Annotated in this window: 55 protein-coding genes and 1 tRNA gene (2 of these 56 cut by a window edge); 46 read left to right on the top strand and 10 right to left on the bottom strand. The window is 34.5% G+C overall.

Going from position 1 to position 57,671, the window contains the following annotated elements; all coding sequences use genetic code 11:
* From ETI37_RS03395 to ETI37_RS03315, 17 genes are all read left to right on the top strand, one after another.
* Positions 1-513 carry the end of a PolC-type DNA polymerase III gene (locus tag ETI37_RS03395; protein WP_006586865.1) on the top strand. Its footprint begins 3,807 nt before the window's first position, so the window shows 513 of its 4,320 coding nt (coding positions 3,808-4,320); the start codon falls outside the window, past its left edge; it ends in the stop codon at positions 511-513.
* Between the two features lie 95 nt (positions 514-608).
* Entirely contained in the window at positions 609-1,085 is a 477-nt protein-coding gene (gene rimP, locus ETI37_RS03390) for a ribosome maturation factor RimP (RefSeq protein ID WP_006587352.1), read from the top strand.
* A gap of 20 nt (positions 1,086-1,105) precedes the next feature.
* Entirely contained in the window at positions 1,106-2,212 is a 1,107-nt protein-coding gene (gene nusA / locus ETI37_RS03385) for a transcription termination factor NusA (RefSeq protein WP_006586863.1), read from the top strand.
* Between the two features lie 9 nt (positions 2,213-2,221).
* Positions 2,222-2,518: an RNase P modulator RnpM gene (gene rnpM, locus ETI37_RS03380; protein WP_034530357.1), complete on the top strand. Its 297-nt coding sequence runs from the start codon at positions 2,222-2,224 to the stop codon at positions 2,516-2,518.
* Positions 2,519-2,830 carry a L7Ae/L30e/S12e/Gadd45 family ribosomal protein gene (locus tag ETI37_RS03375; protein WP_006586861.1) on the top strand — a complete coding sequence of 104 codons (312 nt, stop codon included), beginning with the start codon at positions 2,519-2,521 and terminating at the stop codon, positions 2,828-2,830.
* 4 nt (positions 2,831-2,834) lie between these two features.
* Positions 2,835-5,534, top strand: coding sequence for a translation initiation factor IF-2 (gene infB / locus ETI37_RS03370; protein WP_143458392.1), 2,700 nt, complete (start codon positions 2,835-2,837; stop codon positions 5,532-5,534).
* 11 nt (positions 5,535-5,545) lie between these two features.
* Positions 5,546-5,902, top strand: a complete 357-nt coding sequence (locus ETI37_RS03365) for a ribosome-binding factor A (protein ID WP_006586859.1) — start codon at positions 5,546-5,548, stop codon at positions 5,900-5,902.
* 37 nt (positions 5,903-5,939) lie between these two features.
* Positions 5,940-6,827: a tRNA pseudouridine(55) synthase TruB gene (truB, locus tag ETI37_RS03360; RefSeq protein WP_006587350.1), complete on the top strand. Its 888-nt coding sequence runs from the start codon at positions 5,940-5,942 to the stop codon at positions 6,825-6,827.
* 18 nt (positions 6,828-6,845) lie between these two features.
* Positions 6,846-7,784, top strand: a complete 939-nt coding sequence (ribF, locus tag ETI37_RS03355) for a riboflavin biosynthesis protein RibF (protein WP_006586857.1) — start codon at positions 6,846-6,848, stop codon at positions 7,782-7,784.
* A gap of 119 nt (positions 7,785-7,903) precedes the next feature.
* The gene (gene hrcA, locus ETI37_RS03350; RefSeq protein WP_006586856.1) at positions 7,904-8,947 is read left to right on the top strand and encodes a heat-inducible transcriptional repressor HrcA; all 1,044 of its coding nucleotides are present in this window, start codon (positions 7,904-7,906) and stop codon (positions 8,945-8,947) included.
* Positions 8,948-8,960: 13 nt separating this feature from the next.
* Complete coding sequence (grpE, locus tag ETI37_RS03345) at positions 8,961-9,542, top strand: nucleotide exchange factor GrpE (protein WP_006586855.1); 582 nt, start codon at positions 8,961-8,963, stop codon at positions 9,540-9,542.
* A gap of 51 nt (positions 9,543-9,593) precedes the next feature.
* Positions 9,594-11,435, top strand: coding sequence for a molecular chaperone DnaK (gene dnaK / locus ETI37_RS03340; protein ID WP_006586854.1), 1,842 nt, complete (start codon positions 9,594-9,596; stop codon positions 11,433-11,435).
* Between the two features lie 71 nt (positions 11,436-11,506).
* Positions 11,507-12,643, top strand: a complete 1,137-nt coding sequence (gene dnaJ / locus ETI37_RS03335) for a molecular chaperone DnaJ (RefSeq protein ID WP_006586853.1) — start codon at positions 11,507-11,509, stop codon at positions 12,641-12,643.
* Positions 12,644-12,819: 176 nt separating this feature from the next.
* Complete coding sequence (lepA, locus tag ETI37_RS03330; protein ID WP_006586852.1) at positions 12,820-14,658, top strand: translation elongation factor 4; 1,839 nt, start codon at positions 12,820-12,822, stop codon at positions 14,656-14,658.
* A 1-nt stretch (position 14,659) separates the two neighbouring features.
* The gene (locus tag ETI37_RS03325) at positions 14,660-15,370 is read left to right on the top strand and encodes a class A sortase (RefSeq protein WP_006587349.1); all 711 of its coding nucleotides are present in this window, start codon (positions 14,660-14,662) and stop codon (positions 15,368-15,370) included.
* Positions 15,370-17,631 (top strand): single-stranded-DNA-specific exonuclease RecJ, encoded by a 2,262-nt coding sequence (recJ, locus tag ETI37_RS03320; RefSeq protein WP_006586850.1) that lies wholly within the window; start codon positions 15,370-15,372, stop codon positions 17,629-17,631. Before ETI37_RS03325 ends, recJ begins: the two co-directional genes overlap by 1 nt.
* Positions 17,632-17,648: 17 nt before the next feature.
* Positions 17,649-18,176 (top strand): adenine phosphoribosyltransferase, encoded by a 528-nt coding sequence (locus tag ETI37_RS03315; protein WP_006586849.1) that lies wholly within the window; start codon positions 17,649-17,651, stop codon positions 18,174-18,176.
* A gap of 57 nt (positions 18,177-18,233) precedes the next feature.
* On the opposite strand, the gene ETI37_RS03310 is transcribed toward ETI37_RS03315, so the two are convergent.
* The gene (locus ETI37_RS03310) at positions 18,234-20,510 is read right to left on the bottom strand and encodes an HAD-IC family P-type ATPase (RefSeq protein WP_006586848.1); all 2,277 of its coding nucleotides are present in this window, start codon (positions 20,508-20,510) and stop codon (positions 18,234-18,236) included.
* A gap of 63 nt (positions 20,511-20,573) precedes the next feature.
* A complete protein-coding gene (locus ETI37_RS03305; RefSeq protein WP_006586847.1) occupies positions 20,574-21,083 on the bottom strand; it encodes a DUF1836 domain-containing protein in 510 nt (169 codons plus the stop codon).
* 116 nt (positions 21,084-21,199) lie between these two features.
* On the opposite strand from ETI37_RS03305, the gene ETI37_RS03300 reads away from it, so the two are divergent.
* The gene (locus ETI37_RS03300) at positions 21,200-22,030 is read left to right on the top strand and encodes a DegV family protein (RefSeq protein WP_006587347.1); all 831 of its coding nucleotides are present in this window, start codon (positions 21,200-21,202) and stop codon (positions 22,028-22,030) included.
* 508 nt (positions 22,031-22,538) lie between these two features.
* Here the strand turns inward: ETI37_RS03300 and ETI37_RS03295 are convergent.
* The gene (locus ETI37_RS03295; protein ID WP_143458391.1) at positions 22,539-23,108 is read right to left on the bottom strand and encodes a phosphatase PAP2 family protein; all 570 of its coding nucleotides are present in this window, start codon (positions 23,106-23,108) and stop codon (positions 22,539-22,541) included.
* Between the two features lie 114 nt (positions 23,109-23,222).
* Between ETI37_RS03295 and ETI37_RS03290 the strand changes: the two genes are divergently transcribed.
* A tRNA-Ser gene (locus tag ETI37_RS03290) sits at positions 23,223-23,309 on the top strand.
* A 139-nt stretch (positions 23,310-23,448) separates the two neighbouring features.
* On the opposite strand, the gene ETI37_RS03285 is transcribed toward ETI37_RS03290, so the two are convergent.
* The gene (locus tag ETI37_RS03285; RefSeq protein WP_006586844.1) at positions 23,449-24,987 is read right to left on the bottom strand and encodes an autotransporter outer membrane beta-barrel domain-containing protein; all 1,539 of its coding nucleotides are present in this window, start codon (positions 24,985-24,987) and stop codon (positions 23,449-23,451) included.
* Between the two features lie 188 nt (positions 24,988-25,175).
* Between ETI37_RS03285 and ETI37_RS03280 the strand changes: the two genes are divergently transcribed.
* From ETI37_RS03280 to ETI37_RS03270, 3 genes are all read left to right on the top strand, one after another.
* A complete protein-coding gene (locus ETI37_RS03280; RefSeq protein WP_022091179.1) occupies positions 25,176-25,862 on the top strand; it encodes a DUF554 family protein in 687 nt (228 codons plus the stop codon).
* A gap of 100 nt (positions 25,863-25,962) precedes the next feature.
* Entirely contained in the window at positions 25,963-27,363 is a 1,401-nt protein-coding gene (locus ETI37_RS03275) for an amino acid permease (RefSeq protein WP_006586842.1), read from the top strand.
* A complete protein-coding gene (locus ETI37_RS03270) occupies positions 27,356-28,738 on the top strand; it encodes an amino acid permease (protein ID WP_006586841.1) in 1,383 nt (460 codons plus the stop codon). The genes ETI37_RS03275 and ETI37_RS03270 overlap by 8 nt, the downstream gene beginning before the upstream one ends.
* Positions 28,739-28,798: 60 nt before the next feature.
* Here the strand turns inward: ETI37_RS03270 and ETI37_RS03265 are convergent, their stop codons facing one another.
* Positions 28,799-29,665, bottom strand: a complete 867-nt coding sequence (locus tag ETI37_RS03265; RefSeq protein ID WP_006586840.1) for an SPFH domain-containing protein — start codon at positions 29,663-29,665, stop codon at positions 28,799-28,801.
* 106 nt (positions 29,666-29,771) lie between these two features.
* Between ETI37_RS03265 and ETI37_RS03260 the strand changes: the two genes are divergently transcribed.
* The 5 genes from ETI37_RS03260 to ETI37_RS07790 all read left to right on the top strand — a co-directional run bounded on the left by ETI37_RS03260 (position 29,772) and on the right by ETI37_RS07790 (position 32,988).
* On the top strand, positions 29,772-30,728 hold the full coding sequence (locus ETI37_RS03260) for a thymidylate synthase (protein ID WP_006586839.1): 957 nt from the start codon (positions 29,772-29,774) through the stop codon (positions 30,726-30,728).
* Between the two features lie 9 nt (positions 30,729-30,737).
* Positions 30,738-31,241, top strand: coding sequence for a dihydrofolate reductase (locus tag ETI37_RS03255; protein ID WP_048595577.1), 504 nt, complete (start codon positions 30,738-30,740; stop codon positions 31,239-31,241).
* An 8-nt stretch (positions 31,242-31,249) separates the two neighbouring features.
* A complete protein-coding gene (locus ETI37_RS03250) occupies positions 31,250-31,666 on the top strand; it encodes a GtrA family protein (protein WP_006586837.1) in 417 nt (138 codons plus the stop codon).
* A 109-nt stretch (positions 31,667-31,775) separates the two neighbouring features.
* The gene (locus ETI37_RS03245; RefSeq protein WP_006586836.1) at positions 31,776-32,705 is read left to right on the top strand and encodes a glycosyltransferase family 2 protein; all 930 of its coding nucleotides are present in this window, start codon (positions 31,776-31,778) and stop codon (positions 32,703-32,705) included.
* 136 nt (positions 32,706-32,841) lie between these two features.
* Positions 32,842-32,988, top strand: a complete 147-nt coding sequence (locus ETI37_RS07790) for a hypothetical protein (RefSeq protein WP_022091177.1) — start codon at positions 32,842-32,844, stop codon at positions 32,986-32,988.
* Positions 32,989-33,037: 49 nt separating this feature from the next.
* Here ETI37_RS07790 and ETI37_RS03240 read toward each other — a convergent pair whose 3' ends face one another.
* The 3 genes from ETI37_RS03240 to mscL form a co-directional block, all read right to left on the bottom strand.
* Positions 33,038-33,901 (bottom strand): DNA/RNA non-specific endonuclease, encoded by an 864-nt coding sequence (locus ETI37_RS03240; protein ID WP_006586834.1) that lies wholly within the window; start codon positions 33,899-33,901, stop codon positions 33,038-33,040.
* Complete coding sequence (locus tag ETI37_RS03235; RefSeq protein ID WP_006586833.1) at positions 33,901-34,488, bottom strand: sunset domain-containing protein; 588 nt, start codon at positions 34,486-34,488, stop codon at positions 33,901-33,903. The genes ETI37_RS03240 and ETI37_RS03235 overlap by 1 nt, the downstream gene beginning before the upstream one ends.
* A 114-nt stretch (positions 34,489-34,602) precedes the next feature.
* A complete protein-coding gene (gene mscL, locus ETI37_RS03230; RefSeq protein WP_006586832.1) occupies positions 34,603-34,968 on the bottom strand; it encodes a large-conductance mechanosensitive channel protein MscL in 366 nt (121 codons plus the stop codon).
* Between the two features lie 392 nt (positions 34,969-35,360).
* On the opposite strand from mscL, the gene ETI37_RS03225 reads away from it, so the two are divergent.
* From ETI37_RS03225 to ETI37_RS03170, 12 genes are all read left to right on the top strand, one after another.
* On the top strand, positions 35,361-36,212 hold the full coding sequence (locus tag ETI37_RS03225) for a MetQ/NlpA family ABC transporter substrate-binding protein (RefSeq protein ID WP_006586831.1): 852 nt from the start codon (positions 35,361-35,363) through the stop codon (positions 36,210-36,212).
* Positions 36,213-36,221: 9 nt separating this feature from the next.
* Positions 36,222-37,280 carry a methionine ABC transporter ATP-binding protein gene (locus ETI37_RS03220; protein WP_006586830.1) on the top strand — a complete coding sequence of 353 codons (1,059 nt, stop codon included), beginning with the start codon at positions 36,222-36,224 and terminating at the stop codon, positions 37,278-37,280.
* Positions 37,273-37,974 carry a methionine ABC transporter permease gene (locus ETI37_RS03215; protein WP_006586829.1) on the top strand — a complete coding sequence of 234 codons (702 nt, stop codon included), beginning with the start codon at positions 37,273-37,275 and terminating at the stop codon, positions 37,972-37,974. The genes ETI37_RS03220 and ETI37_RS03215 overlap by 8 nt, the downstream gene beginning before the upstream one ends.
* A 171-nt stretch (positions 37,975-38,145) precedes the next feature.
* The gene (locus ETI37_RS03210; protein WP_006586828.1) at positions 38,146-39,549 is read left to right on the top strand and encodes a class II fumarate hydratase; all 1,404 of its coding nucleotides are present in this window, start codon (positions 38,146-38,148) and stop codon (positions 39,547-39,549) included.
* Between the two features lie 17 nt (positions 39,550-39,566).
* On the top strand, positions 39,567-40,958 hold the full coding sequence (locus ETI37_RS03205; protein ID WP_006586827.1) for a flavocytochrome c: 1,392 nt from the start codon (positions 39,567-39,569) through the stop codon (positions 40,956-40,958).
* A gap of 169 nt (positions 40,959-41,127) precedes the next feature.
* Positions 41,128-42,549, top strand: coding sequence for a DASS family sodium-coupled anion symporter (locus ETI37_RS03200; protein WP_006586826.1), 1,422 nt, complete (start codon positions 41,128-41,130; stop codon positions 42,547-42,549).
* Positions 42,550-42,823: 274 nt separating this feature from the next.
* Positions 42,824-44,278, top strand: a complete 1,455-nt coding sequence (locus ETI37_RS03195) for a DASS family sodium-coupled anion symporter (RefSeq protein WP_006587342.1) — start codon at positions 42,824-42,826, stop codon at positions 44,276-44,278.
* Positions 44,279-44,394: 116 nt separating this feature from the next.
* The gene (locus tag ETI37_RS03190; RefSeq protein WP_006586824.1) at positions 44,395-45,588 is read left to right on the top strand and encodes a D-alanyl-D-alanine carboxypeptidase family protein; all 1,194 of its coding nucleotides are present in this window, start codon (positions 44,395-44,397) and stop codon (positions 45,586-45,588) included.
* A gap of 50 nt (positions 45,589-45,638) precedes the next feature.
* Positions 45,639-46,178: a citrate lyase holo-[acyl-carrier protein] synthase gene (gene citX, locus ETI37_RS03185; RefSeq protein ID WP_006586823.1), complete on the top strand. Its 540-nt coding sequence runs from the start codon at positions 45,639-45,641 to the stop codon at positions 46,176-46,178.
* Positions 46,179-46,275: 97 nt separating this feature from the next.
* Positions 46,276-47,412, top strand: coding sequence for an Ldh family oxidoreductase (locus ETI37_RS03180; RefSeq protein ID WP_006586822.1), 1,137 nt, complete (start codon positions 46,276-46,278; stop codon positions 47,410-47,412).
* Positions 47,413-47,440: 28 nt separating this feature from the next.
* Entirely contained in the window at positions 47,441-48,364 is a 924-nt protein-coding gene (locus ETI37_RS03175) for an L-lactate dehydrogenase (RefSeq protein ID WP_006586821.1), read from the top strand.
* Between the two features lie 46 nt (positions 48,365-48,410).
* Positions 48,411-49,202 carry an alpha/beta fold hydrolase gene (locus ETI37_RS03170; protein ID WP_006586820.1) on the top strand — a complete coding sequence of 264 codons (792 nt, stop codon included), beginning with the start codon at positions 48,411-48,413 and terminating at the stop codon, positions 49,200-49,202.
* Here the strand turns inward: ETI37_RS03170 and ETI37_RS03165 are convergent, their stop codons facing one another.
* Complete coding sequence (locus ETI37_RS03165; protein WP_006586819.1) at positions 49,203-50,156, bottom strand: sugar-binding transcriptional regulator; 954 nt, start codon at positions 50,154-50,156, stop codon at positions 49,203-49,205.
* 193 nt (positions 50,157-50,349) lie between these two features.
* Here ETI37_RS03165 and citC point away from each other — a divergent pair, with 193 nt between their 5' ends.
* The 6 genes from citC (at position 50,350) to ETI37_RS03135 (ending at position 56,481) form a co-directional block, all read left to right on the top strand.
* Positions 50,350-51,405 carry a [citrate (pro-3S)-lyase] ligase gene (citC, locus tag ETI37_RS03160; RefSeq protein ID WP_006586818.1) on the top strand — a complete coding sequence of 352 codons (1,056 nt, stop codon included), beginning with the start codon at positions 50,350-50,352 and terminating at the stop codon, positions 51,403-51,405.
* Positions 51,395-51,688, top strand: coding sequence for a citrate lyase acyl carrier protein (gene citD, locus ETI37_RS03155; protein WP_006586817.1), 294 nt, complete (start codon positions 51,395-51,397; stop codon positions 51,686-51,688). The genes citC and citD overlap by 11 nt, the downstream gene beginning before the upstream one ends.
* The gene (citE, locus tag ETI37_RS03150; RefSeq protein WP_006586816.1) at positions 51,689-52,603 is read left to right on the top strand and encodes a citrate (pro-3S)-lyase subunit beta; all 915 of its coding nucleotides are present in this window, start codon (positions 51,689-51,691) and stop codon (positions 52,601-52,603) included. It begins immediately after the preceding gene.
* The gene (gene citF, locus ETI37_RS03145; RefSeq protein ID WP_006586815.1) at positions 52,593-54,131 is read left to right on the top strand and encodes a citrate lyase subunit alpha; all 1,539 of its coding nucleotides are present in this window, start codon (positions 52,593-52,595) and stop codon (positions 54,129-54,131) included. Before citE ends, citF begins: the two co-directional genes overlap by 11 nt.
* 173 nt (positions 54,132-54,304) lie before the next feature.
* Complete coding sequence (gene citG / locus ETI37_RS03140; protein WP_006586814.1) at positions 54,305-55,123, top strand: triphosphoribosyl-dephospho-CoA synthase CitG; 819 nt, start codon at positions 54,305-54,307, stop codon at positions 55,121-55,123.
* Positions 55,123-56,481, top strand: coding sequence for a threonine/serine exporter family protein (locus ETI37_RS03135; protein ID WP_006586813.1), 1,359 nt, complete (start codon positions 55,123-55,125; stop codon positions 56,479-56,481). Before citG ends, ETI37_RS03135 begins: the two co-directional genes overlap by 1 nt.
* 75 nt (positions 56,482-56,556) lie before the next feature.
* Here the strand turns inward: ETI37_RS03135 and ybaK are convergent, their stop codons facing one another.
* Positions 56,557-57,063, bottom strand: a complete 507-nt coding sequence (ybaK, locus tag ETI37_RS03130; RefSeq protein ID WP_006587339.1) for a Cys-tRNA(Pro) deacylase — start codon at positions 57,061-57,063, stop codon at positions 56,557-56,559.
* Positions 57,064-57,128: 65 nt separating this feature from the next.
* On the opposite strand from ybaK, the gene prmA reads away from it, so the two are divergent.
* Positions 57,129-57,671, top strand: the 5' portion of a protein-coding gene (gene prmA / locus ETI37_RS03125) for a 50S ribosomal protein L11 methyltransferase (protein ID WP_006587338.1). It continues 402 nt past the right edge of the window; 543 of the gene's 945 nt are visible here — the first part of the coding sequence; its start codon is at positions 57,129-57,131; its stop codon lies off the right edge, out of view.

Genomic DNA, 57,671 nt, shown 5'->3' with positions numbered 1-57,671 from the left:
GCTACTGCCTATATTTTAATGGCTTTGCGAATAGCTTGGTTTAAGGTTTACTATCCAGTGATTTATTACACTTCATATTTTTCAGTTAGAGCAGATTTGTTTGACCTTGTGGCTATGAGCCATGGTAAAAATTCTGTTAAAGCGGCTATTAAGAAGATTCAAGATCAAGGAAATGATGCAAGTGCTAAAGATAAATCTTTATTAACAGTTTTGGAAATTGCCAATGAATGCTTAGAACGTGGTATAAAAATAAAAATGGTAGATGTCAATGAATCAGAAGCGTTAAACTTTAAGATTATTGATGATCACACTATTTTGGCACCATTTAATGCTGTTCCTGGTTTAGGTGATAATGCTGCTAAGCAAATAGTTGCAGCAAGAGCTGAACAGAAATTCTTATCCAAGGAAGATTTAAGAACGAGAGGTAAAGTTTCACAAACTATTATGGATTATTTAGAAGTCAATGGTGTTTTGGAAGGGATGCCTGAGCAAAATCAATTGTCGCTATTTTAATTTTTGCTAGATTGTGATATAATAACAAACGTAGTTCGAATAGCCAATTCGAGTGAGCAGTAATGCTCACTCTTTTTAGTACGGAGGAAGATTTTTTGACAAAAATCATTGATCTTGTAACGGATTTAGTTACCCCTTTAGCTGAAAAGCGTGGGGACGAATTAGTTGATGTTGAATACGTAAAAGAAAAAAATCAATATTATTTGCGTATCTATGTTGATCGCGGAGAAAGTGGAATTGACATTGAAGAAATTGCCGCTTTAAGTGAAATAGTTTCTGAAGAACTAGATAAGTTAAATCCTGATCCTTTTACAGAACCATATATGTTGGAGTTATCTTCACCAGGTTTGGAACGTCCAATTAAGAATGAACGCGATTGGAATAAGGCTTTAAATAAATATATCCACGTAGCTTGCTACCAAAAGATTGATGGACAAAAGTCTTTTGATGGTACTTTATTAAGTAGAGATAATAAAAAAATTACGTTAAAAATCAAGATTAAAACTCGGACTAAAGAGTTGGAAATCCCAATTGGGGCAATTGCAAACGCTCGATTTGCAATTGAATTTTAGAAAGGGCTGATTAAAAACTTATGACTAAAGAAATGTTAGAAGCTTTTGCCACTTTAGAAACTGAAAAGGGTATTAAGCAAGAAATTATTGTTGATGCAATTAAGGCTGCCCTTGTAGCAGCATATAAAAAGAATTACAATCAAGCCCAAAATGTTGAAGTTGACTTGGATGAAAGAAAGGGTAACTTCAAAGTGATGGCTATTAAGACGGTTGTTGATGAAGTTCAAGATGATCGCTTAGAAGTTAGCTTGAAAGATGCACTCGAAATTAATAAAGCATATGAAGTGGGCGATGAAATTAAATTTGAAGTAACTCCTAAAGATTTCGGGAGAATTTCAGCTCAGACAGCTAAGCAAGTAATTATGCAACGCCTTCGTGAAGCTGAAAGAAATCACATTGTCAGCGAATATTCACAATATCAAGATGAACTTGTGACAGGTGTTGTAGAACGTCATGATAATCGTTTTGTTTATGTCATGATTGACAAAGTTGAAGCAGTTATGCCACGTGGCGACCAAATGCCAAATGAAGTATACAACCCACAAGATAAGATTCGAGTTTTGGTAACTAAAGTGGGTAATGATACTAAAGGAGCTCAAATTGTTGTTTCAAGAACTGCACCAGATATGGTTAAGCGATTATTTGAACAAGAAGTTCCTGAAGTTTACGATGGTACTGTTCAAATTGTATCGGTAGCACGTGAAGCTGGAGATAGAACCAAGATTGCTGTTAAATCAGATGATCCTAACATTGACCCTGTTGGTACTTGTGTAGGTCCAAAGGGAGCTCGTGTTCAAAATGTAGTTAATGAATTAGGTGGAGAAAATATTGATATTGTAAAATATGAAGATGATCCAGCTGACTTCATTGCTAATGCTCTTAATCCTGCAGAAGTAATTGCTGCTCAATTTGGTGAAGATGAAGATGAAAAGAGTGCATTAGTTATCGTTCCTGATTACCAATTATCTTTAGCAATTGGTAAGAAAGGACAAAATGTACGTCTTGCTGCTCGTTTAACAGGCTATAAGATTGATATTCGTCCAGAATCTCAAGTTGAATTTGTTGATGAAGACAATGGAAACAGTGAAAATGCTGGTGAAGAAAAACCAGCAGATAATGAAGAATAGGTGATTTTTTTGAAAAAAAGAAAAGTCCCAATGAGAAAAGATTTGTTGACGAACACTATGCAGCCAAAAAAAGATTTGGTAAGAATTGTCATCAACAAAGAAAAAGAAGTTTCAGTTGATCCAACTGGTAAAAAACCGGGACGTGGAGCCTATGTTTCATTAGAACCTGAAAAGATAACTGAAGCTCAAAAGAACAAGATTTTAGACCGAAGTTTAGGTACTAAAATTGATGATAGTTTTTATAAAGAACTTTTTGAATATGTGGATCATCAAAAGGCAAGAAAAGAATTATTTGGTGATAAATAAGTGCATAATCGTGAAAAGACAATAAATTTTTTAGGACTAATTCAAAGAGCCGGAAAACTGGTTTCTGGCACAGATATGGTGATTTCATCAATAAAAGCTAGAAAGGTTAAATTAGTAATTATAGCTAGTGATCTGTCGCAGGCAACTCGGCAAGAAGTTGTAAGCTTAGCGCAAAAAAACAGTTTGCCAATTATTGATGAATTTTCTGAGCTTGAAATATCTCAAGCAATTGGTAAAGCTAGAAAAGTTTTAGCAGTTAGCGATTTGGGATTTAGTAAAGCACTACAAAAGAAATTAAATGAAGGAGTGTGATCTGATGGCTAAGCAGAGAATATATGAATTAGCAAAGCAATTAGGTTTGAATAATAAGGTCTTGGTTGATAAGGCTAAAGAATTAGGCTTTAATATCAAAAACCACATGTCATCACTTTCTGATACAGAAGTGAATGAATTGAAAAATAAGGTGAAGCCTTCCACTCCAGCTAAGAGTCAAAATGATGAAAAGAAAACAGAAAAAAAAGATAATAAAATCAAACTTTCTGTTTCCTCAATCAGAAGACCAGCTTCACAATCAAAGAATCATTCAAAGCATCAACATAGTGATCAAGCTAAAAAGCGTAGCAATGATTCTTCAAACAAGCGACGCAATCGTCACGAAAGTAATAAAAAACAAAATAATAAGTCACCTAAAGTCAATAAGGCTAGAGACTTATTAGCAGAACTCCAACAAAAGCAACGTGCTGAAGAAACAACATTAGCCAAAGAATCTGAAAAAGCTCGTAAAATTTGGCACGAAGAAAAGAATAAAGTTCAGAACGAAGATACAGAAAACCAAAATTCTCAAAAGAAAGATACTAACGAAGTGACTAATCAACCAGAAGAAAAGAAAACCAAAAAGGTTTTAGGACCAAAAATTCTTAAACCATCTCCTGCTAGAAATCGTCCTAAGACTGAAGAAAATAAGCAAAAACAAAATCAGAAATCAAAACCTAAGAGAAAACCAGCTATGAATCGGACACCACAAATTCCGGTAATGCCAGAAGAAAGTGTTAAACCTGATTCACGTAGAAATGGTAATGGACACGGCAGAAATACTGGAAAACCAGGTAGAAAGGGCCGTGACAATAATAACTTTGACCGTCGTAATGAACATTTAGATAAGATGGAAAGAAGAAAACGGAAGAACAAGCATAATAATCATGCTGAAGAAGTTAGAAAGCCAAAAACAGTTCGTAAAGAACGTCCATTACCTGAAGTACTTGTGTTTGAAGAAGGTATGAATGCACAAGACTTAGGTAAACTTTTACACAGAGAACCAGCTGAAATTGTTAAAAAGCTTTTTCTGCTTGGTGTTATGACTAACCAAAACCAATCCCTTGATAAAGATACAATTGAACTTTTAGCTGCAGAATATGGTATTGAATCAAAGGAAAAAGTTCATGAAGATATTTCCGATATTGATAATCTTTACCAAAAAGAAGTTGAAGCTTCTAAAGAGTCTAAGCATCAAGAAAGCAGACCGCCAGTTGTAACCATTATGGGTCACGTTGACCATGGTAAGACTACTTTGCTTGATAGATTACGTCATACTAATGTTTCAGAACATGAAGCTGGTGGTATTACTCAAAAAATCGGTGCTTACCAAGTTCGTGTTGATGATCGTTTAATTACATTCCTTGACACACCTGGTCACGCTGCCTTTTCAAATATGCGTGCTCGTGGGGCTGAAGTAACTGATATTGTTGTTTTAGTAGTAGCAGCTGATGATGGTGTAATGCCTCAAACCATTGAAGCGATTGACCATGCCAAAAGTGCAGGTGTTCCAATTATTGTTGCAATTAATAAGATGGATGCACCAGGTGCAAACCCAAGTCACGTTACAGAACAGTTAATGAAATATAACTTAATTCCTGAAGATTATGGTGGAGATACTATCTTTGTTAAGATTTCTGCTAAAACAGGGGATAACGTTGAAGAATTATTGCAAATGATTCTTTTACAGGCTGATGTTCTTGAACTTAAAGCAGATCCTCATCAAAAAGCAATTGGTACAGTTGTTGAAGCACGTTTGTCACGTGGTCGTGGTCCAGTAGCAGATATCTTAGTTCAACAAGGTACTCTTGAAGTAGGTGACCCAATTGTTGTCGGAAATACATTTGGACGTGTTCGTGTTATGACAAATGATAAGGGACGCCGAGTTAAGAAAGCTACTCCATCAATGCCAGTTGAAATTACTGGTTTGAATGATGTACCAGAATCAGCTGATAAGTTTGTAGTCTTTGAAGATGAAAAGACAGCACGTGCAGTTGGTGAACAACGTGCCCAAAATGCTTTGCAAAAGCAACGTGAGAAGGTACAACATGTTACTCTTGATAACTTATTTGATACAATGAAACGTGAAAACATGAAGGAAGTTGGCATTGTATTAAAGGCTGATGTTCAAGGGTCAGTTGAAGCTCTTTCTCAATCACTTGAAAAGATTGAAGTTGAAGGCGTACGAGTTAATATTATTCACTCAGGAGTAGGTGCAATTAATGACTCTGATGTTACGTTAGCAAGTGCTTCAAATGCTTTCATTATTGGATTTAACGTTCGGCCAACTGCAACTGCTAAATCACAAGCTGAAAGTGATGAAGTTGATATTCGCTCATACAGCGTTATTTATAAAGCAATCGACGATGTAGAAGCAGCCATGAAGGGTATGCTTGAACCAACATACGAAGAAAAAGTAACTGGTAACTTAACTATTCGTGAAACTTGGAAAGTTTCAAAAGTTGGTACAATTGCTGGTGCATTTGTTGATTCAGGATATATTCATAGAGATAGCGGTATTCGTGTTATCCGTAATGGTGTTGTTATCTATGATGGTCAAGTGGCCTCCCTTAAGAGATTTAAAGATGATGTTAAGGAAGTTAAGCAAGGCTTCGATTGTGGTTTAACAATTGAAAACTATAATGACCTTAAAATTGATGATGAGCTTGAAGCATATGAAATGCAAGAAGTTAAGCCTAAGTAAGGAGAACTAGCATGAAACACAGAATAGGTCGGGTTGAAGGAGAAATTTTGCGAGAATTATCAAAAATTTTGCAAAAAAAGATTCGTGACCCACGTTTGAGTGATGTAACCTTGACTGCTGTTGAATGTACCAATGATTTCTCTTATGCTACAGTTTATTATTCTTTATTGACTGAAGATGGAAATAAAGAAAAAGAAGTAGCCGAAGGTTTAGAAAAAGCAAAGGGATTAATGAGACACTTATTAGGCCAAGAATTGACTGTTTATAAAGTGCCTGAATTAATCTTTAAGAGAGATACTTCGGTACAATACGGTAGTAAAATTGATAAATTAATTGCTCAACTAAAAAAGCAAGAAAATGACAGATAAAAAAGCGCCCTAGGGCGCTTTTATTGTAGGTGGAAATATGATAAATGGAATTTTAGTGATTAATAAAAGTAAGGGTATGACGAGTGGAGATGTTGTCTATAAATTAAGAAAAATTTTAAAAACCAGAAAAATTGGTCATGCTGGGACGCTTGATCCAGAAGTAGAGGGAGTCTTGCCGATTGCAATTGGACAGGCAACTAAATTAATTGAATTAATGCATGAAAGACCAAAATCATATACTGGTAGAGGGTTATTAGGCTTTTCTACTGATAGTTATGATACAGAAGGAAAGGTTTTGCAAAGAAAAGCTGTATCTGAAAAAATTCCTTTAGAAGAAATTCAAAAAGGGATGAATAGCTTTTTAGGCAAAATAGATCAAGTCCCACCAATTTATTCTGCAGTCAAAGTAAATGGAAAACGACTTTATGAGTATGCAAGAGAAGGGATTCAAGTAACTCGACCTGTAAGAAGTGTAGAGATTTTTAAATATAAGCTACTAGAACCTGTTAATTACCAAAATGAACAAGAAGAATTTGGCTTTAACATTGAGTGTTCCAAAGGAACGTATGTAAGAAGCTTAGTAAATGATTTGGGTGAAAAATTAGGTTACCCAGCAGTTATGACATATTTACAAAGAACTAGTAGTTCGGGTTTTAATTTAGAGAAAGCAGTGAAGCTAGAAGAATTAGAAGCCAATCCTGAATTAGTTCTTAAATATATTTTGCCAATTGATTCATTCTTTGCTGATTATGAAACAATTGATATGAGCGAACAAATTTGGAAGAAAGTTAAAAATGGGAATGCGATTTCATTAAGAAATGATGCAAAAAAGATCGCTTTACGCTACAATAAAAAAGTCAAAGCAATTTATGAATTGAAATCGCATACATATAGACCATATTTAATGCTTTTACAAAATGAATAATAGTAGAAGGAATCAATTTTGGAAATAATTCATCTTAGTTATCCTATTAAAAAAGAATTAACTCGCACTCATGTAGTTTTGGCTTTGGGGTTTTTTGATGGGGTACATATTGGACATCAAAAATTAATTAAACGCGCTCAAGAAGTAGCAAAGAAAAAAAGTTTACCTTTAATGGTATTGACTTTTGATCGCCATCCTAAAGAAATCTATTTAGGTAGAACGGATTTTGAATATTTGGATAATCTTCCTGAAAAAGCTGAAAAAATGGAAAAATTGGGAGTTGACTATCTTGCTGTTGCTCCATTTACAGAGGGCTTTAGTAAGTTAAGTCCACAAGAATTTGTCGATCAAGTTATCATAAAATTAAAAGCAGATGCGGTAGTAGCTGGATTTGATTATACTTATGGGCCAAAAGATATTGCTAATATGGAAAATCTACCATATTTTGCAAAAAATAGATTTGAAATTGTTATTTTGCCTGAACAAACTAGTGGTGGTTGCAAAATAGGTTCAACTGCAATTAGACAAGCAATTCGCAATGGAAATTTAGAATTAGCTACTAATTTGTTAGGAAGTCACTATATAATGTCAGGAATTGTTGGACATGGTTTACGCAATGGGCATAAACTTGGCTTCCCGACAGTTAATTTGGTTTTAAATGATCGCAAAGTTATTCCTAAAATTGGAGTTTATGCAACAAGAACTTTGGTTCATGGCAAGTGGTATGATTCAATGACTAGTGTTGGCTATAACGTAACAATCCAAACTGGTAAAAAAATTTACATAGAGTCACATTTATTTGATTTTGATGAAGATATTTATGATGAAGAAATAAGTATTGAATGGTATCACTATACTAGAGGCGAAATAAAATTTTCTAGTTTAGATGAATTAAAAGAGCAACTTATTAAAGACGAGAAAGAAATTCGGAAATACTTTAAGAATATAAAGAACTAGGTAACTAGTTCTTTTTTTGCATAAAAAATTAGCAAAGGACTTGCATTAGTGCTAATTTATTAGTATATTATTCATGTTAGCACCTGAGAGTTATGAGTGCTAATTAAGAGGTCGAGAATATGTTAACCGAACGTCAAGAGCTTATTTTGAAAACAATCATTAAGGACTTCACGCAGACGCATGAGCCCGTAGGCTCCAAAACTGTGATGAGTCAACTGCCAATGAAGGTTTCTAGTGCAACCATTAGAAATGAAATGGCGGTGTTAGAAGAACAAGGTCTTATTGAAAAGACACATTCTTCAAGTGGTCGTATTCCATCAAGTGATGGTTATCGCTACTACCTTGATCATTTAGTTGAACCATTACAACTACCTGAGTCTGTTTATAATCAAATTGTTTGCCAATTGGATCGTCCATTTCATCAAGTGAATGAAATTGTGCAAGAAGCAGCTAAGATTTTGTCAGATTTGACAAATTATACTGCTTTTGCAGAAGGGCCAGAATCCAGACATGTTTTAATAACTGGTTTTAGGATTGTCCCTTTATCTAATCGACAAGTTATGGCAATTTTGGTTACAAATAATGGAAATGTTCAAAGCCAAGTCTATTCTCTACCAAGATTTACTAATGGTGAAGAAATAGAAAAGGCTGTTCGTTTAATAAATGATGAATTGGTTGGTAAAAGCTTATCAGCTGTTTCACCAGAAATGCTTAGTGAGTTAGTGAGTCACCAATTAGGTGGCAATGCTGATGATTTATTAAGTTTGCTAGCAGACGTCTTGAAAGATGCGGCTAGTGAACAGATGTATGTTGATGGTCAAATAAATCTTTTGAATAATGCTACAGGCAATGTTCAAGACATTCGATCTTTGTATGAAATGTTTGATCAAAATGACATGATTAGTAGCTTATTGAGTTTTGAAGGTGATGATTCTGATGAGCATTTTCCAGTTCAAGTTAAATTGGGTTCAGAACTTCCAAGTGATTTACTAAAAAATTATAGTTTACTTACAGCAAGCTATAGTGTTGGAAGTCATGGCAGAGGCACAATTGCCTTATTGGGACCAACGAATATGCCTTATTCACAAATGATTGGTTTAATGGAATATTTCAGACAGGAATTAGCGAAGAAACTACTCGATTATTACGGAAAATTTCAGTAAAGGAGGGAAGGTCTTGAGTAAAAAAGAATTTCCAAGTGAAAAAGACCTTGATCAAAAGCCTAAAGAAGATTTAAAGCATAAGGAAACAAAAATAACTTCTTCTAAGGCTGATAAAGATACCCAAAAAGTTGGGGAAGATCTTGCTAAAGAAATTGAGCAATTAAAAGCTGCAAAAGCTGAACTTGAAGATAAATATCTACGAAGTGAAGCTGAAATTCAAAATATGCAAAATCGCTACAATAAAGAACGTGCGCAACTTATTAAATATGAATCCCAATCTTTAGCAAAGGATATTTTACCAGCAGTTGATAATTTGCAAAGGGCTTTAAGTGTAAAAGTAGATGATGAAGCTTCTAAACAATTAAAAAAGGGTGTTGAAATGACCTTAGATGCTATGGTTAAGGCAATGGCTGATCATGGTATTACTGAAATTAAGGCTGAAGGTGCAAAATTTGATCCTAATTTGCATCAAGCTGTTCAAACAACAGTTGCAGAAAATGATGAACAAAAAGATCACGTTGTTCAAGTTTTGCAAGCGGGCTATCAATATAAAGATCGGACTTTACGTCCAGCAATGGTTATTGTTGCCCAATAATTAATTAAGCTTATTTAAAAAATAAAAAGAAATAAGAAAGGACTTTTTGATATGTCAAAAGTTATTGGTATTGACTTAGGGACTACTAACTCAGCAGTTGCTGTTTTGGAAGGTAAAGAACCAAAGATTATTACTAACCCTGAAGGTAACAGAACTACACCATCTGTAGTTGCTTTCAAGGATGGAGAAATTCAAGTTGGTGAAGTAGCAAAGCGTCAAGCAATCACTAACCCAAATACTATTGTGTCAATTAAGCGTCACATGGGTGAAGCAGGATACAAGGTTAAGGTTGGCGACAAGAGCTATACTCCACAAGAAATTTCTGCGATGATTTTGCAATACATCAAGAAGTTCTCAGAAGATTATCTTGGTGAAGAAGTAAAGGATGCAGTTATTACTGTTCCTGCATACTTCAATGACTCACAACGTCAAGCAACTAAGGATGCTGGTAAGATTGCAGGATTAAATGTTCAAAGAATTATTAATGAACCTACTGCATCTTCACTTGCTTATGGTCTTGATAAAGATGAAGAAGATGAAAAGATTTTAGTATACGACCTTGGTGGTGGTACTTTCGACGTTTCCGTTTTGGAATTAGGTGACGGCGTCTTCCAAGTACTTTCTACTAATGGTGATACTCACCTTGGTGGTGATGATTTCGACCAAAAGATTATGAATTGGTTGATTGAAAACTTCAAGGCTGATAATGGTGTAGACTTATCTAAGGATAAGATGGCACTTCAAAGATTAAAGGATGCTGCTGAAAAAGCTAAGAAGGACTTATCAGGTGTAAGTTCAACTCATATATCACTTCCATTTATTTCTGCAGGTGAAAGTGGTCCACTTCACTTGGAAGCTGATTTAACTCGTGCTAAATTTGATGAATTAACTCATGACTTAGTTGAAAGAACTAAGATTCCATTTGATAATGCGTTGAAAGATGCTGGCTTAACTGTTAACGATATTGATAAAGTTATTTTAAACGGTGGTTCAACTCGTATTCCAGCTGTTCAAGAAGCAGTTAAGAAGTGGAGTGGCAAAGAACCTGACCACTCAATCAACCCTGATGAAGCTGTTGCCTTAGGTGCAGCTGTTCAAGGTGGTGTTATTTCAGGTGATGTTAAGGATGTTGTTTTACTTGATGTAACTCCTTTATCACTTGGAATTGAAACCATGGGTGGAGTCTTCACTAAGTTAATTGATAGAAACACTACTATTCCAACTTCAAAAAGCCAAATCTTCTCAACTGCTGCAGATAATCAACCAGCTGTAGATATTCACGTTTTGCAAGGTGAACGTCCAATGGCAGCTGATAACAAGACATTAGGTAGATTTGAGTTAACTGATATCCCAGCTGCACCACGTGGTGTGCCACAAATTCAAGTTACCTTCGACATTGACAAGAACGGTATCGTAAATGTTTCTGCTAAGGACATGGGTACTGGTAAGGAACAAAAGATTACTATCAAGTCATCATCAGGTTTATCCGACGAAGAAATCAAGCGTATGCAAAAAGAAGCAGAAGAACACGCTGATGAGGATAAAAAGAAGAAAGAAGAAGCAGACTTACGTAATGAAGTAGATTCATTAATCTTCACTACTGAAAAGACTTTGAAAGAAGTTGGCGACAAGGTTCCTGCAGATGAAGTATCTAAAGTTAAGGATGCTTTGGAAGCACTTAAGAAAGCTCAAAAAGATAACAACTTAGATGAAATGAAAGAAAAGAAGGACGCTTTATCTAAGGTTGCACAAGATTTAGCAGTTAAGTTGTATCAAGCCAATGGTGCTCAAGGTCAAGCAGGCCAAGCTGGTCCAAACCCATCAGATAATAATGATGGCAATAATGGAGATACTGTCAATGGTGACTTTAAAAAAGTAAACCCTGACAAGTAATGCTATAATGGTTGAAAGTTAAGGACTAATTTTAGTCCTTTTCTTTTATCAAAGATAAGGAGCGTTAGAAAATGGCGACAAGTCGCGATTACTATGACATTCTGGGATTGGATAAAAATGCGAGTGAGCAAGATATCCAGAGAGCTTACCGGAAGTTATCCAAAAAATATCACCCAGATATTAATAAAGCACCAGACGCAGAAGAAAAATTTAAAGAAGTTAACGAAGCTTATGAAGTATTACATGATAAGCAAAAACGCGCACAATATGATCAATTTGGCCAAGCTGGTGTAAATGGTCAGGCCGGATATGGTGCTGGTAATGGTCAATATGGTGATTTCAGTAACTTTAGTGGTTTTGGCGATATTTTTAGTGATATTTTTGGTGGAGCTAGTCAAAGACATGTTGATCCAACAGCCCCTGTTAAAGGTGACGATTTAGACTATACAATGACAATTGACTTCATGGATGCCATTAAAGGTAAGACTTCTAACGTAACTTACACTAGAAGTGAAACTTGCGAAGTTTGTCATGGTACTGGGGCAGAGAAGGGAACCCATCCGATTACTTGTGACAAGTGTCATGGTAGTGGATATATGACAGTTACTCAACAATCCATGCTTGGTGTAATTCAAAGACAGACTTTATGTGATAAGTGTCATGGAAAAGGTGTTATTATTGAACATCCTTGTGCTACTTGTCATGGTGCAGGTCATACTGATAAAAAGCAAACTCTTGAAGTTAAGATCCCTGCTGGGATTGACAATGGTCAACAAATTCGATTGAGTGGTCAAGGTGAAGCTGGGAAAAATGGTGGACCTTATGGTGACTTATACATTGTCTTTCGAATTAGACCAAGTAAAGACTTCACTCGTCGTGGTAACACAATTTATACAACTGTTCCAATTTCATTTGCTCAAGCAACTTTGGGTGATGAAATTAAAATTAAGACTGTTAATGGCGAAACTAGTCTGAAAATCCCTGCTGGCACTCAACCTGGTGCTAAGTTCACTATTCGTGGAGAAGGTGTACCTTATCTTCGTGGAGATGGCAAAGGTGACCAGATCTCAACTGTTGAAGTAGTAATCCCTAAGTCAATTAACGACAAACAAAAACAAGCCTTGGTTGATTTCGTTAAAGCTGGCGGAGACTCAATAACTCCGCAGGAAAAAAACTTCTTTGAACGATTAAAAGACAAATTAGGCTAAATTATGAATTAGTAAAAAGAGCTGTAAGGCTCTTTTTTTGTTAGCATTGACTATAAAACTTAATATTATTTTACTTGAATTAATATATAGCTAAATATTAGTGAGATTTTCTCTTTTTATTTGTCCCTTAATGCCTATTTGCTATAATAGGAATAGACTAAAAAGGATGGAACTATATGGACCTCAAAAAACTTAAAGATTATCAAAAACACATTCGTAATTTTTCAATCGTTGCCCATATTGACCATGGTAAATCAACGATTGCTGATAGAATTTTGGAATTAACTGATACTGTTGCTCAAAGACAACTGAAAAGTCAAATGCTTGATGATATGCCTTTAGAGCGTCAAAGAGGTATTACTATTAAGTTAAACTCAGTTGAAGTAAAGTATCATGCTAAAGATGGCGAAGACTATATTTTTCACTTGATTGATACCCCAGGACACGTTGATTTTTCATATGAAGTATCACGTTCGCTTGCCGCATGCGAAGGGGCTTTGTTAGTAGTTGATGCTTCTCAAGGTGTACAGGCTCAAACTTTGGCTAACACTTATTTAGCAATTGATGATGATTTAGAAATTTTGCCTGTTATCAATAAAATAGATTTACCATCTGCAGACCCTGAAAACGCCAAAATGGAAATTGAAGAAATGTTAGGTCTTGATGCTAGTGATGCAGTTGAAGTTTCTGGTAAAACTGGATTAGGAATTCCAGAGTTGCTTGAGCGAATTGTAACTGACATTCCGGCACCACAGGGAGATTTGGAAGCACCTCTTAAGGCTTTGATTTTTGATTCTAAATATGATGATTACCGTGGGGTTGTTTTAGCTGTTCGAATTGAAGATGGAATGGTAAAGCCTGGAGACGAAATTGAAATTATGAATACTCACAAAAAGTATGAAGTTACTGAAGTGGGTGTTTCTAACCCTCATCCTGTAAAAAAAGATATGCTTGTTGCAGGAGATGTAGGTTATTTAACAGCTAATATTAAATCCGTTCGTGAAACTAGAGTTGGGGATACAATTACATCAGCAAAAAAGCCGACTGAAGAAGCATTACCAGGTTATCGACAAATTCCTCCAATGGTTTTCAGTGGGATGTATCCAGTTGATAATAGCAAATATGACGACTTGAAAGAAGCCTTAGAAAAGTTGCAATTAAATGATGCTGCACTTGAATTTGAACCTGAAACTTCAACTGCGTTAGGATTTGGTTTTAGATGTGGATTTTTAGGTTTGCTTCATATGGACGTGGTGCAAGAAAGATTAGAGCAAGAATTTGATCTTGATTTAATTATGACGGCTCCATCTACTGATTATCATGCGATAATGAACGATGGAACTACCAAGGTGATTGATAATCCTTCAGATTTACCAGATGCGGGTGAATATAAGGAAGTTCAAGAGCCATATGTTAAAGCTGAAATAATGGTTCCTAATGATTTTGTAGGTCCTGTAATGGAATTGTGTCAAAGAAAACGTGGCGAATTTCAAACGATGGACTATTTAGATAAATATCGAGTAAATGTTATTTATCATATTCCTTTAGCTGAAATAATTTTTGACTTTTTCGATGATCTTAAATCCTCAACTAAGGGGTATGCATCGCTTGATTATGAAATCATTGGCTATCGCGCAACTGATTTAGTAAAAATTGATGTCTTACTCAATAAAGAGCCAATTGATGCGTTAAGCTTTATTGCACACAGATCTGATGCACAGGCTCGTGCTCGCCAAATGACTTCATTATTGAAAAAGCTTATTCCTCGTCAGAATTTTGAAGTTGACATTCAGGGAGCTATTGGTGCAAAAATCATTTCACGTGCAACGATTAAACCATATCGTAAAGACGTTACAGCTCGGATTCATACTGGTGATCCGGATCGACGTGCAAAATTGCTTGATAAGCAAAAGCGTGGTAAGAAACGGATGAAGGCGGTTGGAAAAGTAGAAGTTCCACAGGATGCTTTCATGGCAGTTTTGAAAATGAATGATGACGATATCAAGGGAAAGTAAAATGACGGATGACAATAAACAAAAATTAAGTAAGAAATCTAAAACTAGCAAGAAAACAATTTTATTAAGAGTTTTAGCAGTTATTTTATTCATTGTTGGTATTATTTTGGTCTTTAATGGTCCAATTCAAGAGTATTTTGTTAAACAAAACCAAACTTCAACCTTGCAAGGACTAACGAAAAAAACAGTAGCAGCTAATCAAAAGAAAAAAGGAATGTTTGATTATAGCAAGGTACAGGATATTGATATTGCCAAGGTTACGCGTTCACGTGTAAAAAATACCGCTAATGCTATAGGTGCAATTGCGATTCCAAAAGTTAATCTATATTTGCCAATTTTGCTAGGATTAAGTGATGATTCATTGTCTACTGGTGCTGGTACAATGAGAGAAGATCAAGTGATGGGAAAAGGAAATTATCCATTAGCTGGTCACTATATGACTGCCAAAGGTGTTTTATTTTCACCAATTGAAGATACCAAAATTGGTCAAAAGGTATATTTAACTGACTTAAAGAAAGTTTATGTTTATAGAATTTACATGAAGCGAGTTGTAGATCCAACCGCTGTTTGGTTAGTCAATAATACCAAAAGTAATATCGTAACATTAATCACATGTGCTGACGGTGGTATAAATCGTTGGGCCGTTCGTGGTAAATTAATCCAGACCAAAAAAGCAACAACTAAGAACTTGAGTGTATTTAAATTAAAATAATGACTTGGAAAAAAAGAGAAGCAACAGAATTATCGAGTGAATTAATAGAAAAATATCAACTTAGCCCACTTACGGCTAAGTTATTTTCTTTGCGTGAAATTAACACAGATGAGAAATTAAATTATTGGCTTAATAGTACAGAGGAAGATTTTGCAGATCCATATTTAATGCATGGGATGCAAGAAACCGTTGATCGCATTAATCAAGCAATTGATAATTTTGAAAAAATTACAATTTATGGTGATTATGATGCAGATGGTATTACTGCTACAACAATTATGTATGAAACCCTAGCAATTTTAGGAGCAGATGTCCATTACTTTATTCCTGATCGTTTTAAAGATGGATATGGACCAAGTATGAAACGTTATCAACAAATCGTTGCAGATGGGACTAAATTAATTATTACCGTTGATAATGGTGTAACAGGGATTGAAGAAGTGAGGTATGCTCAAGATAATGGGTGTGATGTTATCGTGACAGACCATCATAGTTTTCAAGAGCAAATGCCTGAGGCAAAAGCAATAGTTCACTGTAATTATCCAAATCAAAAATATCCATTTGATGATTATTGTGGTGCTGGGGTTGCTTACACAATATGCCGCGCCTTAATGGAAGATACTATGCCTGAACTAATAGAATTAGCGATGATTGGGACAATAGGTGATATGGTGAAAGTATCTGGAGAAGGCCATATTATTGTTAAGCGTGGTTTAGAATTGCTAAATCATACGCAACGACCAGGATTACGCGCTTTAATTAAAGAAGCAGGGCTTGAGTTAGGGAATATTGATGAAACAGATACTGGCTTTCAAATTGCTCCAAGATTAAATGCAACAGGTAGATTAGCAAGTGCAAGATTAGCTGTTGATTTACTTTTATCAGACGACTTAGAGGAAGCCCAAAAATTAGCCAAAAAAGTTGAAGAATTAAATAATGAACGTAAAGAATTGACCCAAAAAGTATATGAGTCTGCTTTAAATCAAATAAAGAAATTTGGATACAATAGCCAAAATACTTTAGTTTTATATGATTCTAGCTGGCACGAAGGGGTTTTGGGTTTAGTAGCGAATAAAATAGTAGAAAAAGTTCATAAACCAACAATTTTACTCACTAAAAATGAAGATGGCTTAGTCAAAGGATCTGGAAGAAGTAATGCAGGTTTTAATTTATTTGAGGCCTTATTTAAATTAAAAGATTCTTTATTTGAAAATTTTGGTGGACATGATTTTGCTTGTGGTCTGTCACTAAAAGAAGATAAGATTAATTCTTTGCGGAAAGCATTTGAAAATAGTTATCAAGCTAGTTCGAATAATGCTATTGATTATTATGATTTGGATTTAGATACCAATAGTGTTGATTTATCAATTTTAGATGATATGAAAAAAGTTGGACCTTTTGGAACAGATAATCCAGAGCCGGTATATTGCGTTAAGGAACCAGAAATTTCTTCTTTATTTGTAATTGGAAAAGATAAAAACCACTTAAAATTTAATGTTGGCAACTTGAAAATAATAGGTTTTAATATGGCCTATTTGACTCAGAACTTGTTACCATATGTTACAGCAATTTATTTGAACATTAGTAAAAATATGTGGCAAAAGAAGCTTTCTCTGCAGGGGCAACTGAAATCAATAGATTTTGGTGTACCAAGTTTTTCTTTAGGCAAGAATAAGGCAATAGATTTTCGAAGACAAAGGCATATTTTAGGTTTTGCGGATCGGTTTGTTTTGTTTGATGAACATAATTTAAATAAGGCAGTTGGTCAGTTGGGAATTGACCAAGATAAAATTATTTTGGCAAAAGATTATGAAGGAAGCGGAGAGATTGTTACTTTGCTTGATGCGCCACATAATCGTCAGGAATTGGATCAAGTTCTAAAAAACGAATATCAGCAATTATATTTACGATTTATGATAGATCAATTACCAATTTCGATGATGCCTAGTCGAACAGAGTTTGCTAAAACATTAAAATATGTTTATTCACACCCCAATCTTAAACCAGAAGATTATCGGCTTGTAGCACCATATCTTGGTCTTGATGGAGATAGTATTTACTTTATTTTGAGGGTGTTTTTAGAGCTAGAGTTTGTTAAAATGGATAAGGCAGAACTTGTTCCAAATAAGGTGGCTAATCATAAAAAATTAACTGATTCGCGCTATTTCTTAGGGACGCAGTCACAGCTGAATTTTGTAACAAGTTTGAGAACCATGCCGTCTAGTCAATTGCTAGCGTATGTTAACCAGCATTTAAAATAACGGAGGTCGTTATCAACATGACAGTTGATTTTAAGAAGTATATTGCAAGCGTGCAGGATTTTCCTAATAAGGGAATTGTTTTTCGGGATATCACTCCTATCTTGTCTGATGGTGAAATCTTTAGAGCTGCAACTCATGAATTAGCAGAATATGCCAAAAAACGTGGTGCAGACGTAATTGTTGGACCAGAAGCACGTGGTTTTATTGTGGGATGTCCAGTTGCTACTGAATTAGGAGTAGGATTTGTTCCTGCAAGAAAGCCTCACAAATTACCTCGTGAAGTTGAAAGAGCATCATATGATTTAGAATATGGTTCAAATAGTTTAGAAATGCATAAAGATGCTATTAAACCAGGTCAAAAAGTTGTTATTTGTGATGACTTGATGGCAACAGCTGGAACTTTACATGCTGCTATTGAATTGATTGAACGGCTTGGTGGAGAAGTAGTTGGTGCAGCTTTTTATGTTGAATTACCTGATTTAAAGGGTAGAGAAAAGTTGCCAAATATTGATATCTTTTCACTTGTTCAATACCATGGTGCTTAATTATATTGAATAAGAAAAAGCTCACTTCATTTGAAGTGAGCTTTTTGCATATCAGAATTATCTATTTTTCATAATAGGCTGATAAATTAAGTCAATTATTATTGCGCTTATTAGAGAAACGATAATAACTAAGCCAAGATTAATTATCGAAATCTGTGTCATTGCAATTCCAAGTAACGCTAATGCAAAGGTTAAGGCTACATCAATAATTTGAACTGTACCTACTAAACGGGATGGATGTGATTGCCAGAAGTAAGTTTTGGTTCTAGTTATTAATACGATTAACATCGCACTTAACACGCAGTATACGTAAACCATTGTTCCAACTTGACCTTGCGTGAAACCTAGTTTATTGTTCATAAACCAAACAAATAAACAACCAATTAATGTCCAACCAGAAGCCAGTGACATTGAAACTTTTGCCATTCGGTCTATGTTCCAATTTTCAGGTTTATAAGTAATATGGGTATTGTCTGTTCCAATCATCATAGTAACCATATTATTCATAATAGTGTAAATAACCATCGCATTTAAGGCCATTGGTAGATATCCAAATAAAAGATATCCAAAGGTTAAAATCATTGTTAACTCAGCAGTTCTTGATAACTTAGTTAATGACCAAGTCGTCATCCTTTGGTAAACTCTGTGACCAGCATCTAATATTTTAACAATTGGCATTAAACCATCATCAAGTAATACCATCTTACCGCTTCGCTTAGCAACATCGGCAGCGTTAGCTACAGCAATACCAACTTCTGCTTGTTTTAAAGCAGGAGCGTCGTTGACACCATCACCAGTCATTCCAACGATAAAGCCTTTTTCTTGGAAGAATTTGACCATTTTAAGCTTGTCTTCTGGTAAAACATCAGCAATTCCTGCAAGAGAATCTAAGTCTGTTTGTTCATTAAAGTCATGAATAGAAATTACATTTCCAGTTAATGAAACTTGTTTTGCTACAGCTGCGGCAGTTCGTTGATTATCACCAGTTAACATTATTGGTCGAATACCACGCTTTTTGAGTTCTGCCAAAGCAGCTTTAGAATCACTTCTTACTTTATCTTGCAATATAAAGACCGCAGCTAACTTATTGTCAATTAGCAATGCAACAGAACGGCCAGCTGTAAAATCGATGTCTTTAATTTTTTCATTGGCATTAGTATCAATTAAAGATAATTGTTTAAATGAGCCAAGTTTTAAATTTTGACCATTTACAACTGCTTCAGAATATCCAGTATCAGAAGTAAATGGGACAAATTTTTCTGGAGTTAGAGAAGTAAGGCCTTTTTGTTCTGAATATTCAATAATTGCAGCATCAATTATTGAGGTGTTACGTTTATCAGTGGCAGCTTCAGCAAATTGTAAAACTTCAGAATCTGATAATGAACTCAAGTTAGTCAAACTAGACACAGCTGTTTTATTTTCAGTAATTGTGCCAGTTTTATCTAATAAAATTAAATTTAGGTTGGCAGCATCTTGAATTCCTGTTAAATCAGAAGTTAAGACGCCTTCTTTACTTAAACGCTTGGCTTCAAATGAATTAGAAATTGCAAACGTTGATGGCATAGCAACTGGAATTGAAGCAATGAACATCATAGCAAGGAAAGGTAGCATTTGGATTACTCCGTGAATACCTTCTCCGCGCATAAAAGCAGCAATAATGATAATAATTGTCAGAGTCAAACTAAGCATACAAAGGTAAAAAATAATCTTAGTTAACAATTGTTGTAAGTGTCCTGGAGCAGCTGATTGATTAATCAGATTAATAGTTTTACCTGAACGGGAATTAGCACCAGTTGCTGTGACAATTGCTAAACCAGAACCATCTACAACAGTTGTTCCAGCATAAGCAGTATCATTTAATTGCTTATTAACTGGTGCGGATTCACCAGTTATAGAGCTTTCATCGCAAGTGATTTTACCATCTTTTAAACTAACATCGGCAGCTAAAACATCTCCGCGCTTTAAATTTATTAAATCTCCAACAACTAATTGTTTGGAATTTAATTTAATCCACTTACCATCACGTTCTACAGCTACAGTAGGGGTTAGCTCATGAGAAATATCATTTAAAACTCTGCGAGACTTTTTCTTTTGAGTAGCTCCATTGTATGCTGCAAATAACAGCATTAATAAGACGAATCCAGCTTGAATACCTTTTCCTAAAACTAATTCAAGTAGTAAAGCAGCCTCTAAAATCCAAGCAGATAGATTCCATAACTTAGATAAGAAAGCTTTCCAAAAATTAAATTCAGGTTCTGGTACTTCATTTGGACCATCCTTTTTCAGCCGTTTTTCTGCTTCAGCAGAAGTAAGGCCATGTAATTGTGTTTCCATACATTTCCCCCATGTCTACAATAGTTTCTTTAAAATAGTTTATCAAAAAAATAATCTAATTAACTATTTCGTTACTGAAAAATAAGAATTTAAATAAATTTCATGAACTGCCGCTAAAATTATGTTGCGCAAAATTTCTTTTTCTGTAGTTTGAGTTTTTCCAATATTATCAAGTTGAGTTTTTAACTGATAAACGTATTCTAAACAGTTAATACTTTCTTCTCTTAAATATTGATAAGCGACATCAATATTATAGCTGTTATCTTGCATTTTTATGGCAACCTTTAAATTATCAAGTGAAAGGACTGGCTTAGCAAATGCAATAAAAATTAGACGCGCAATTTGCTGTCGACTATAACGTTTCTTGATTGGTTTTTCAATGATTCCCTTTTTTACGTAGTTGCTAATCATAGAATTAGTTAAATATAGTTCAGAAAAGGGTGCTAAGCTTTGATTGATAAATTGGCAGGTTTGCTCAAGATATAGTCCGATATCGGGAATTTCACTAAAAGCGGGGAGTGAAAATTTTGCAACGTCAGATTGAATCTGGTTTAAGATTGATGAATTTTCCATAAATAACTCCTTTGACTTGACTTTTATATTTAATAAACATTATCATAGCACTATCGGTTATTAAAAAACTGATAAAGAGATTTTTATTAACGAAAGTAAACAAAAAAGAGAGAACTATGGAAGAAATTAAATTAATAGTTGATTCAAGTAGTAACTTGAAGTCAGATTCAAAAAGCAATTTAACGGTTGTACCATTAACAATTAATTTAGGTAATCAAACTTTTTTAGATAATGATCAAATGGATTATTCAGCTTTTTTAGATAAAATTTATGAAAATAAAGAAAAGTCAGGTACTTCATGTCCTAATTTGCAAGAATGGCTTGATGCTTTGGCTGGCAGTAAGAAGGCGATTATTTTAACAGTTACTAGTGGTTTAAGTGGTACATATTCATCCGCAAAACAGGCTGTAGAAATCTATCAAGAAGAAAATCCAGATAGTGAGGTTCTAGTACTTGATTCTAAATCAGCTGGACCAGAACTTAAATTATTGGTAGATAAATTAATAGAATTGGTTCAAAATACTAGTTTTAATTCTATTGGTGAAAGTATTAAAACTTATCAAGCTAGTACACACTTATTATTTAGTTTGGAATCACTTCATAATTTAGCAGTAAATGGCAGAATTAGTTCAGCAGCTGCTAGAATTGCTGGTATGTTACATATTCGGATGATTGGTGAGGCAAGTGCTGAGGGAACTCTTGAGCCTTTGGGTAAAGCGCGAGGGAGTAAGAAAACAGTTTTAGAGCTTTTTAAAAATATGGAAAAGCAAAATTATTCAGGTGGCAAAGTCTATATTGATCATGTTGATAATTTGAAGGATGCCGAAAGTTTAAAAGAAAAAATTAGTGAGAAGTATCCTGAAGCGCAAATAGAAATTGGCATTTGTCATGGTCTTTGTAGTTTTTATGCCGAAAAGGGTGGATTAATGGTTGGCTTTGAAAATTAAGCCGCCTTTTTTATTAATTAATAAAATAACTAAATAAATAACACTTGATAGTAAAACTATATCTATCATTGAAAAGAATAGCAAAATTCTATCAATATTTTACTTGTTTAAAATAAGAAAACTTGTTAAACTATACTATAGTTTCAAGAAAAACAGGCTTTTTAGCTTGAAAAATGAAACAATTTATTCTAGTTAGTTAAATAACAGTTTTTAAACGATGAGGTAAAAACTGGATTAATAGTCAAAATATTCATCATTAATCTTATTCATTGATGGAAAGAACTCCCACAACTCCAATTAGAAGCAATTATTCTACCCACACTAGCTCCCCCCCTAATATGCTAGTATTTATTCGAAACATTTCTAATTTGTAGTTAGGCTTTTCTCCCACTAATTTAGTTTAACTACATTCTTTCCTAAAAGATTATTTTTACTATGAGGTACAGACTGCTAGATAAAAACCTAAAGAAAAAGCTCCGTTATTTAACGGAGCTTTTTTATTTAATATTTAAGCAATAAACGGCATTGTTAGCAGAAAACAAAAGATAGAAAGAGCAGTTGCGCCGACAATATCAGAAGGATAATGTGCTTTCAAAATAATTCTTGAAAAAACAACTAAACACCAAAGTGAAAATAAGACAAAGAATAAACTAACTCCGAGAATCCCGCCATAAATCTGCCAAATAATTAAGCTTAAACTAGTAATACTTAAAACATGACCACTAGGAAAAGAATATGATTGACGAGTGTTTTCACTAGGCCTTTTTCTTTTAATCGTATGCTTTAACAAAATACCTATAATATCTGTAATAGCCAAAGTAACTAAAACCCATATTGCTTTCTTTATTTCACCATTGAATAGTAAAACTGCTGCAAGCAAGGTGTCCCAAAAAGCTATTAGCTTTGGCTCATTTAAAAATTCAATTATTGACCAAAAACTACCTTGAACTGGGTGGATTAACCGTTGGTGCCAACTACTGTCGAGATGGCGAAACTTTTTTGAATTTTCAAGTTTATAAATCAAAATAAACAAAATCGTTGCACTCAATATAAGGGCAATTAACGAAGATAAATTCACGATAACTACCTCGCATTCATTTAGTTATTTTAACAGATATTAGAAAAAGAGGTATATTTTTTGTAAAAGTTTTAGACTTAAAAGTTATTTTTCGCTATAATGGAGTCTAGTCATGGAGTGTTGGCAGAGTGGTAATGCACCGGACTCGAAATCCGGCGAACCGATTTTTTCGGCGCGCAGGTTCAAATCCTGTACACTCCTTATATGGGACTAAGAATGTTGGTATATCAATGTTTTTAAGCTAAAAAGTGCTTTTTGAAAGAAAAAAACAAAAATAAAAGAAGCAATTAACTGCTAAATGTTCAATGTGTTTAGTACGTTAGCTGCTTCTTTTTATTTTTTAATATGAAAATTCAGTCTTAGTGTTGAAATATTTGTCAAAAGCTGTTCTTGAAACACTACTTTTACTTAATTTGTTAGCAGAACTAGTTGTTACTTTTTTACTATAGCTTCCATTTACAGTAATTTTATATTTACTGGTTCCTTTAACTAAGGTTTTACCAGCTGAATTGACAATAGTAACAGTTTTACCTGAATTATCAACAATTTTTGCACCTGCTTCAACATTTAAATTACTTACAGTTGAATTGCCAGTTACTACCCATTTGGAGCCTTTAGTAAGATTGATTGTAATTGGAGCAGAAGTTTTGCTAGAACTTGTTGCCTTGGAATTGGTTGTGATTGAAGTTTTACCAGTATAAGTTGAATTCTTTAACAAATAAAGCTTAAGACTAGAAATATTATCAACTGAGATGTTACCGTTCAATTTTTGCTTAATGCCAGTGAAAGTTACTTTACCACCATTTGAACCAGCACTGCCCCAAAAGTTTGAGTTATTACCTTCAATGGTTAATAAGTTCACTTTATTTGAATTGAAATTTAACTTAGTATTTTTGAGTACTACATTGGCGCTAGTGTTAGTAACATAAAACATTGCGCCAGAATCAATTGAAGTTGACAAGCTAGAATTTACAGCTTGAAATTTTGCGGATTCACTAGTTGAAGTATCAGCGTCACCTGACATTGACTGGTAGAGAATTACACCATTTTTAATTGGATCAGAGCCCGTTTTTTTGTTGTTAGTAGATGATAACTTAGAATTAGAAATATAAATGTTGTTGTAACCTTCCATACCAGCAATTTGAGAGCCAGTAGCGGTCCCAGTTACGTTATTTACTTCAATATTTCCAGTTGAATAAATTAATGGAGAGCCACTACCAGCGGTTTTTAGTTTAGAGTTAGTGACACTTACGTTTCCGCCTCCACGGTCAGTTGCTAAGGCTGCAGAATGATCTCCCTTAGTAGAAATGCTTAATTTATTGGCAATAATTGTACCACCATAAGTTGCATCTAAACCACGTGAATTGGCCGAACCAGTTGTTGTGATAGAGGTGTTATTTGCATAAATAGTTGCTTTATTTGAAGCAAAAATTCCATTAGCGCCAGTTGCATTACTTTTGATTTTTGAATTCTTAATATATGCAGTAGACTTTTTTCCAGTTGCTAGTAAGACAGAATTGGTTCCATAAAAGTTGTTATTATCATCATTAGATGAAGAACCTGTTTTGTTTAAGGTAACGCGATTTAAAGTTAATGTGCCGGCATTTTCTATTAACGCAACGTTTTTATCTTTGCTTGAACTAGATAAGGTTTTATTGAGTAATTTGCGACTAGTTGAATTTGCTAAGACTGAAGCGGATAAACTACCAGTATAATCATAACTTTGGGTATTAGCACCACCTTTTTTTGAACCAGAAGGCATTGAGGGTGGGGTAGTATTAGCAGCACTCACATTTTGATTAGTGATAATTGCTGTTTCACCAGCAATTGTTAATGCTATTAAAGGAATGCTAATGAGCTTTAATTTCTTTCTTTTCATAAGTGTAGAACTCCTTTCATTCACTGGCTATAATTTAACTGACAAATATGACTTTTCTTTGATGAAAAAAATAAGTTAGTGTTACCAATTTTAGAAAAAGTAAATGTTTTGATTGGAAAAATGAAATCATTTTATATAAAATGATAAAGATAAAAAATAAGTTAAATTGATTTGTGGGACGTGAAATTTTGATTGGTATTTTAATTAACGGATTGGCTGTAGTGATTGGAACAGCAATCGGATGTCTGTTTAAGCAGCATTTAAAAGAGAAATATATTGATGCTCTCTGGCTTGCTCTGGGCTTGGCCGCATTGGGAGTTGGAGTTAATACTGTGGTTAACTACATGAATAAGTCAAATTTCCCCCTCTTATTTGTTGTGAGCTTAACTTTAGGGGCTTTAATAGGTAAATTCTTTGAAGTTGACCAACATGTTGAAAGTTTACTTGAAACCAAGTTTACCAGTGAATTGGCAAAAGGTGTCGCAACCGCTACTTTTTTAGATTGTATTGGGGCACTTAGTTTATTGGGGCCAATAAATGCAGCTAAGACTGGTGATTTAACTTTTTTATTGACTAATGCATCTTTAACTTTTGTATGTGCTATTATTTTTGGTGCTAGTTTTGGTTGGGGGATGCTTTTGGAAACACCTATTTTATTAGGCTGGTTTTTCTTGATCTTTTGTCTTGTTAAAGTAGGCTTTGCAAATTTCTTTAGTATGGAATTAGTTAATGAGCTTTGTCTTGTTGGTGGCTTTCTGATTACAGCAAGTGGAATTAGCTTGTTAAAAATTCGTGAAATTAAAAGTTTGGATTTATTGCCAAGTTTATTGGTGCCTATTTTCTATTTTTTAGGTAAAATGATTTTTCATTATTAATAAACCTGAATTTGCTATAGACAAATAGATAACTTACAATAAGAAAAGAAATTTGCTGAATAAGTTACTAAGCTAACTTGTTCAGAGTGAGAGGATTTTTATGGATAAAAAAACTAGTTCTGCTCCGCAGTTAAAGCGTTCGATGTCTGCTGGGCATATGGAAATGATTTCCCTTGGTGGTGCAATTGGTGTTGGACTTTTTATGGGATCAACTTCAACTATCAAGTGGACAGGACCATCCGTTTTATTAGCATATATGTTTGTTGGATTAATTTTATACATTGTTATGCGAGCATTAGGTGAAATGCTCTATGTTAATCCAGGAACTGGTTCTTTTGCAGATTATGCAACTGAATATGTTCACCCAATGGCAGGGTATATGGCTGAATGGGCTAATGTTTTTGAATACATCGTTGTTGGAATGAGTGAGGTTGTTGCAGCAACTGAATATTTGAAATTTTGGTGGCCACAAGTAAATGTTTTTTGGTCTGGGGTAATTATCATTGCTTTCCTATTACTTGCAAATTTAGCAAGTGCGAAAGCTTATGCAAACTTAGAGTTTTGGTTTGCAATGATTAAAGTCGTTACTATTATTTTGATGATTATTTTAGGCTTTTTAGTAATTTTCTTTGGATTCGGTAATGGTGGACACCCAACTGGTTTTAGTAATTTGTGGAGTCATGGTGGCTTCTTTACTGGTGGTGTACAAGGCTTCTTTTTTTCAATGTCAATTATTGTTGGCTCTTATGAAGGAATTGAGTTACTTGGAATTAGTGCAGGTGAAGTTGAAAATCCACAAGAAGCTGTTGTTAAGAGTGTCAAGTCTGTTTTATTTAGAATTTTAATTTTCTATGTAGGGGCAATTTTTGTAATTGTAACAATTTATCCATGGAATCAGTTATCTAGTCTTGGTTCTCCATTTGTAACTACTTTTGCTAAGGTGGGAATTACTGCAGCTGCTTCAATTATTAACTTTGTTGTTTTAACAGCAGCTTTATCTGGTGCAAATAGTGGAATTTATTCTTCAAGTAGAATGTTATTCAAGTTAGCTCATGAAGGCGATGCACCTAAGGTGTTTGGCTATTTGTCAAAACATGTAGTTCCAAGTAGAGCAATTATGGGAATTTCTTCTGGTATTTTCTTAGGCTTTGTTTTGAATGTTTTTGCATCTCAATTTAGCAAATCAACTGAGGACTTATTTGTAATTGTATTTAGTTCATCAGTTCTTCCAGGTATGATACCTTGGTTTGTAATTTTGCTTGCAGAATTAAGATTCAGAAAAAATAATCCAGAACTATTGAAAGATCACCCATTTAAGTTGCCATTATATCCATATTCTAATTACTTTGCTTTTGCAATGTTACTTGTTATTGTTGGATTTATGTTTATTAATAGTGAAACGAGAGTTTCAGTTATAGCAGGATTGTTAGTTTTAATAGTGGCTGCTGTTGTATATGTTTTAAGACATGGATTAAAAGTGGGAGGAGATAGTCATGGCTGAAAATAAGGCTCCAAAGTTAAAGAGATCAATGACTGCCGGCCAAATGGAAATGATTTCCCTTGGTGGTGCAATTGGTGTTGGACTTTTTATGGGATCAACCTCAACCATTAAATGGACAGGACCTTCTGTGCTTTTGGCATATATTTTTGTTGGACTTATTCTTTATATTGTTATGAGAGCGTTAGGTGAAATGCTCTATGTTAACCCTGGAACAGGGTCATTTGCTGATTATGCAACTGAATATGTTCACCCATTAGCCGGAAATATGGCTGAATGGGCTGCGGTTTTTCAATATATCGTGGTTGGAATTAGTGAAGTTGTAGCGGCAACTGAATATTTGAAGTTTTGGTGGCCAAAAACTCCAGCTCTTTTAGTAGGGATAATTATTATAGGGTTCTTACTATTGGCGAATTTAGCAAGTGCCAAAGCTTATGCTAGTCTTGAATTTTGGTTTTCAATGATTAAAGTTGTAACGATTGTTTTGATGATTATCATTGGACTTTTAGTAATTTTGCTTGGGTTTGGTAATAATTGGAAACCTGTCGGCTTTAGCAACTTATGGAGTCACGGCGGCTTCTTTACTGGTGGTTTAAAGGGCTTCATTTTTTCAATGTCAATTATTGTTGGTTCATATCAAGGAATTGAATTAATTGGAATTAGTGCTGGTGAAGTTGCTAATCCTAAGCAAGCCGTTGTTAAAAGTGTTAAGTCCGTTCTATGGAGAATTCTGATTTTCTACGTTGGTGCGATTTTTGTTATTGTTTCAATCTATCCTTGGAATCAACTTTCAGCAATTGGCTCACCATTTGTGGAAACTTTTACTAAAGTAGGGATTACTGGTGCTGCTTCAATTATTAACTTTGTTGTTTTAACTGCTGCTTTATCAGGTGCCAATAGTGGGATATATTCTTCAAGTAGAATGCTCTTTAAATTAGCGAATGAGGGCGATGCTCCAAAGATTTTTGGACAGATTTCTAAGAAAATTGTTCCAAGTAAGGCTATTGTTGGGATTACTTCCGGAATTTTAATTGGATTTGTATTGAACTTTATTCTTTCAACTGTTAACAAAACAATGGATGAAATATTTGTTATTGTCTATAGTTCGTCAGTTTTACCAGGAATGGTGGCTTGGTTTGTAATTTTAATGGCTGAATATAAGTTTAGAAAAAATAATCCGGAAATTATGAAAGACCATCCATTCAAATTACCCTTATATCCGTACTCTAACTTTTTTGCTTTTGCTGTTTTAGTGTTAATTGTAATTTTTATGTTTTTAAATGATGAAACAAGAATTTCAGTTACAGTTGGTGCATTAGTATTATTAGCAAGTGCAACGGAATACTATTTCAGAAGAATGCATAAAAAGAATAAGTAAATAAAAGCCATCTCAATTAGAGATGGCTTTTTTATGCATTTTAGTTGTAGCTAACTAATCTTAATCTTGCTTTTTCCAAATTTCTTTAACAGCAGGGATGTTACCTAATTGCGTTAAGTTATCCTTATCCATCACAATTAAGTTATTTTCACCATTAGCTAAATCCTTGAAAGCAGCAATACTTTGATTCTTAAAGTAGTCTTCAGGGGCATTTGCTAAAGCAGCTTTCAGTTGTTCAATCCGGTATTTTTCTGCATCAGCTTGGGTTTTAATCGCTTCGGCTTGAGCTTTTGCCGTAGCAACTAAGGCATCATTTTTTGCCTTGGTGGTCAATTCGATATTTCGTGCTTCCCCTTCAGCTTTAGCAATTGTAGCAGTTTTTTCACGATCAGCTGTCAATTGCTTATCCATTGCACGTTGGATTTCTTTACTTGGAAGTAATTCATCAACGTTTACCCGAATTACTCGAATACCATAAACATTGGTCAAATCACCAATTGCTTCAGCAAGCTGGGCGTTAATTTGGCTAGTTGAACCTAAAGCATCATTTAAATCCATTCGACCAATGATATCACGCAAGTGTCCCCGAACTAGTTGCACCATTGACTCAACTGAATCGGTATTGTTGTAGAAATACTTGAATGAATCAGTTACTTGGTAATTCAAGGTTAAACTAGTTGAAACTTCAGCATTATCTTTGGTAATAATTGAATACTTACTAATTTCGAGTGGTTGAAGGGCTAATGACACTTTACGAATTCTCTGAACAAATGGAATAATAAAAATTAGTCCGGCTCTTTCAGTTTTAGAATATTTTCCCAAAGTCTCCACTAAACCTTCATAATTTTGTGGCACAATTGAACAAGAAAAGATAATTAATGCGACAATTATAATTGTAATTAATAGGGTTGAGATTGAAAATAGCATTTTTTATTCCTCCTTATGAGTATTTTATTATATTTGCTTTAATTTAGATATCAAATAGTCTGAAATATGATAAGATAGAAACATTGTAAATATAAGGAGCGATTTTATGGCAGTTTTAGAGCAACCATACCTAGACTTATTAAAAAACATCATGGAAACTGGTCATGATAAAACTGATCGAACAGGAACAGGAACACGTTCAAGATTTGGCGCTCAAATGCGTTTCGATTTATCAGAAGGATTTCCTCTGTTAACAACAAAAAAAGTGCCATTTGGGTTAATTAAAAGCGAACTTCTTTGGTTTTTAAGAGGAGATACCAATATTAAGTTCTTATTAGAACACAATAATCATATTTGGGATGAATGGGCCTTTAAAAAGTGGGTTAATTCTGATGATTATCATGGTCCAGATATGACAGACTTTGGACTTAGAAGTCAGGCTGATAGTGAATTTAAAAAGCAATATGATGAACAAATGCAAATATTTACCAAGCGTATTTTAGAAGATGCAGATTTTGCTAAAAAATTTGGTAACTTGGGTGATGTTTATGGGGCACAATGGCGTCATTGGAAAAAAAGGTCTGGTGGTAGTATTGATCAAATTCAAGAAGTATTAAATCAATTAACTATCCATCCTGATTCTCGAAGAATGATTGTTTCAGCTTGGAATCCAGAAGATGTGCCAACTAGTGCTTTGCCACCATGTCATACATTATTCCAATTTTATGTTGCTGATAATAAGTTGAGTTTGCAGCTATATCAACGAAGTGGGGATATGTTTTTAGGTGTTCCGTTTAATATTGCATCTTATTCTTTACTCCTAAGCTTAGTTGCAAGACAAACAGGACTAGAAGTTGGCGAATTTGTTCATACACTTGGGGATGCACATATTTATAAAAATCACTTTGACCAAGTTGAAAAGCAATTATCGCGTGATCCTTTTGATAGTCCAAAGCTTTGGCTTAATCCAGCTAAAAAAGATATTTCTGATTTTGAAATGGAAGATATTAAGGTAGTAGACTATAAACATCATGGTGTTATTAAGGCACCAGTAGCTGTATAGGAGATAATAATGTTAAGTTTTGTATGGTCAGAAGATAATAAACATCAAATTGGTTATAAAGGACATCTCCCATGGCATTTACCAGCTGATTTAGCACATTTTAAAGAAAAAACTATGGGAAAAACGATGGTAATGGGAAAAAAGACTTTTCTTAGTTTGCCATTTGTTTTGCCCAAACGAAAGCACTTAGTATTAACTCATGATGAAGCACTAATTCAAAAATATAAAACTAATAATCAAGTAAATTTTGTCACTTCTATGGAACAGTTAAGGAAGTATTTATTAAGTCATAAAGAAGATGAAGTTGCGGTTATTGGTGGAGTAAGTGTTTTTGAGGGGTTAAAGGATATCGTAGATTGTCTTGAAAAGACAGAAATTGATGGAGAATTTAAAGCAGATACTATTATGCCCAAAATTGACTATTCAGCTTTTAAATTAATAAAAAAAGAAAGTTTTACTGCTGATAAAAAGAATCCATATGATTACAGCTTTTTAACTTATCTTAGAAAGTAGGAAGCAATATGAAAGAAAAAATTACTAGCTTAATCAAGTCTGATGATTTTCGCGAATTTGTGATTTATGGTTTTATCGGTGTTTTTGGCCTTTTTATTGATTTTGGCTTATTTTGGTTGTTAACCAAATTTACATCTTTACCAGTAGAAATTGCTAATTTTATTAGTTCAAGTTGTGCATTGGTTAATAACTTTTATATGAATACATATCTAAATTTCCATGTGCGTGATCATTTATTAAGCCGATTTATTAAATATTATATTATTGGTCAAATCACTACTTTGATTACAACTACTTGCTTGTTTATTTTTGTTACTTTAATGCATCAAAATGAAATGATTGTTAAGGTAATTTCAACGTTTTTAGCAACGATGTTACAATTTGTAGTTAATAAGGTATTTACTTTTAAAAAGAATGAATTATAAGAAGCTGTGATGAGCTTCTTTTTTTGATTATTGACGGAGATGGCTATGGATATTATGCTCATTTTATTGGTATAATTGAATAGTGAAATTTACTTAAAGAAGGATAAAAATGGATAAACTTTCAATTATTGTTCCTTGTTACAATGAGGAAGAATCAATTCCTTTATTTTATGAGGCAGTTCAAAAAGTCGTAACTAAAATGGACATTGAACCAGAATATTGGTTTGTAAACGATGGTTCTCATGATAATTCGCTTGCGGAAATGAGAGCTTTGCATGAAAAAGATGAAAAGCATGTCCACTATATTTCTTTTTCTAGAAATTTTGGTAAAGAAGCTGGCTTGCTTGCAGGTTTAGATGCTGCAACAGGTGATTATGTAGTTGTGATGGATGTTGATTTGCAAGATCCTCCGGAATTTCTACCAGAAATGTATAAGGAGTTACAGAGTGGTGAGTATGACTGTATCGGAACACGCCGAGTTGACCGAACAGGTGAAGCAAAGATCAAATCATTTTTAAGTGATATGTTCTATAAATGTATTAATAAAATTTCCAATACAGAAATTGTTCCAGGTGCACGTGATTTTAGAATGATGACTCGCCAAATGGTAGATGCAGTTCTTTCAATGAGAGAATATAGTAGATTTTCTAAAGGAATTTTCTCTTGGGTAGGATTTAAGACCAAATATCTTGATTACCATAATGTAGAAAGAGTCGCAGGAGAAAGCGATTGGTCTACTTGGCAATTATTTAAATATGCTATGGATGGAATTAGTGATTTTTCACAAGCACCTTTGAGTTTAGCTGTTTGGACTGGTTCAGTTACTTCAGCGATTTCTGTAATTAGTATAATTTTTGTTATTATTAGAAAGATTATGTCACCTATGAGTAGTATTTTTGGTTGGGCATCAATGGTTTCAATCATTTTATTCTTAGGTGGAATTCAATTGCTATGCATTGGGATTGTTGGCAAGTATATTGGCAGAATTTATTTACAAGTAAAACATCGTCCAATTTATATTGTTAAAGAGAAAAAATAACCAAAAGATTTCTTACTTTAAAGTGAGAAATCTTTTTATTTAACAAAGTATAAAATGCATATCGTTTGTAAAAAAATAAAAGCGGTTACAATAACTGTAGAGCCATAATATCATTTTGTAGTAAAGGAGTAGTATTATGAAAAAAATAACTGCTTTTTTAATTAGTTTGGTCATTTCTGCAGCTCTACTTTTTATTTTTAGAAGTAATATTTGGTTAGCAATTACTTTTACAGTATTTGTTGGAATATCAGTTGCAGGACTGTTTTCGTCTTTTGCTAAGTAAAGAAAAAGGTATTTAGTTGAGTATATAAATCTCATACTAAATACCTTTTTTATGCGGCACTACTCGTACCATCATTATAATTTAAATTATAGCCGGGTTGTACATTGAAAATATATACATTGAACCGTATCGTATTTTCCCCAGTAGATTGTGCTTCCATCTGAACTCCACGTGCAAGTAGTTCATTTCCTCTAAAAATTGGTGTTACACGATATCGAACAAAGTGGTTGCTAGACTCTTTTATATAGCCAGCAACTTCATTTTCATATTTCAGCATATCTGGATCATTTAGTTGGCGAGTGCCAGTAATTAAGTTTTTCCAATTGTTATTTTGACCGGTAAGTTGATAGCCGATTAAATGGCAACGATTATATAACCATCCACCACTAATTCTCTTATTGTGCCAGCCAGTTGGATTAACGTGTAGCGGTTCACGCTTGGCTTTTGGCATTAAACTTATATTGAGCAAAGCATTTGCAGATGTAGCTCGATTCAAATTATCTAAATCTCCATAGCTTTGCCAAGCCCCATTAGCTGTTGATAAATCCGATTTAGTAAATGAAGGATTGTTATTGTTTACGGTAATTACATCTTCACCATTATAATTTAAGCTTGCCAAGTTAGCATTGTTTTTTTCTGATTGAGGTAAATCAGTTGGGGATGCTTTCCCTAACTTTTTGAGGGCCTTTTTATAATCCTTGATTTGAGTTTTTAACTCTTGAATTTCATCAGATAGTTCAGCATTTTCATCAGACAGTTGTTCTGATTTTTTTACTTCACTTTTATCATATTTAACTTTAGTAATAACTTTTGGCTTTTGACTTTCTTGTACAGAACTAAGGTTGCCATTAATTCCAGCTCCAAAAAATAAAATGGTGAGTAAGATAGAAATTAATAATTTTTTATTTTTCATTATCTTTTAGCCCTTCTATATCCAGCTGCAATAGCTTCTTGTTCAGAATTAAAAAATACTGCATTTGCGCTATTCATGTTGTAACCAGCTTGACCAGGAACATGATAAATTTTAGAGCGTGCATTACCAACTATTCTTCCAGTAGTTGCAGTATTAAAATCGCCTTGATTGATCTTTGTTGTGCTTTGTCTTTGTTCTTGAGCCTTAGCCTGAGCAATTGAGCTACTTTCTGCTGCAGCTTTACTAGATTGAGTTTCTTTTGAACTTGCGATTGCTTCAGATTCTTCTTCAGCGCTAGAAACTTGTTCTTTTAGTTGATCTGCTTGTTTTTGTAAGCTAGACTTTTCAGCGTTTAAACTTTCATTAGTAGCCTTATTGCTGGAAAAATTATCTGCTTTAACCTTTTTCACAAGATAATGTGTTGCCGGTTTAGTGGTAGGGTGGGTAGTAACAGCCAACCCTAATGCTGAAATACTAAAAACCACCGCATAAATTCTAATAGAATGTGGTTGAGCTTTAAACAACCACTTTTTGGCTATGAAATAGCCAATAATGGACAAAAATATCCATAAGAAAAAATTTCCCATAATTAAACTCCCTTTTTTCTAAATTAAGCACAAAAATAATTTTCCCGAATTTTAGAAATTATTGCAATATTTTTTGGCAAAATAAAAAGGCCTCAAGGGCCTTTAAATATTTGATTATTTATTTTTTAATAAATCGCGAATTTCTCGTAAGTATTCTTGCTCTGGAGTGGGACCAGCTGGCTTTTGTTCTGGTTTGGGCATTAGCTTGTTAACACTCTTTACAATTAAGAATACTACAAATGCAATAATTAAGAAATTAATTATAGAATTGATAAAGCTACCAAATTTAAAACTAGCTCCGCCAACTTTCAGAATAAGGTTAGATAAATCAATTTTACCTAAAAATAATCCTAAAAATGGGTTTAATAAGTTAGTTACTAAGGAATTAACAATTGAAGTAAAAGCAGATCCAATAATAACACCAACAGCTAAGTCTAAAACATTTCCTCTTGAAATAAAATCTTTAAATTCTTTAATCATATATACCTCCTACTTTAAATATGATAGTCAAAATAAATTTATATTTCAAACAAATTTCGCTTGACACAATGAGAGAAACATTATAATCTAGTATCAACAAATTTAATTAATTAATCTTGATCTTGAATAGCAGAGTAGTTGAAGTAATTCATGATTTAGAGAGCTCCGTTAGGTGAAAGGGAGACTTGAATCTTTGATGAACATGGGCTAGGAATGATCACTAATGGCGATATTTAGTCATTAGCGGGGTTGCTCTCGTTAACAAAGCAAGGTATTTCTAGAGATACTTAGTGAGGTTTATTATGCAAGTAATAAACAAATTAAAGGTGGTAACACGAGCACTCGTCCTTTTAGGATGAGTGCTTTTTTGTTTGAAGAAAGAGGTTTTGTAAATGAGAAAAAAGCGGAGAAAGAATCGAATTATTGCTAGTGTATTTGCAATATTTTTACTAGTTGCAGGATATTTTAGTTTTGTATATCAGGCTCCAAAAGAAAGTAGTAAAACAGTCACTATTGGAGTTGTGGGCCAAACTAAAGAAGATGCCAAAATTTGGGATAGTGTAGCCAAAACTGCAAAAGCAAAATATGGAATTACCATTCAGATTAAGAATTTTACTGATTACAATCAACCAAATAAAGCCTTGTTAAATGGCGATATTGATTTAAATGCTTTTCAGCATTTTGCATTTTTAGATGCTTGGAATAAAGCAAATAAAGCTGATATCGTTTCAATTGGTAAAACTATCATTGCTCCGATTAGATTATACTCATTGAAATATAAATCAATTAACTCCTTACCTGATGGTGCAACTATTGCAGTACCTAATGATGCTTCAAACGAATCACGTGCGCTTTATGTTCTCAAAAATGCAGGGTTAATTAAACTCAAAAGTGGGAAGAAGATTGTTAGTGTAGCAGATATTACTTCCAATCCAAAGAACTTGCAAATTAAAGAAGTTGCGGCAGATCAAGCAGGAAGAATAATAAAATCTGTTGACGCTGCAGTAGTTAATAACTCATATGCTGCTCCAGCTGGTTTAGGCGATAAGCAAACAATTTATGTTGAACCAGTTAATAAAGATAGTGAGCAATGGATTAACTTGATTGCAGCAAGAAAGAATGATAAAAACAAGCAAATTTATCTTGATGTTGTTAAAGCTTACCAAACAAAGAAAACAAAAGAATTAGTTAAAAAATATTATGGAAATACTGAATTAACCGGTTGGGATATCAAAATTAAGTAGGAGGCAAATATGAGCATTATCGAATTAAATAATATCTCAGTTACCTTTAAGCAAAAGAAAGAAGTTGTTAAAGCTGTTGATGGTGTAACTTTAAAAATTCAAAAAGGTGATATTTTTGGAATTTTGGGTTTCTCTGGAGCAGGGAAGTCAACTTTAGTTAGAACAATAAACTTGCTACAAAAACCAAGTGCAGGTGATGTTGTAGTTCAAGGCACAACATTTGTTAAGAATGGCCAAGTTGCTATTTCTGGGAAAGAATTACAAAAGCATCGTCGAAAAATTGGTATGATTTTCCAAAGTTTTAATCTTTTAAATGAAACTAGTGTGCTAGAAAATGTTGCTTTTGCACTGCGACACAGTAACTTATCTGATGAAGAAATCGAAGAAAAAAGTTTACGTTTACTTGAACTAGTTGATTTAAAAGAAAAGGCTGACTTTTATCCCAGCCAATTATCTGGTGGGCAAAAACAACGTGTGGCTATTGCTCGTGCTTTAGCTAACGATCCAGAAATTTTATTATCTGATGAAGCTACAAGTGCTCTTGATCCACAAAATACTAACCAAATTTTAGATCTATTGAAAAAGTTAAACAAGGAACTTGGCTTAACTATTGTTTTAATTACGCACCAAATGGAAGCCGTAAAGAAAATTGCCAATCGTGTGGCGGTTATGGAACATGGACATTTAATTGAAGAAGGTAGTTTAAAACAAATCTTCTTAGAACCTAAGAAAGAATTAACTAGAAACTTTGTAGGTGGTTCTTCTGCTGCTATTTCAACTCTTAATAAGCTTAATTTGGATAAATTATCTGAAAATGAAGCAATTTATCAGCTTACATATTCTTTAAGTAACGTAACCAAGTCAATTATTATTGAATTGTATTCAAAACTTGGTGTTGAGGTAAGTATGCTTTATGGAAATGTAGAGCTTTTAAATGAAGAACCAATTGGTACGTTAGTTGTCTTATTAAAAGGTGATTTCGAAAAGCAAAAAGCTGCTCGAGAATTTCTAGCAAAAGAAAATGTTTTAGTAACAGAGCTTGATGAAAGGGGACAAATAAATGCTTAAATTATTACAACAATATTTACCAAATGTCTTTTCTTTAGGTTGGAGTGGGGATGCAGGTTGGGGAACTGCAATCTTTCAAACACTCTTTATGACATTTTGGTCAGCTATTTTTGGTGGTTTTTTAGGACTTATTTTTGGTGTGATTTTGGTTTTAACTGAAGAAGGTGGAATTTTAGCAAATAAATTTTGGTATAATTTGGCTGATAAAATTGTTTCAATCTTTAGAGCAATCCCATTTGTAATATTGCTGGCATTTATTGCACCAGTGACTCAAAAAATTGTTGGTACACAGATTGGTATAAAAGCCGCTCTTGTTCCATTGACTTTGGGAGTTTTCCCATTTTATGCACGACAAGTTCAAGTGGCTTTAAAAGGGATTGATCCAGGTAAGATTGAAGCTGCTTTATCACTGGGTGCTACAACTAAAGATATTATTTTTGAAATTTACTTAAAAGAAGCCAGAAGTGAATTAATTCGTGTTTCTACTGTAACTGTTATTTCGCTTATTGGATTAACTGCAATGGCTGGAGCTGTAGGCGCTGGAGGATTAGGTAATACAGCAATTTCATATGGTTATAACCGCTTCAATAATGATGTTACTTTGGTAGCAACAATATTAGTCATTATTTTAATTTTTATTACTCAAGTTGTTGGTGACTTTTTAGCAAATAAATTTAATCATCAAGTTCGTTAATTTTTTCTCAAAGTCCTTGTATTTTTATACAAGGACTTTTTTAATAGATATATAGCTAAGTTCAAATATTTGAAAATTTATCTAGTTTTTTTGAATATTTAAATAAGATAGGTGTATAATAAAGCTGTTAGCGCTATCAAATGCTAAATTTCAGTAAGGAGATTATTTAAAATGGCTGAACAAGAATACAGAATTGAAAGCGATACTATTGGTCCTGTAAAGATTCCTAAGGATGCATTATGGGGTCCTCAAACTGAAAGAAGTCGTAATAACTTTCCAAGTGGTGAATTAATGCCACTCCAAATTATTCGTGCATTCCTTCACTTAAAGAAGGCTGCTGCTCAATCTAATGTTGAAGTTGGAGATGAACCAGAAGAAAAGGGTAAGGCAATTGAAGATGCAATTGAACACTTACTTGCATTAAGCGATGAAGACTTACGTAAAGACTTTCCACTTCACGTTTTACAGACTGGTTCAGGTACTCAAAGTAACATGAACGTTAATGAAGTTGTTGCCAACCTTGCTAATAAGTTACACCCAGGCCTTAACATTTTGCCAAACGATGATGTTAACCGTGGTCAATCATCAAACGACACATATCCAACTGCTATGAACATTGTTGCAGTTGAAGCAATTGATAAGCTTGAACCAGCAATTGAACACTTGATTAGTGAATTAAAGGAAAAACAAAATAAATATTGGAAGACTGTTAAAGTTGGACGTACCCACCTTCAAGATGCAACTCCTTTGACATTTGGTCAAGAAGTTTCAGGTTACATTTCAGCACTTAAGCATGACTTAGAATACATTCGCCAATTGAAGCCAACTTTATATGAATTGGCTATTGGTGGTACTGCAGTAGGTACTGGTTTGAATGCTGCACCTGGTATGACTGAAAAGATTGCAGGTAAACTTTCAGAAGTTTATGGTCATGAATTTAAGGTTGATACTAACAAGTTCTGGGGCTTAGCTCACCACTCTGGTATTGACGTAATGCATGGTGCACTTAAGACTTTAGCAGCTGATATGTTCAAGATTGCTCAAGACATTCGTTTCTTAGCATCAGGTCCTAGAGCTGGTTACAATGAATTAAATATTCCAGCAAATGAACCAGGTTCATCTATTATGCCTGGTAAGGTTAACCCAACTCAAGCAGAAGCTGTAACGATGGCTGCAGCTAAGGTGTTTGGTAACGACACTACTATTACTTTCACTGCTTCACAAGGTAACTTTGAAATGAATGTTTACAAGACAGTTATGATTGCAGCCTTCCTTGACTCTTGTGATATCTTAACTGGTACTATTACCGGCTTTGCTGATAAGATGATTCATGGCTTAACTGTAAATGCTGATCGTATGGATGATTTACTTGAAAATTCCTTGATGACTGTTACAGCTTTGTCACCACATATTGGTTACCACGAAGCTGCAACAATCGCTCAAACAGCTGACAAAGAAGGCACAACTTTGCGTGAAGCTGCACTTAAGTCTGGAAAAGTTACAGAAGAACAATATAATGAATGGATGGACTTACTTAAAATGACCAATATTGATCGTAGTAAGCCAGAAGACTAATTAAAGGAGAGTTCTTGATGGCGAAATTCGTTTTCACACCAAAAGAAAGTTCTGAAATTGCTGCAAGTTATGATGCAGTGATTGTTGGTGCTGGTGGTACTGGCCTAACTGCTGCAATGCAAGCACACGAATTGGGACTTAAAGTTGCTGTTTTTGAAAAAAATGAAGGTTTAGGTGGTAACACTAATAAAGCTTCTAGTGGGATGAATGCTTCTGAATCAAATGTTCAATATGCTCAAGGTATTATTGACAATAAAGAAGATTTTTACAAAGAAACTTTAAAAGGTGGCGGTTTGTTAAACGACCGTGACATGTTGAGATATTTTGTTGATCACTCTGCAATTGCTATTTCATGGCTTGAAGAACATGGTATTGATTTAACTGATTTAACCATTACTGGTGGTATGAGCAAAAAGCGGGCCCACCGCCCAGCTTCAATGGCTCCAGTTGGTGGTTACTTGATTACCGGCTTACTTAAAAAGATTCAAGAAGAAGATATTCCAGTCTTTAACAAGGCAAAAGTTACTAAACTTGTTGAAGCAGATAAGAGCGTTACTGGAATTGAAGTAGAAACTGAATCCGGTCTTAAGAAAGTTTCAGCTAAGGCAGTTTTACTTGCTTCTGGTGGATTTGGTGCTTCAAAGGAAATGATGAAAAAATATCGTCCAGACTTAGTAGATTACAAGACTACTAACCAAGCTGGTGCAACAGGTGATGGCTTGAAGTTAGCTGAAGCAGTTGATGCTCAACTTATGCAAATGGAATATGTTCAAGTTCACCCAACTGCTCAAACTGATGGGGCTCGTACTTTCTTAATCGGTGAAGCTGTTCGCGGTGAAGGTGCAATCTTAGTTAACCGTGCGGGTAAGAGATTTGTTAATGAACTTAATACTCGAAAGATTGTTTCAAATGCAATTACTGGTTTAAATGAAGATGGAGCTTACCTAATCTTTGACCAAGGAATTCGTGATCACGTTAAGGCTGTTGAATTTTATGATGCTATTGGCTTGGTTAAGCATGGCGCAGGTCTTGCTGAATTGGCTAATGAAATTGGTGTTGATGCAGCTAACTTAGAAGCAACAGTTAAAACTTGGAATGAAGCTGTTAAAGCTTCAAATGATACTGAATTTGGTAGAAGTACAGGTATGGATCGTGGCATTGAAAAAGGTCCATTCTTTGCAATTCACATTCACCCAGCTATTCACTACACGATGGGTGGGATTCACATCACTCCAGAAACTAAAGTTCTTGATACCAATGGTAATGTGATTAAAGGCCTTTACGCTGCTGGTGAAGTATCAGGCGGACTTCACGGCAATAACCGAATTGGTGGTAACTCAATCGCTGAAACAGTTATTTTCGGTCGTCAAGCTGGTATGCAAATGGCTAAATTTGCACGTGAAAATTAAAAATCATATTTTATAAGAGGAGTCTATTTTAGACGCCTCTTATTTTTATAAAAGTTAAAAAATAAAGATAAATTTGAAAAAAGTAAAATAAAGAGGATAATCAATACTGGCGAACCCGAATAAGGCTCGTACTTGAAAATAGGCATTTGCCTATCAGGAGGGAATTTTTATGAAAAATTTGGCTAAGGTAAACTACCGTGGGTTTATCGTGCCAGTTGTTGTTGGAGTCTTACTTTGGCTTCTAACAGCAGTTAGACCAACTGGAATTAGTGTTTCTGGTTGGCATTTGTTTGCAATATTTTTAGCAACAATTATTGCATGTATCACTAAACCTCTCCCCATTGTCGGAGTCGCTATTATTAGTTATGTCTTAATTTTGCTAACTGGCTTAGTCAAGATGAAATTTGCACTTACTGCGTTTGCAGATTCAACTCCGTGGATGATTGCCATGGCATACATGATTGCACGTGGTTTTGTAAAGACTGGTTTGGGAAGAAGAATTGCCTTAATTTTTGTACGTAATTTTGGTAAAAAAACATTGGGATTAGGCTATTCACTTTCATTAATTGATTTATTAGTTGCTCCCGCAACTCCTAGCAATACAGCTCGGTCAGGTGGTATTGTATTACCAATTATTCAATCGTTATCTGAAACTTTTGGCTCAAAGGTTGGGGATGGTACAGAAAAGAAAATTGGTTCATATCTGGTTTATAATGAATTTCATGCCAATACAATTTCATCCTCTCTTTTTATGACAGCTTCGGCTCCAAATGTTGCAGCAGTCGGACTTGCAGAAGCAAATGGCGTTCATATTTCATGGTTTGAATGGTTATTTGCAGCACTTGTTCCTGGGTTGATAGCATTTTTAGTTGTTCCATTCATTATTTATAAGATGTATCCACCAGAAATTAAAGAAACCCCTAATGCTAAGCAGTGGGCGGATCATGAGCTTGAAAAAATGGGTAAGATGACAATAGCTGAAAAGCTGATGCTGACAATTTTTGTGCTTGCTTTAGTTTTATGGATGGTATCAAGTTTTATTGGATTAGATGCAACTTTAGTTGCTTTCTTGGCAGTCGCCTTGCTACTACTTTCTGGAATTTTAACAACAGATGATTTGTTGCATGAAACAGGTGCTTGGAATGTTGTTGTTTGGTTCTCGATTTTAATTTTTATGGCTAGTCAATTGAGTGTCCATGGTGGGGTTATTCATTGGTTACAATTGTTTATTAAGCATTCCATTAAAGGGATGAATCCCATGCTAGTAATGGCTATCTTGGTATTAGTATATTTCTATACACATTACTTTTTTGCTAGTGGAACAGCTCATGTTGTTGCAATGTATGCTCCATTTTTACTTATTGCACAAGGTGAGGGTGTTCCAGTAATGTTTGCAGCTATCATGCTTGGAATTACTGGTGCCATTTACCAATCAACAACGCATTATTCTTGTGGTCCTGCTACAGCTTTGTTTGCATCTGGTTATGTTAAACAAACAGATTGGTGGAAAATGAGTTTTGTTTTGGGATTGTTTTATCTTGTCCTTTATGGTGTAATTGGTGGCATTTGGATGAAAATTATTGGCCTTTAAGTTTATTTGAATATTTAAAATAAGAGCAATTCACTTTTTATAAGTTGGATTGCTTTTATTTATTTTAACAATGTGAATTAGTTAACTTTAAGAAAGCGCAGACATGTCTTTTTACTGGAAGCGTTTAACTTATTGAAAAAACAGCATATTTTTTGAAATTTTATAAAATATCGCCGAAAAATAGTGTATAATTATTGTGCAATGCTTAGCAAGCGCAGAATCACTTACTACTTTGCGAGTTTGTTAGCGGGAAGTAATCCCAGGAGGATTTTTTATGAAACATTTGGAAAAGGTGAACTATAAAGGCTTCATCATTCCAATTATTGTTGGATTGATTTTCTGGTTCACGACACCTGTTAGACCAGCAGGAGTTACTGTACAAGCATGGCATATGTTGGCGATTTTTTTAGCGACAATTATGGGGTGTATTTTTAAGCCCTTGCCAATTGCTGCTACAACTTTAATTGGATATACTTTGACTATTTTTCTTGGTTTAGCTCCAATTAAGGACGTTGTAGTTAAAGGGCATACAGTTGATTTATCTGCTTTGTCAGCTTTCTCCAATTCGGCTGCTTGGCTAATTGCAATGGCATTTATGTTGTCTAGAGGAATTATTAAGACAGGCCTTGGAAGAAGAATTGCTTTTTATTTTATTGAATGGTTTGGACACAAGTCATTAGGTTTAGGTTATTCTGTAGCAGCAATCGATTTAGTAGTTAGTCCAGCAACACCATCAAATACGGCACGCGCTGGTGGTATTGTTTTCCCATTGGTAGAATCTTTAGCCGAAAACTTTGATTCAAAGCCCAATGATCCAAGTCGTAAAAAAATGGGTTCATTTTTGACCTTTGTTGAATTTCATGCCAATTTAATTACATCAATGCTCTTTTTGACTGCTATGGCTCCTAATTTAGTTGCTGTAGAATTGGCTAAGTCACTTGGAGTAAATATTACTTGGATTGGTTGGTTTGAAGCAACTTGCGTTCCTGCTTTATTAGCATTACTTATTGTGCCATTTATTATTTATAAAATGTATGGCCCAGATATTAAGGAAACTCCTAATGCAAAAGAATGGGCAAGTGCTGAATTAAAGAAGATGGGAAAATTATCTGTACCTGAAATGTGGATGGCTGGTATTTTCTTATTAACTTTGGTTCTTTGGATGTTATCAAGTTCAATTTCACTTGATGCAACTTTAATTGCTTTCATTTCTATGTCACTTCTTTTACTTACTGGTGTTTTATCAAATGATGACTTCCTTTCAGAAAAGGGTGGCTGGAATGTTTTAGTATGGCTATCAATTCTAGTTTATATGGCCAATCGTTTAACTAAATTTGGCTTTATTAAGTGGTTATCTGAAACTATTTCTAAATCAGTTGGTCATGATAACTGGATAATTGTTTTAATTATTTTAGGTGTATTACTATTCTATACACATTACTTATTTGCTAGTGCTACTGCTCACAACACTGCAATGTATGGCCCATTTTTAGCAGTTGCCTTAAGTGCAGGTGCCCCAAAGATGGCAGCAGCAATGTTTTTAGCAATCTTTTCAGCTATTATGGCTTCAACTACCCACTATGCAAATGGACCAGCCTCAGTTTTAGCAGGTAGTGGTTATGTTGAACAAGGAGAATGGTGGAAGATGAACTTCATTCTCGGTTTGTTCTACATCGTTTTCTTTATCGTCTTTGGTTTAGGCTGGATGAAGATTATTGGCTTATGGTAGTTAGTGATTAATTGATTTTTAAGTAAGACATACTTGGGTATGGCTTACTTTTTTTGTTCAAATAAGTAAAAATATAGTAAAATTAGTTACTATGATATGTATTGCAAAGAAAGAGAATGATAATGAGAAGATTTAGGGATAAATTGAAAATTGCTTGGCTAGTAGCCCTTTGCATTATTGGAATAATTAATTTAACTTTTTTCAATGTAGTAAAAGCTGACGAGAAGCCTGTTAATGTCAAAGCGGCTTTTATGATGGATGAAAAGACAGGACAGATTCTTTATCAAAAAAATGCAACTAGGAAATATGCCGTAGCTTCATTGACAAAAATTTTAACATTGGCAGTAATCATGGAAGATATTCATAAGCATAAGCTTGACTGGGATCAAGAAATTCAAATAAGTAAAGATGTAGCAAAAGTAGCAGATGATTGGCGTTTTTCAAATGTTCCGTTAATTTATAATGAACGTTATACTGTTCGCTCACTTATTGAATCTATGATGATTGTTTCAGCTGATGGTAGTACTGAGGCATTGGCACTAGCAGACGCTGGTAGTGTAGCTGCTTTTAATTACAAAATGAAAGTTGTCGCAAAAAGAGCAGGTGTCAAAAATCCTGAAATTTATAACATGATTGGTTTATCAAATGGGGAATTAGGTAACTTAAAGCTACCCAAGATTGATGATAATCAAGAAAATCAATTTTCAGCTAAAGATATGGCCTTGATTTCCAAATATTTGATAGATAAGTATCCTGAAGTTCTAAATATTACTAAAACTAAGTATGCCAACTTCAAAATTAGTCAAGATAATGAAATCAAGATGGAAAATATCATTTATATGCTAGAAGGAATGGGTTATGGTCCTAAAAAAGGTACTATGGATGGACTAAAGACTGGGAAAACGGATGCAGCTGGCTATTGTTATGTAGGAACAGGAACTTTTGATAATCGTAGGGTAATCACAGTAGTTTTAGATGTGCCAGGAGAATATAGTAATCAATTTATTCAAACTAATAACATGATTGATACAGTATTTGACAAATATCAGTTAGTTAAGATTAATAAAAATAACTTGCCAAAAAAGTATCAAAAGATAACAATTACTAGCAAAAAACAAAAAAAGAAAATTTCAGTTGTACCTGAAACAGATTCTGCCCTTTGGCTTGCTAAGGACCAAAAACTTGCAAATTTATCTCCTAAATTAGAAGTTAAAAAGCAAAATAAGCTCAAAAAAGGCAGTATAGTTGCAAGCTTGATTTATAAACTTGATAATCATAGTTCAGTAAAGATAAACTTACAGAAAAAATAAAAGGATTCGCTGAATCCTTTTTTATTATGAATAGATAGAAAGTTAGTAAAATGAATATTTTTAAAATAGGTGAACCTGTAACAATTTTAGACGTACTTATAGATAAAGATCGGCGAGTTGAATTGCAAAATAGATTAGTGCTTGAAAATAAAACATGGACAATAATTGGTGCTAAACTAAATATTCCAGGGCCAATAAAGAATAACTTAGTCATAGAAAAATTTTTCAAACGGGAATTAATCAACTTTGAAAAGAACGCCCCTTTTTTGCTAACGCTTAAAGAAGATTGGTTAGAAAAAAAGACAGGACCTGAATATTTTTATTTAGCAATGGATAAGCCAATTAATGTAAAAAAGTATTGCATTAAATTTGAGCAAACTAACCAAGCAACAAGGCTATTTGACTTAGATGTTCATTATTTCGAAAAAGGGCAAGTGAAAGACTTAAGCCGCAATCAATTAGGAATATCTGGTAGAAGCTGTTTTATTTGTGGAAGTCCAGCTAAGGAATGTGCACGTGCAAGAAAACATTCCGTAGAGCAATTGCAAGAAGAAGTTTCTAAATTAATTAATCAAGATATCGATTTTTAAATATTTTAAAAATTCAGCACTTATTTGTAAATTTTAAAAATAAGTGCTAGTATTTAGCATGTGAGAGAAATTGTAAGTAAAAGAAAGAGGCTTTATTATGGCTGAAGGAAAGAAAGTAAAATTTTCCTACGATAAATTAAACATGCTTTGTATGGACGCTTTTCAAAAGTTTGGCTTTAGCGAAGAAAAAGCTCGCATTATTACTGATGTGTTATTAACAGCTGACTTATATGGAATTCAAAGCCATGGTATGCAACGAATGGTTCGCTATTATAAAGGTATTCAAAAAGGGACTATGAAAGTGAATGCAGAACCCGAAGTGGTTTTTGAAACACCAATTTCAGCCGTGATTGATGGTCACAGTGGTATGGGACAACTTAATGGTCACTTTGCCATGGAATTAGCAATTAAAAAGGCTAAAGAAGTTGGGGTTGGAATTGTTTCTGTCCGTAACTCTAACCACTATGGTATTGCCGGTTATTACGCTAAAATGGCTGCTAAAGAAAACATGCTTGGTTTTTCATGTACTAATAGCGAAGCCATTATGGTGCCAACCTATGCTTCCAAGGCCATGATTGGTTCAAACCCACAAGCTTGGTGCGTTCCAGCAAATCCATATGACTTTTTATTTGATGCCTCAACTACTGTTGTTACTAGAGGTAAACTTGAAATGTACAACAAGTTGGGTAAAAAGTTACCTGATGGCTGGGCTTTAGATAAAAATGGGCAACCTACTAATAATGCTGGTGAAGTTCTTTCAAATATTGTTGGTCACGTTGGTGGCGGTATTATGCCACTTGGTGGTAATACTGAAGAATTGGGTTCTCATAAAGGCTATGGCAATGGAATGGTTGCTGAAATCTTTTCATCTATTTTGTCACAAGGTTTAACTAGTGACTTAGTTATGAAGGATGGTAAGGCTGGCACCTGTCATGGCTTCATGGCTATTAACTTATCAAGTTTTGGCAATCCTGAAGCAATTAAGCAGCATTTTTCGGACTACTTACAAGCATTACGAGATGCTCCAAAGGCTGTAGGTCAGGAGCGAATTTATACTCATGGTGAAAAAGAAATGGCTGCAATTAAAGATCGTGAAGCTAATGGCATTCCAGTCATTGATAAGACTATGACTGAAGTTTACGATTTGTGTCAATACTTAGATTTAGACTTTAGTAAGTACTTTGGTGATTATGTTCCACCTAAGGCAGATGGAATGTTTACAGGTAACTATTAGAAATTCAAATTAAAAGAGGTTTTTGAAAATGAGTAAAGTTTTATTAGTTGGTGACGGTGCAGTAGGTTCTACTTTTGCTAACGACTTATTACAAAATACTAAGCTTGATGAATTAGTGATTTGCGATGTTGTTAAAGAGCGACCACTTGGCGATTCAATGGACTTAGAAGATATTACTCCATTTACTGGTAGCACTAATGTTCATGCCGGTGAATATAGTGATGCAAAAGATGCTGATGTGGTTGTTATTACTGCAGGTATTCCTCGTAAGCCTGGTGAAACCAGACTAGACCTAGTTAATAAGAACGTTAAAATTCTAAAGAGTATTGTTAAACCAGTTGTTGATTCTGGCTTTAATGGTATTTTCGTAGTTAGTGCCAATCCGGTAGATATTTTAACTACTTTAACGCAAAAGCTTTCAGGCTTCCCTAAGAATAAGGTAATCGGTACTGGTACCTCACTTGATTCAGCTCGTTTAAGAGTTGAATTGGCTAAGAAGCTCAATGTAAAGGTTGAAGATGTTAATGCTTATGTTTTAGGTGAACACGGCGACACTTCTTTTGAAAACTTTGATGAAGCGACTGTTGCAGGTAAAACTTTGACTTCATACTCTGCTATGTCAGCTGATGTTTTAACTGCAATTGAAAGTGATGTTCGTAAAAAGGGTGGCGAAATCATCGCTAAAAAGGGTGCAACCTTCTATGGTGTAGCAATGATGCTTGCGCAAATCGTTAAGGCAGTACTTGAAAATAAGGAAATCTGCTTGCCACTTTCAGCTCCAATTACTGGTCAATATGGAATTAAGCATGATTTATACTTAGGTACTCCAGCTGTAATTAATGCTAATGGTATTAGCCACGTAATTGAAGCAGAACTATCAAGCAAAGAATTAGCTAAGATGCAAAATTCAGCTGATAAAATGCAAGAAGTTTTAGCTGGCGTTGAAGAATAAATGATAAAATGACTAGTAATCCTAGTCATTTTTTTGTGAGGTAATTATGGAATTTAAAACAAGTGATCATGTTCTTTTGCACTATACTGATACTCAAACGGATTTACCAGCAATTATTTGCTTACCTGGAATCGGAGCTAGTGGGAAATTATTTAATAAAATGGTTGACCTTTTAAAAGATAAATATCGCGTTTTAGTATTAGATCCTAGAAATCAAGGCTTAAGTCAACGTACTTATAAGGGACAACGAATGAGTCGTCATGCACTTGATTTGGAAGAGTTTTTAGCAGAATTAAAATTAACTAATGTCATCGTAATTGGAAATTCAATGGGAGCAAGTACTTTGTTTGCATATGCTTCATTATTTGGAAAAGGACGTTTCGCAGCAATGATTGACCTTGATCAGCCTCCTAAGATGATTAATGATGATAGTTGGAATTTTGGCTATAAAGATTTGACTTGGGATAATTTCCCCATTTCTTTAAAGTATCATGATACAGTTCATGCCAATTATGTACGTGTTGATCCTGAAATTGCAGTCCCAGTTAAATTGGAGCGACAAGAACATCCCTATGATGAAAGTTCTAACTACAACTTCTTGTGCGACCACGCCTTTCAAGATTGGCGCGATGTGGTGATGGATTTACCGGTGCCACTACTTGTTTTAGCAGGTGAAAAGTCACCATACTTTAACTGTGAATTTGCACAAGCAATGCAATATATTAATGAAAAAATTGAAAGTCAAGTGCTTGCCGAATGTGGTCATATTTTGCAAGCCGAAAGACCTGAAGAAACAACAAAAGCCATTCTTTCGTTTTTAGAAAGACATGGCCTGTAATTAGTGATATTTTTCAACTTCTTGTAAAAGTTTATTGGCGATTGCTTCATTAACAACTAAATGAGTAATTAAATGAGTTCGGAGTCCACCTAATAATGAGTGGGTTTTGAACTTATTTTTTACAATAGCAAAACGAATGGGTGTCTTCATAATATCTTCGCGTTGAATTCCAGTAAATTTATTTTCAACACTTTCAAAAATTTTACCATTGATATCATAGGCTCGACCAAAAATCATCCCCGCTACTTTATTTTGGTCAATACCATCAAATATTTGATCTTGCAACTTACCCCAGACGCGATTGGATTCCATGCTTGCGAGGGTACCAACACCAGTGAAGATTAAATCAAGGTGTTGGTATTTCTTTTGTACTTCAGCAATTGCTGGTTCTTGTTCCATTAAATCGTGGGCAGTTTGATTAAGAATATACAACGGAGCTGGTAAAATATATGACTTAGCATCAAACTTCTCAGCGGCTCTTTGTATTAAAGAGTAGTTGGCATGTGGAGTATCTGTTCGTAGGCTCATCCCAGCAATTTGCACAAAGGATAAATCAGGTCGTTTAATTTCATCAAAATGAACGATCGTATCTAAGACCGTGGTCCCCCAAGTTAAGCCGATTTCTTTAGCAGCTTTTGAATAATTTTGAATTTGATGAGCTGCAAAGTCGACAATTTGTTCATTGTCATGGCTAGTAGTGTCTTGATCTTTTAAAACAAAAGCTTCTTTTAGACCGAACAAATTACGCAATTTTGTTTCAAGACTATTATTTCTCTTAACATTTGACTTGATACTAATATGAACAACCCCACTAGCTTCAGCTTCTTCAAAAGCCTTTGCAATTAGGTAACGCGATAAGTTATATTTCTTTGATATTTGTGTAATCGGCAACTTGCTTAAGTAATAATCGCGTGCAATTTCTGCAAGTTGGGAATTGTCATAGCTTTCTACCATAAAGAACCTCACAATTATTTACTAATTTTATTATATCTCTAATTACAGAAAATTAGCTCTTTTAATTTATTTTATTGTATCAGACTATTTACAATTTTTGAAATTTAACGGTTTAATTTGAAATATTTAAAATAAAGAATTACACTAAAAAGGTAACTTAGTTAATTGTTACACAAAGAAAGGAGGCAGAATTTTGGATAAAGTTGTTGATCTTTATTTAAATGACCCCACAACTAAAAAACGCTGGATGAGCTTCTTGGAAAAGCTAGATTTGCATAATTTTTCTGAAAGAGAAGTTGCTGTGATTGACCATACTTTAGGTTTGGTTGATGAAGAGGGAAAATTAGTTGGAACAGGTAGTGTGGCCGGCAATGTGCTGAAGTATATTGCCGTTTGCAACAAAGATAGTGAACCTGGACAACGATTTAACAAGATTGTTACGGCGTTAAGCCAATATCTCTTTACTCAGCAAATTTTTCATATGTTTGTTTTTACCAAGGTTAAATATGCCGATAGTTTTAAGCATTTAGGTTTTAGTGAATTGGCTAGAACAGATGAGGCTGCTTTTTTAGAAAACGGTAGTCCTGATGTAAATGACTATTTGAGCAGTTTACCGCGAATTGATGGGCAAATAGATAAGAAAGTTGCTGGCATTGTTATGAATGCCAATCCCTTTACTTTGGGGCATCGCTACTTAGTTGAAAAGGCAAGCCAAGAAAATGATTTAGTTTATGTTTTTGTGGTTGCAACTGACTTGTCATTATTTAACTCTCAAGAGCGTTTTGAACTAGTTAGAAAAGGCTGTAGCGAGTTTAAAAATGTAGTCGTGGTTAGTGGAGATAGTTATATGGTATCAGCAGCTACATTTCCTGCCTATTTTTTGAAGAGCGCAGATAGCTTAATTGAAAATCAGACGACGATTGATGCAAGAGTTTTTAAAAACGTAATTGCCCCTGCGTTATCAATTAAGCGGCGCTATGTTGGAACAGAACCTTTTTCTCATGCAACGAGTATTTATAATGACAGCTTGCAGCGTGAATTAGAGCCTGACATTGAAGTACATTTAATTCCGCGTCTTGAAAAAGGTAAAACAACTGTAACAGCAACCAAGGTAAGACAATTAATTAAAGCAGACGACCTTGCCGCTATCGAAGACTTGGTTCCGGCATCCACAGCGGAATTTATCAAAGCAAATAAAAAAGAATTACAAAGACGTATCCGGGAAGGAATGAAAATAGATGGAAATTAAGACAACAGCAGTAGCTGGCACTTTAGAATCATCTGACATTCAAATTATGATTATGAATGGTAACAATGGTATTGAGATTACCCTTGAATCAGATGTTGCTAAAGCATATGGTGATCAAATTAAGAGCGTTATTACTGATACTTTGAAATCATTTGGTTTGACAAATGCAAAAGTTAAGGCAGTCGACAAAGGGGCACTTGACTGTGTAATTAAGGCCCGGACCTTAGCAGCTGCTCAAAGAGCTACTCAAACTACTGATAAACCTGCATTGGAGGTGCTATAAATGACTTATATCAAAAATCGTTTGCGTCGGACTATGATGTTCGTCCCTGGTAATAACCCAGCTATGATTAAGGATGCAGGTATTTATGGTGCTGATTCAATCATGCTTGACCTGGAAGACTCAGTTTCTTTAACAGAAAAGGATGCTGCTCGTTTACTTGTTTATGAGGCAATCAAGACTGTAGACTTTGGCGGCAGTGAAGTGGTTGTTAGAATTAATGGCCAAGATACTCCATTTTATGAAGAAGACGTTAAGGCAATGGTTAAGGCTGGCGTTGATGTTATTCGTTTGCCTAAGACTGAATCTGCAGATATGATTAAGAAATTAATTGCTGATATGGAAAAAGCTGAAGAAGAATATGGCATTGAAAAGGGTTCAATTGGTGTTATGGCTGCGATTGAAAGTGCCCAAGGTGTTTTAAATGCACCAAGTATTGCTACTTCAACTGACTTGATGATGGGTATGGCTTTATCTGGCGAAGACTACACTTCAGATATGCATACGCACCGTTATCCAGATGGACGCGAAATGGAATTTGCTCGTAACATGGTTTTACATTCATGTCGTGCTGCTGGTATCTATGCCTTTGATTCAGTCTTCTCAAACATGAAGGATACTGAAGGCTTTTATCGCGAAACCAACTACATTCACCAACTCGGATTTGATGGTAAGAGTTTGGTTAACCCTAGACAAATCCAAATGGTTAATAAGGTATTTAACCCAAGTAAAGAAGAAATTGAAAATGCTAAGAATGTTCAAAATGCCATTCGTGAAGCCCGTGCCAAGGGTAGTGGTGTTATTTCAATGAATGGTAAAATGGTTGATAAGCCTATCGTGGACAAGGCAAATAGAGTATTAGAAACTGCTAAAGCTTCTAACTTAATTGATGAGGAGGGCAACTACATTGGAGAATAGTATTAATCGCGAAATGCCTGCAGATGTGTTAGAAAAATTAAACTTAAAACCTTTTGAATCAGTTGAAATTGGTCATCCTGATATTCAAAGAGTTGCACCTAAGGTTCACGTTACTGCTGGTGAAAACAAGGTGGTAGACTCAATTGAAGATGTAGTTAAAGAAACCTTGAAAGATGGAATGACTATTTCTTTCCACCACCATTTTAGAAATGGTGATTATGCTTTTAATAAAGTAATGGATGTCATTATTAAACTAGGTTATAAAGATTTAACTTTAGCACCTTCATCATTAACTGGTGTCATGAATGACAAGGTAATTGAAGCTATTAAAAAGGGTGTTATAACTAATATTACTTCATCTGGAATGCGTGGTTCACTTGGTGACTTTGTTTCTCATGGTGGTTTAAAAAACCCAGTAATTTTCCGTTCACATGGTAACCGTGCTCGTTCAATTGAAGACGGCGAAATCAAGATTGACGTTGCCTTTTTGGGAGTTCCTGTTTCTGATCCAGCAGGTAATGCAAATGGACAAGATGGCAAGGCAGTTTTCGGTTCACTAGGTTATGCCCTAATGGATGCTCAATATGCTGATAAGGTTGTGTTATTGACTGATAACGTGGTACCATATCCAAACACTCCTGCATCAATTAAGCAAACTCAAGTTGATTATGTTGTTAAAGTAGATGAAATTGGGGACCCTAATAAGATTGGTTCAGGTGCTACTCGTTTCACTAAAGACCCTAAAGAATTAATGATTGCTCAAATGGTTAATGATGTAATCGTTAACTCACCATACTTCAAGGAAGGATTTTCATTCCAAACTGGTTCTGGTGGTGCTGCTCTTGCAGTTACTAGATACTTGCGTCAATCAATGCTTGACAAGGGAATTACCGCTTCATTTGCTTTGGGTGGTATTACCAAGCCAACTTGTGACTTGCTTGAAGAAGGTTTAGTCAAGAAAGTTATGGACGTTCAAGACTTTGATAAGGGTGCTGCTGCTTCAATGGCTAAGAACCGTAATCAACAAGAAATTGATGCTTCATGGTATGCTGATCCACATAATAAGGGAGCTGTAGTTAACAACCTTGATGTAGCAATTTTATCAGCCCTTCAAATTGACACTAACTTCCACGTCAACGTTATGACTGGTTCAGACGGTGTTATTCGTGGTGCGATTGGTGGTCACCAAGATGCTGCAAATGCCAAGATGACAATTATTACTGCCCCACTTGTTAGAGGTAGAAATGCTACTGTTGTTAAGAATGTTGAAACCGTAGTTACTCCAGGTGACTCAATTGATGTTGTTGTTACCGAACGAGGTGTTGCTGTCAACCCTAAGCGGCAAGATTTAATTGATTGCTTCAAGAAGGTTCCAAGTATTCATCTAGTTACAATGGATGAATTACAAAAATTAGCTGAAAAGCAAGTTGGTGTTCCTAATAAACTTAAATATACTGATAGAACAGTTGCAGTTATTGAATACCGTGATGGTACTGTAATTGACACTATCAAAGAAGTTAGAGATTAAGCTTGCATTAAAGAAAAAAATATTTTAAAATGCTTAATATTGAAAATAATTAAATATCCGTACAAAATAGGCTTCTTTGAAGCCTATTTTTTTGTTCTAGTTAAATTTTAAAATGTATAGCTAGTAAAATATGGTAAAATGATAAAGTTATTTAATTAAAAGAAGGGATACAAGTGAAATATCTACATGCTGATTTAGCTATTAAGGCGTTGCTTTATGAGGTAGTAACTTTGCCTAAGCCAGGATTGGTTGATCCTGCAACTCACGGCTCTCATCCTGATATGGATATTTATACTTTTATTGATAGTACCCTGAGTTTACGTACTTATTTTGAAAAAGCCGAAGAATTGGGACGTAATTATGATGGAAAATTGTCAGATATGTTTGAAAAACTTCGAAAGCATGGAATAAAGGCTGAGCAAAGGATGTTTGCTAGCACTAAAGGTATAAATACTCATAAAGGGGCAATTTTTTCGCTTGGTATTTTTGTTTGCGCTTGTAGTTATGCAAAAAGTAATAATTGTGATGTTTTTAAAATTGTTCAATCAATGACACAGGGACTAGTTGAACGTGATTTAGCAAACATTAAAAATCCAAAAACTGCAGGTGAAATTGAATATCAAAAATATGGCAAAGCCGGTATTCGTGGCCAGGCTGAAGCCGGATACCCAATAGTAAATCAAATTTCACTCCCATTTTTAAGACAAGCTACAGGAACTCTTAATGAAAAGCTGCTAGATACATTGATGAAAATAGCAAGTGTAACAGAAGATTCAAATTTTATTAAGCGCGCCGGTAGTATAGAGAAATTAGATGAGCTAAAAAAATGGAGCAAGCATTTTCTTGATTTGGGAGGAGCCAAAGAAGCTGAAGCATTAGCTTATTTATCAAGGCTTGATAACCTTTTTTCTGAAAAAAACTACAGTCTTGGTGGCTGTGCAGATTTGTTGATTATAACAATTTTTCTGGCCTTGGAAGAGGGAACAATTTAATGGTAAAGGAAATAGACAAAATAGATATGGGACATCATTTATCAAATTCTCACCACATGAAAATACAATGGGAGGAATTTTTTAAAAGTAAAGATGAAACTCCGGCTAAGAAGGCAACACTTGTCGAAAAAGCAAGTATTGTTGGACGTGTTGGATTAATGATTTTGAGCTGTGGTACTGGATCATGGAGAGTGCGCGATTCGATGAATACAATTGCTCGTGCATTAGATATTACATGTTCAGCAGATATTGGCTTATTAACAATTGATTGCACATGTTTTGATGTAAATAACCAGTCATATAGTCAAACTTTAACTTTACCTTCAACCGGTATTAATATGACTAAACTTAATGAATTAGAGCGTTTTGTTAGACAATTTGAAGCAGGAGATGGCAACTGGAATATTGGTCAAATTCACCGTCGATTAGGGGAAATTGAACATTTAAAAAGCCGTTATACACCAGTAATTGCGGGCTTAGCTGCGGCAATTGCTTGTGCAGGTTTTATCTTTTTGCTTGGTGGCGGTATACCTGAAATTGTATGTGCATTCTTTGGGGCGGGATGTGGTAATTACACTCGAATGAAAATGGGACAAAGGCATATAACAATGGTTGCTAAAGTTGCTACCGCTGTTTTTGTGGCTTGTGTAACGTATTTTTTAGCTTTCCAATTATTACATTTTATTTTTAATATTCGGTCTAGTCATATTTTTGGTTATATTGGTTCGATGCTGTTCGTAATTCCTGGCTTCCCATTTATTACTGCAGGCCTTGACTTATCGAAGTTAGATATGAGATCCGGCCTTGAAAGAATGGCATATGCATTATTAATTATTATTGTAGCTACGACTGTAGGTTGGGCAACTGCCTTGTTAATTGGGATTCACCCTGGAGATATGACCAAATTAGGCTTAAATCCTGTTAACTTAACGATTTTTAGGTTAATTGCCAGTTTTTGTGGAGTTTTTGGCTTCAGTTTAATGTTTAACTCTAAAGTTAATTATGCGGCCTTAACTGCTGTTATTGGAGCAATTTCCAATACTTTACGTTTAAGTTTAGTAGATTATGGTCATATGCCACCAGCATTGGCTGCTTTTATAGGTGTGCTTCTTTCCGGATTACTTGCTTCATTTATACGTGAAAAAGTTGGTTACCCAAGAATAGCTATTACAGTTCCGTCAGTAGTTATCATGGTGCCGGGACTTTATATGTATCGAGCTGTTTTCAATTTAGGTTTGACTCGAATAAGCCTAGGGGCTTATTGGGCTACTGAAGCAATTATGATTGTTATTGCATTACCACTTGGTTTGATTGCAGCTAGAATTTTGACAGATAGTAAATGGCGCCATGCTTCATAAAGTTAAAGACTATTCAAAAAAACAAGAGTTCATCTTCACGATAACTCTTGTTTTTTTATAATTAAATATTAGTGGTTATTTTTCTAACAAATCACCAAAAGTCCCTTCAACCACTTTTTGTAAGTCTAGAGGGGCCAATTGGACACTTCGCCCGACTTTCCCAGAGGAAACAATGATTTTTTCTTCATTTTTCATACTGTTGTCAAGATAAATCGGATAATGGTCATTAAAATGAATACCAATCGGAGTATTAGCACCATGAACATAGCCAGTTGTTTTTTCCAACTTCTTTAGTGGCAACATTTCACATTTTTTATTACCAGAAACTTTAGCTAATTTTTTTAAATCTAAATGTTCAGTAATAGGTAAAACAGCAACAAGTGGACCTGTTTTATTTCCTTCACAAGCAAGCGTCTTGTAGACCAGACGTTGGTCTTGTTCTAAAATAGAAGTATCCATTTGAAAAACACCATGTTCTTCATGGGTTTCAAATTCTTTTTGCTCGTAAGGAATTTTTTCTCGATCGAGAATCTTTTCTACTAATGTTTTTTCGAGTTTATCTTTTTTACGTTTCTTTGACATTTTTATCACCTTTACCATCATATCATGGTCAAACGTAGTGTCAAAAATAGATTGGAGTCTGATTAATGAAATTATTATTGATAAAATTGCAAACTAGCCATGAAATTGAAGATGCGCTAACTTATTTTAGTCAAGAACAAGTTAAGGCTTTAGGAGTTGAAGCAAGAAAGCGCAGTGATTTTGAACAAGCAGGCTGGGCTAATGATTCTACGGTAGTTGATTTCGATGATATAGAAAACTTGCCTGATGATATGGAATTTATCGCTTATTTTGATCAAGAACGTGACCCTCAGGAACTAATTGAACAATATAAGGATAAATTAACAGAATTAGAATCTTATGGTCTTGATACTGGCAAAAAAGAAATTAGTTATGACTATGTTCAAGATAAAGATTGGAATAAAGTTTGGCAGAAATATTATCACGTTCTTAATTTCTCTCGTCACTTGGCAATCGTTCCTGAATGGGAAGATTATCAACCTGAGTTCCCAGACCAAAAAGTTATTACTCTAGATCCAGGACTAGCTTTTGGGACCGGGGGACATACTACTACTCAGTTGGTAATGATGGCACTTGAACGTAGTATGACAAAACCTGCTAAGGTTTTA

Origin of the sequence: Lactobacillus mulieris (assembly GCF_007095465.1) — a bacterium.
In the GTDB taxonomy this organism is placed as follows: domain Bacteria; phylum Bacillota; class Bacilli; order Lactobacillales; family Lactobacillaceae; genus Lactobacillus; species Lactobacillus mulieris.
Note: the sequence above shows the minus strand (reverse complement) of the source record. Positions and strands in the feature narration are given on the sequence as shown.

Bases quoted from the DNA above. Each gene is read 5' to 3' on its own strand.
- nusA (WP_006586863.1), top strand. From the start codon at position 1,106: ATGACTAAAGAAATGTTAGAAGCTTTTGCCACTTTAGAAACTGAAAAG.
- infB (WP_143458392.1), top strand. From the start codon at position 2,835: ATGGCTAAGCAGAGAATATATGAATTAGCAAAGCAATTAGGTTTGAAT.
- ETI37_RS03365 (WP_006586859.1), top strand. From the start codon at position 5,546: ATGAAACACAGAATAGGTCGGGTTGAAGGAGAAATTTTGCGAGAATTA.
- truB (WP_006587350.1), top strand. From the start codon at position 5,940: ATGATAAATGGAATTTTAGTGATTAATAAAAGTAAGGGTATGACGAGT.
- hrcA (WP_006586856.1), top strand. From the start codon at position 7,904: ATGTTAACCGAACGTCAAGAGCTTATTTTGAAAACAATCATTAAGGAC.
- dnaK (WP_006586854.1), top strand. From the start codon at position 9,594: ATGTCAAAAGTTATTGGTATTGACTTAGGGACTACTAACTCAGCAGTT.
- dnaJ (WP_006586853.1), top strand. From the start codon at position 11,507: ATGGCGACAAGTCGCGATTACTATGACATTCTGGGATTGGATAAAAAT.
- lepA (WP_006586852.1), top strand. From the start codon at position 12,820: ATGGACCTCAAAAAACTTAAAGATTATCAAAAACACATTCGTAATTTT.
- ETI37_RS03325 (WP_006587349.1), top strand. From the start codon at position 14,660: ATGACGGATGACAATAAACAAAAATTAAGTAAGAAATCTAAAACTAGC.
- recJ (WP_006586850.1), top strand. From the start codon at position 15,370: ATGACTTGGAAAAAAAGAGAAGCAACAGAATTATCGAGTGAATTAATA.
- ETI37_RS03315 (WP_006586849.1), top strand. From the start codon at position 17,649: ATGACAGTTGATTTTAAGAAGTATATTGCAAGCGTGCAGGATTTTCCT.
- ETI37_RS03310 (WP_006586848.1), bottom strand. From the start codon at position 20,510: ATGGAAACACAATTACATGGCCTTACTTCTGCTGAAGCAGAAAAACGG.
- ETI37_RS03305 (WP_006586847.1), bottom strand. From the start codon at position 21,083: ATGGAAAATTCATCAATCTTAAACCAGATTCAATCTGACGTTGCAAAA.
- ETI37_RS03300 (WP_006587347.1), top strand. From the start codon at position 21,200: ATGGAAGAAATTAAATTAATAGTTGATTCAAGTAGTAACTTGAAGTCA.
- ETI37_RS03285 (WP_006586844.1), bottom strand. From the start codon at position 24,987: ATGAAAAGAAAGAAATTAAAGCTCATTAGCATTCCTTTAATAGCATTA.
- ETI37_RS03275 (WP_006586842.1), top strand. From the start codon at position 25,963: ATGGATAAAAAAACTAGTTCTGCTCCGCAGTTAAAGCGTTCGATGTCT.
- ETI37_RS03270 (WP_006586841.1), top strand. From the start codon at position 27,356: ATGGCTGAAAATAAGGCTCCAAAGTTAAAGAGATCAATGACTGCCGGC.
- ETI37_RS03265 (WP_006586840.1), bottom strand. From the start codon at position 29,665: ATGCTATTTTCAATCTCAACCCTATTAATTACAATTATAATTGTCGCA.
- ETI37_RS03260 (WP_006586839.1), top strand. From the start codon at position 29,772: ATGGCAGTTTTAGAGCAACCATACCTAGACTTATTAAAAAACATCATG.
- ETI37_RS03255 (WP_048595577.1), top strand. From the start codon at position 30,738: ATGTTAAGTTTTGTATGGTCAGAAGATAATAAACATCAAATTGGTTAT.
- ETI37_RS03250 (WP_006586837.1), top strand. From the start codon at position 31,250: ATGAAAGAAAAAATTACTAGCTTAATCAAGTCTGATGATTTTCGCGAA.
- ETI37_RS03245 (WP_006586836.1), top strand. From the start codon at position 31,776: ATGGATAAACTTTCAATTATTGTTCCTTGTTACAATGAGGAAGAATCA.
- ETI37_RS07790 (WP_022091177.1), top strand. From the start codon at position 32,842: ATGAAAAAAATAACTGCTTTTTTAATTAGTTTGGTCATTTCTGCAGCT.
- ETI37_RS03240 (WP_006586834.1), bottom strand. From the start codon at position 33,901: ATGAAAAATAAAAAATTATTAATTTCTATCTTACTCACCATTTTATTT.
- ETI37_RS03235 (WP_006586833.1), bottom strand. From the start codon at position 34,488: ATGGGAAATTTTTTCTTATGGATATTTTTGTCCATTATTGGCTATTTC.
- mscL (WP_006586832.1), bottom strand. From the start codon at position 34,968: ATGATTAAAGAATTTAAAGATTTTATTTCAAGAGGAAATGTTTTAGAC.
- ETI37_RS03225 (WP_006586831.1), top strand. From the start codon at position 35,361: ATGAGAAAAAAGCGGAGAAAGAATCGAATTATTGCTAGTGTATTTGCA.
- ETI37_RS03220 (WP_006586830.1), top strand. From the start codon at position 36,222: ATGAGCATTATCGAATTAAATAATATCTCAGTTACCTTTAAGCAAAAG.
- ETI37_RS03215 (WP_006586829.1), top strand. From the start codon at position 37,273: ATGCTTAAATTATTACAACAATATTTACCAAATGTCTTTTCTTTAGGT.
- ETI37_RS03210 (WP_006586828.1), top strand. From the start codon at position 38,146: ATGGCTGAACAAGAATACAGAATTGAAAGCGATACTATTGGTCCTGTA.
- ETI37_RS03205 (WP_006586827.1), top strand. From the start codon at position 39,567: ATGGCGAAATTCGTTTTCACACCAAAAGAAAGTTCTGAAATTGCTGCA.
- ETI37_RS03200 (WP_006586826.1), top strand. From the start codon at position 41,128: ATGAAAAATTTGGCTAAGGTAAACTACCGTGGGTTTATCGTGCCAGTT.
- ETI37_RS03195 (WP_006587342.1), top strand. From the start codon at position 42,824: ATGAAACATTTGGAAAAGGTGAACTATAAAGGCTTCATCATTCCAATT.
- ETI37_RS03190 (WP_006586824.1), top strand. From the start codon at position 44,395: ATGATAATGAGAAGATTTAGGGATAAATTGAAAATTGCTTGGCTAGTA.
- citX (WP_006586823.1), top strand. From the start codon at position 45,639: ATGAATATTTTTAAAATAGGTGAACCTGTAACAATTTTAGACGTACTT.
- ETI37_RS03180 (WP_006586822.1), top strand. From the start codon at position 46,276: ATGGCTGAAGGAAAGAAAGTAAAATTTTCCTACGATAAATTAAACATG.
- ETI37_RS03175 (WP_006586821.1), top strand. From the start codon at position 47,441: ATGAGTAAAGTTTTATTAGTTGGTGACGGTGCAGTAGGTTCTACTTTT.
- ETI37_RS03170 (WP_006586820.1), top strand. From the start codon at position 48,411: ATGGAATTTAAAACAAGTGATCATGTTCTTTTGCACTATACTGATACT.
- ETI37_RS03165 (WP_006586819.1), bottom strand. From the start codon at position 50,156: ATGGTAGAAAGCTATGACAATTCCCAACTTGCAGAAATTGCACGCGAT.
- citD (WP_006586817.1), top strand. From the start codon at position 51,395: ATGGAAATTAAGACAACAGCAGTAGCTGGCACTTTAGAATCATCTGAC.
- citE (WP_006586816.1), top strand. From the start codon at position 51,689: ATGACTTATATCAAAAATCGTTTGCGTCGGACTATGATGTTCGTCCCT.
- ETI37_RS03135 (WP_006586813.1), top strand. From the start codon at position 55,123: ATGGTAAAGGAAATAGACAAAATAGATATGGGACATCATTTATCAAAT.
- ybaK (WP_006587339.1), bottom strand. From the start codon at position 57,063: ATGTCAAAGAAACGTAAAAAAGATAAACTCGAAAAAACATTAGTAGAA.